The sequence below is a fragment of the Streptomyces sp. SID5464 genome (assembly GCF_009862985.1).
GTDB lineage: Bacteria > Actinomycetota > Actinomycetes > Streptomycetales > Streptomycetaceae > Streptomyces > Streptomyces chartreusis_D.
In genome coordinates, this window is sequence record NZ_WWIQ01000073.1 from 1 (window position 1) to 56712 (window position 56712).

Here is a 56712-nt window from a genome sequence, read left to right on the forward strand (position 1 = left end):
GCGAAAGCGCGTACCCCCACCGAAGCCGCGCAGGCCGCCGCAGGCACCGCGCTCAGCCCTCCGTCAACCCGGCAACCAGCTCATCAGCCGCCCGATACGGATCCAGCTCACCGGCCACGATCCGCTCCGCCAGCGCACCCAGCCGCCGGTCCCCGTGCAGATCCCCGATCCGCTCCCGCAGCGCCGTCACCGCGATCGTCTCGACCTCCCGCGCCGCCCGGGCCATCCGCCGCTCCGCGAGCACCCCCCGCTCCTCCATCCAGGCGCGATGCTTCTCCAGTGCCTCGACGACCTCGTCCAGACCCTCCCCCCGCGCGGCGACCGTCTTCACGATCGGCGGACGCCAGTCCCCGGGCCCCCGGGCCTCCCCCAGCCCCAGCATGTGGTTCAGCTCGCGAGCCGTCGCGTCCGCCCCGTCCCGGTCGGCCTTGTTCACGACGTACACGTCACCGATCTCCAGGATCCCGGCCTTGGCCGCCTGGATGCCGTCGCCCATCCCGGGCGCGAGCAGCACGACGGACGTGTCCGCCTGCGAGGCGATCTCCACCTCGGACTGCCCCACACCCACCGTCTCGACGAGGATCACATCGCACCCCGCCGCGTCCAGCACCCGGATGGCCTGAGGCGCGGCCCACGCGAGCCCGCCCAGATGCCCGCGCGTGGCCATCGAGCGGATATACACGCCCGGGTCCGACGCGTGCTCGGACATCCGCACCCGGTCCCCGAGCAGCGCACCGCCCGAGAACGGGGACGACGGGTCGACGGCGAGCACGCCGACCCGCTTGCCCTGCTTGCGGTACGCGGTCACCAGCGCCGACGTCGACGTGGACTTGCCGACCCCCGGCGACCCGGTCAGCCCGACGACGTACGCCTTGCCCGCCAACGGCGCCAGCGCCGCCATGACCTCCCGGAGCTGCGGGGACGCCCCCTCCACCAGCGAGATCAGCCGGGCGACGGCCCGCGGCCGCCCTTCCCTGGCCTGGGCCACCAGCGTGGAGACGTCCTGCATCACAGCTCCGTTCATGAAAGGGGGATCCGAAACCGCCGTCAGGCCTTCGGTACCCGCACGATCAGCGCGTCACCCTGACCACCACCACCGCACAGCGCCGCCGCGCCCACGCCACCACCACGCCGCTTCAGCTCCAGCGCGAGGTGCAGGACGAGCCGCGCACCGGACATCCCGATCGGGTGACCCAGGGCAATGGCGCCGCCGTTGACATTCACCTTTTCGGTGGACACCCCGAGGTCCTTCATCGACTGCACGGCAACCGCCGCGAACGCCTCGTTGATCTCGATGAGGTCGAGGTCCTCGACGCCCAGCCCCTCCTTCTTCAGGGCGTGCTGGATCGCGTTGGACGGCTGGGACTGGAGCGAGTTGTCCGGCCCGGCCACGTTCCCGTGGGCCCCGATCTCGGCGATCCACTCCAGGCCGAGCTCCTGCGCCTTGGCCTTGCTCATCACCACGACGGCCGCGGCGCCGTCGGAGATCTGCGACGCCGAACCGGCAGTGATCGTGCCGTCCTTGGCGAAGGCGGGGCGCAGCTTTCCGAGGGACTCCGCGGTCGTGTCGCCCCGGATCCCCTCGTCCTTGCTGAACAGCACCGGGTCGCCCTTGCGCTGCGGGATCTCGACGGGCGTGATCTCGGCCTCGAAGAGCCCGTTCTTCTGGGCGGCGGCGGCCCGCTGGTGGGACAGCGCGGCGATCTCGTCCTGTTCGGCCCGCCCGATGCCCAGGCGCGTGTTGTGCTTCTCCGTCGACTCGCCCATGGCGACGCCGTCGAAGGAGTCGGTCAGCCCGTCGTGGGCCATGGCGTCGAGCATCTGGACGGCGCCGTACTTGAAGCCCTCGCGGGACTTGGGCAGCAGGTGCGGGGCGTTGGTCATGGACTCCTGGCCGCCGGCGACGACCACGTCGAACTCACCCGCACGGATCAACTGGTCGGCGAGCGCGATCGCGTCCAGCCCGGACAGACACACCTTGTTGATGGTCAGCGCCGGAACGTTCATCGGGATGCCGGCCTTGACCGCTGCCTGGCGCGCCGGGATCTGCCCCGCCCCGGCCTGGAGCACCTGCCCCATGATCACATACTGCACCTGGTCGCCACCGATCCCCGCACGGTCGAGGGCGGCCTTGATCGCGAAGCCGCCGAGGTCGGCTCCGGAGAAGGACTTGAGCGAACCGAGCAACCGCCCCATGGGCGTACGCGCGCCCGCGACGATCACCGAGCTGTTCGCTCCGGAAGTTCCAGAAGTCATGAGCTGCGATCCCCTTACCGGCTGCACAGCCGAGGAGTGAACGAGGGTTTACTTCGAATGTACTGACCGGTACGCCACGCCGTCATCGGGCTGTCGGTGTGATCGCGCGCACGTTGCGTAACCACCTCCGGAGCGCTGCACTGAATCCATGCTGACGCGAATCGACCACATCGGGATCGCCTGTTTCGACCTCGACAAGACCGTCGAGTTCTACCGTGCCACCTACGGCTTCGAGGTGTTCCACTCCGAGGTCAACGAGGAGCAGGGCGTGCGCGAGGCCATGCTCAAGATCAACGATACGTCCGACGGCGGGGCCTCGTACCTGCAGCTCCTGGAGCCGACCCGCGAGGACTCCACCGTCGCGAAGTGGCTCGCCAAGAACGGGGAGGGGGTCCACCACATCGCCTTCGGTACGGCGGACGTCGACGCCGAGGCGGCCGACATCAGGGACAAGGGCGTACGCGTGCTGTACGAAGAGCCGCGACGCGGTTCCATGGGGTCACGGATCACCTTCCTGCACCCCAAGGACTGCCATGGCGTACTGACAGAACTGGTCACTTCGGCGCCCGTTGAGTCACCTGAGCACTGACCCTCGTACATAGGGGCCGGTAGGGTTGGGGGCGGTCGCCGCTCAGTCCAGGGTGACCGCGGTCCCGCCGTGCGACGGCAGGACCACCGGGGTCCGGGTTTCGGGGGACGAGCGTCGGGGCAGCAGCCCGTGCTCCGCCGATGATCTGACACCATTCCCCGGGGGCCCCGTTCGGCGTATGGACGGAGCTCGTTTGGAGAGAGTTGCGACCAGGGGACGGATGGGACCGCGCAGTGCGGGGCTACGAGAGCCAGGAGCGAGAGCCGGCGGCTGACGTCGACCACCTCTCTCGGTTCGAAGCCGAGATGAAGCGGCTGAAGACCGAGCGGGAAAAGGCGATCCAGCACGCCGAGGACCTCGGCTACCAGGTCGAGGTGCTGCGCGCCAAGCTGCACGAGGCGCGGCGCACCATCATGTCCCGGCCCTCCTTCGAGGGGGGCGACATCGGCTGGCAGGCCGAGCAGTTGCTGCGCAACGCGCAGATGCAGGCCGACCAGATCCGGGCGGACGCCGACCGCGAGCTGAGCGAGGCCCGGGCGCAGACCCAGCGGATCCTCCAGGAGCACGCCGAGCAGGCGGCCCGCCTCCAGGCGGAGCTGCACCAGGAGGCGGTGACCCGCCGCCAGCAGCTGGACCAGGAGCTGGCCGAGCGTCGCCAGACGGTCGAGTCGCACGTCAACGAGAACGTGGCGTGGGCGGAGCAGCTGCGGGCCCGTACCGAGCAGCAGGCCCGCCGGCTGCTGGACGAGTCCCGCGCAGAGGCCGAGCAGGCCCTGTCCACCGCCCGTGCGGAGGCCGAGCGGCTGACGACCGAGGCCCGGCAGCGGCTGACGAGCGCCGCCGAGGAGGCCCGGGCCGAGGCCGAGCAGATCCTGCGGCGTGCCCGCACGGACGCCGAGCGGCTGCTCAACGCCGCCTCCACCCAGGCCCAGGAGGCCACCGACCACGCCGAGCAGCTGCGGACCTCCACCGCCACGGAGTCGGAGTCCGCGCGCCGCCAGGCCCAGGAGCTGAGCAAGGCCGCCGAGCAGCGGATGGCGGAGGCCGAGGAGGCGCTGCGCAAGGCGCAGGCCGAGTCGGAGAAGCTGGTCGCCGAGGCCAAGGAGGCCGCCGCCAAGGCCCTGGCGAGCGCGGAGTCCGCGAACGAGACGCGCACGCGCACCGCCAAGGAGCAGGTCGCCCGGCTGGTCGAGGAGGCCACGAAGGAGGCCGAGAACACCAAGTCCGAGGCCGAGCAGATCGTCGCGGACGCCCGCGCCGAGGCCGAGAAGATCGTCGCGGAGGCCGCGGAGAAGGCCCGCACGCTCACCGCCGAGGAGACGGCGACCCAGCTGTCCAAGGCGGCCCGGACGGCCGAGGAGGTCCTCAACAAGGCGTCCGAGGACGCCAAGAAGACCACCAAGGCCGCGGCCGAGGAGGCCGAGCGGATCCGCAAGGAGGCCGAGGCCGAGGCGGACCGGCTGCGGGCCGAGGCGCATGACATCGCCGAGCAGCTCAAGGGCGCGGCGAAGGACGACACCAAGGAGTACCGCGCCAAGACGGTCGAGCTCCAGGAGGAGGCCCGCCGGCTGCGCGGCGAGGCCGAGCAGCTGCGGTCGGACGCGGTCGAAGAGGGCGAGAAGATCCGCGCCGAGGCCCGCAAGGAGGCCGTGGCGCAGATCGAGGAGGCGGCGAAGTCCGCCGAGGAGCTGCTCGCCAAGGCGAAGGCGGACGCGGACGAGCTGCGGACGACGGCCCAGACGGACAGCGAGAAGGTCCGTACGGAGGCCATCGAGCGCGCGACGACCCTGCGCCGTCAGGCCGAGGAGACCCTTCAGCGCACCCGGCAGGAGGCCGAGCGGCACCGCGAGGAGGTCGTCGAGCAGGCCGAGGCCCTCAAGGCGGACGCCGAGCGGGCGGCGCGGGAGCTGCACGAGGAGACCGAGCGGGCCCTGGAGGCCCGCCGCGCCGAGGCCGCCCAGGAGCTGACGCGGCTCCAGACGGAGGCGGAGGAGCGGCTGGCGGCGGCCGAGCAGGCGCTGTCCGACGCCCGTGAGGAGGCCGCGCGGATCCGCCGCGAGGCCGCCGAGGAGAACGAGCGGCTGCGTGCCGAGGCCGCCGAGCGGATCCGCACGCTCCAGCAGCAGGCCGAGGCGGAGGCCGAACGGCTGCGCGACGAGGCCGCGTCCGACGCGTCGGCCGCGCGTGCCGAGGGCGAGGCCGTCGCCGTGCGCCTGCGGTCGGAGGCCGCGAGCGAGGCCGAGCGGCTGAAGTCGGAGGCGCAGGAGAGCGCCGACCGGGTGCGCGCGGAGGCGCAGGCGGCCGCCGAACGGCTGGCCACGGAGGCGTCCGAGACGCTGGCCGCCGCCCAGGAGGAGGCCAACCGGCGCCGCCGGGAGGCCGAGGAACTCCTCGGCAGTGCCCGGCAGGAGGCCGACCAGGAGCGCGAGCGGGCCCGCGAGCAGAGCGAGGAGCTGCTGGCTTCCGCGCGCAAGCGCGTGGAGGAGGCGCAGACCGAGGCCGTACGGCTGATCGAGGAGGCCGACCGGCGGGCCACGGAGATGGTGTCGGCGGCCGAGCAGCACGCGCAGCAGGTCCGGGACTCCGTCGCGGGGCTGCACGAGCAGGCGCAGGAGGAGATCGCCGGGCTGCGCAGCGCCGCCGAGCACGCGGCGGACCGTACGCGGCGGGAGGCTCAGGAGGAGGCGGACCGGGTCCGCGCCGACGCCTACGCCGAGCGGGAGCGGGCGAGCGAGGACGCCGGCCGGCTGCGGCGCGAGGCGCACGAGGAGACCGAGGCCGCCAAGGCGCTCGCCGAGCGGACGATGTCCGAGGCGATCACGGAGGCGGAGCGGATCCGCGCGGACGTCGCCGAGCACGCCCAGCGGGTGCGCACGGAGGCGTCGGACGCCATCGCGGAGGCCGAGCAGAGCGCCGCGCGCACCCGGGCGGACGCCCGCGAGGACGCCAACCGCATCCGCTCGGACGCGGCGACGCAGGCGGACACCCTCATCACCGAGGCGCGGGGCGAGGCGGAGCGGCTCACGACCGAGACGATCCAGGAGACCGACCGGCTCCGGATGGAGACGGTCACCGAGGCCGAGCGGGTCCGCACGGAAGCCATCTCCGAGGCGGAGCGCCTCCGTTCCGAGGCGGCCGCGGAGGCCGAGCGCGTGCGCGCCGAGTCGGTCGCGAAGGCCGACCAGCTGGTCGGGGAGGCCACCGACGAGGCGGAGCGGCTGCGGGCCGAGGCCGCCGAGACGGTCGGCTCGGCGCAGCAGCACGCCGAGCGGGTCCGCGGCGAGGCCGAGCGCGTCAAGGCCGACGCCGAGGCGGAGGCGGAACGGCTCCTCAACTCCGCGCGCGAGGAGGCCGACCGGACGCTGGACGAGGCCCGCAAGGACGCCAACAAGCGGCGCTCCGAGGCGGCCGAGCAGGTCGACAAGCTCATCACGGAGACCACGGCGGAGGCCGACAAGCTGCTCACCGAGGCGCAGCAGCAGGCGCACAAGACCACCGCGGAGGCCGAGTCGCAGGCCGACACGATGGTGGGCGCGGCCCGCAAGGAGGCCGACCGGCTCGTGTCCGAGGCGACGGTCGAGGGCAACTCGCTGGTGGAGAAGGCCCGTACGGACGCGGACGAGCTGCTGGTCGGCGCGCGCCGGGACGCCACGCAGATCCGGGAGCGCGCCGAGGAGCTGCGCGACCGCATCACGGCGGAGATCGAGGAGCTGCACGAGCGGGCCCGCCGGGAGTCGGCCGAGGCGATGAAGTCGGCGGGCGACCGCTGCGACGCGCTCGTCAAGGCCGCGGAGGAGCAGCTCGCGAAGGCGCAGGCGAAGGCCAAGGAGATCGTGTCGGAGGCCAACTCCGAGGCGGGCAAGGTCCGGATCGCCGCGGTGAAGAAGGCCGAGGGGCTGCTCAAGGAGGCCGAGCAGAAGAAGGCCACGCTGGTTCGGGAGGCCGAGGAGCTCAAGGCCGAGGCGATCCGCGAGGCCAAGCGCACGGTCGAGGAGGGCAAGCGCGAGCTGGAGGTCCTGGTCCGCCGCCGCGAGGACATCAATGCCGAGATCTCCCGTGTCCAGGACGTCCTGGAGGCGTTGGAATCCTTCGAGGCCCCGTCCCCGGCCAAGGACAACGGAGTCAAGGCAGGCGCGACAGTCGGCGCACCCCGTTCGGGTGGCAAGTCCTCGGAAAGCTAGCGAACCGGGGCCAATCCGGTGTCTGCTGGGGTCTTTGACCAAGTCTTTGGCAAGCAGTCCGACGGACGGCCACTCAAAAGGGGTCTCATTTTGCAGATCAAACGCGCATCCGCTCGATGACACACCGTTTCGGCCCCTAGGATTCCATCTATCACCTCACCGGTCTCATTCGACAGGAACCCCATGAGCGACACTTCCCCCTACGGCTTCGAGCTTGTGCGGCGTGGATACGACCGCGCTCAGGTGGACGAACGTATCTCCAAGCTCGTCTCCGACCGTGACAGCGCTCTCGCCCGCATCACCGCTCTGGAAAAGCGCATCGAGGAGCTCCACCTCGAGACGCAGAACGCCCAGGCCCAGATCAGCGACGCCGAGCCGTCGTACGCGGGTCTCGGCGCGCGCGTGGAGAAGATCCTCCGCCTCGCCGAGGAAGAGGCGAAGGACCTGCGCGAGGAGGCCCGGCGCGCTGCCGAGCAGCACCGCGAGCTCGCCGAGTCGGCCGCCCAGCAGGTGCGCAACGACGCCGAGTCGTACTCCGCGGAGCGCAAGGCCAAGGCCGAGGACGAGGGCCTGCGGATCGTCGAGAAGGCCAAGAGTGACGCCGCCCAGCTGCGTGCCGAGGCGCAGAAGGACGCGCAGTCCAAGCGCGAGGAGGCGGACGCCCTCTTCGAGGAGACCCGCGCCAAGGCCGCGCAGGCCGCCGCCGACTTCGAGACGAACCTCGCCAAGCGCCGCGAGCAGTCCGAGCGCGACCTGGCGTCCCGTCAGGCCAAGGCCGAGAAGCGCCTCGCCGAGATCGAGCACCGCGCCGAGCAGCTCCGCCTGGAGGCGGAGAAGCTGCGCACGGACGCCGAGCGCCGCGCCCGCCAGACGGTGGAGACGGCCCAGCGCCAGGCCGAGGACATCGTGGCCGACGCCAACGCCAAGGCCGACCGCATCCGTTCGGAATCCGAGCGCGAGCTCGCGGCCCTGACCAACCGCCGCGACAGCATCAACGCCCAGCTGACGAACGTCCGCGAGATGCTCGCCACGCTCACGGGTGCCGCGGTGGCCGCCGCCGGTACGCCCGCCGAGGACGAGCCGATCTCCCGCGGGGTCCCGGCCCAGCAGTCCCGGTAACGACCGGGCGTACGGAGACTGAATCTCCGCAAAGCCCTCTGCCGCTCCGGTGGCAGAGGGCTTTGTCACGTTCTAGCGTGGCGGCATGATTGAGCTCGAGGGGCTGACCAAGCGTTACGGCGAGAAGGTGGCGGTCAACAACCTGTCCTTCACCGTCAGACCGGGCATCGTCACCGGCTTCCTCGGGCCCAACGGCGCGGGCAAGTCCACGACCATGCGGATGATCCTGGGTCTCGACCACCCGACCGCCGGCGACGTCCGTATCGACGGCAAGCACTACCAGCAGCTCAAGGACCCGCTGACGTACATCGGCGCCCTGCTGGAGGCCAAGGCCTGGCACGGCGGGCGCACCGCCTACAACCACCTGCTGTGCCTCGCGCAGAGCAACGGCATCCCGCGCAGCCGGGTGCGGGAGGTACTGGAGACGGTCGGGCTGACGGCGGTCGCGAAGAAGAAGACCAAGGGCTTCTCGATGGGCATGGGGCAGCGGCTCGGTATCGCGGCCGCGCTGCTCGGCGATCCGCGGATCCTGATGTTCGACGAGCCGGTCAACGGCCTCGACCCCGAGGGCATCCACTGGATCCGCACCCTGATGAAGTCCCTGGCGGCGCAGGGCCGGACCGTGTTCGTCTCCTCCCATCTGATGAGCGAGATGGCGCTGACCGCCGACCACCTCGTCGTCATCGGGCAGGGGCGGCTGCTCGCGGACACCTCCATGGCCGACTTCATCGCGCGCAACTCACGGTCGTACGTCCGGGTCCGCAGCCCGCAGCGGGAGCGGCTGCTCGACGTGCTGCACCAGGCCGGGCTCGTGGCCGTCGAGAGCGGTGACGGGGTGCTGGAGGTGGACGGCGGCAAGGCCGAGCACGTCGGCGAGCTGGCGGCGCAGCACGGGATCACACTGCACGAGCTGAGCCCGCAACAGGCGTCGCTGGAGGAGGCTTTCATGCGGCTGACCGCGGAGTCGGTGGAGTATCACGCACACAGCGAGACGAGCCCCGAGCCACCAGGACAGCGGTGGGGCGACGGCTGGAAGAGGGGCTGAACATGGCGACGACCCAGGTCGTACGGTCGGAGTGGACGAAGATCCGGTCGGTGGCGTCCACGGTGTGGACCCTCTCGCTGGTGGTGGTCGTGACGGTCGCCCTCGGCATGCTGATCTCGGCCCTGTCCAAGAACGAGTTCGATTCCATGGGCGCGCGGGAGCGGGCGGACTTCGACCCGACGTTCATCAGTTTCGCGGGGATGAGCCTCGGGCAGCTCGCGATGATCGTGTTCGGTGTGCTGGTGGTGTCGAACGAGTACAGCACCGGCATGATCCGCACGTCGCTGGCCGCCGTGCCGAAGCGCGGCTCCTTCCTGTTCAGCAAGATCGCGGTGGCCGGCGGTCTCGCTCTCCTGGTCGGTCTGGTCACCAGCTTCGCCGCCTTCTTCCTGGGGCAGGCGATGCTCGGCGAGCACCGGGCGGAGATCGGCGACCCGGGGGTGCTGCGTGCCGTGATCGGCGGCGGCCTCTACATGGCCCTCATCGCGATGTTCTCCATGGGCGTCGCCGCGATGCTGCGCTCGCCGATGCTCTCCCTGGGCATCCTGATGCCGTTCTTCTTCCTCATCTCCAACATCCTGGGCAATGTCGACGCGACCAAGAAGGTCGGCCGGTTCCTTCCCGACCAGGCCGGCAGCAAGATCATGCAGGTGGTCACGCCCCTCGACGACGACACCCCGTACGGCCCATGGGGCGGCCTCGGAATCATGGGCTTGTGGGTGCTCGCGGCGCTGGTCGGCGGGTACGTGCTGCTGAAGAAGCGCGACGCCTAGACGCTGCCGGGGCGCGTCGCGCTCCACCCTTTACTTTGATTTGGGCGGAACCGTCAGCGCCTCGATATCCTCCTAACCCTTACGGGGGCGTGTGCCCCGCTGTCCTGAACCTTGCGATGGGTGCGGAGCATGATCGAAGCAGTCGGCCTGACGAAGCGCTACGGCGACAAGACCGCTGTGTACAACCTTTCCTTCCAGGTGCGGCCGGGGGCCGTCACGGGCTTCCTCGGACCGAACGGCTCGGGCAAGTCGACGACGATGCGCATGATCCTCGGTCTGGACAACCCGACGGCCGGGCACGTGACGATCGGCGGCTACCCGTACCGCAAGCTGCCCAACGCCCCCCGCCAGGTCGGTGCCCTGCTGGACGCCAAGGCCGTGCACGGCGGCCGGGCCGCCCGCAACCACCTGCTGTGCCTGGCCCAGCTCTCGGGCATCCCGGCCAAGCGGGTGGACGAGGTGCTCGGGGTCGTCGGCCTCCAGGACGTGGCGAAGAAGCGGTCCAAGGGCTTCTCCCTCGGCATGGGACAGCGGCTGGGCATCGCCGCCGCGCTGCTCGGCGACCCGCAGGTGCTGCTGTTCGACGAGCCGGTCAACGGCCTCGACCCCGAGGGCATCCTCTGGGTGCGCAACCTGATGAAGGCGCTCGCGGCGGAGGGCCGTACGGTCTTCGTCTCCTCCCACCTGATGAGCGAGATGGCGCTGACCGCCGACCATCTCATCGTCATCGGGCGCGGGCAGCTGCTCGCCGACATGAGCGTCACGGACTTCATCTCCGCGAACTCCGCCGACTTCGCGCGGGTCCGGACGCCCGACACCGAGCCGCAGCAGCGCGAGAAGCTGTCCGCCGCGCTCACCGAGTCGGGCGGGCACGTGCTGCCCGAGCAGGACGGCGCGCTGCGCGTGACCGGGCTGCCGCTCCCCCGCATCAGCGACATCGCGCACGACCACGACGTACGGCTGTGGGAGCTGTCGCCGCACCAGGCCTCGCTGGAGGAGGCGTACATGCGGATGACGCAGGGCGCGGTCGACTACCGCTCGACCATCGACCAGAAGGAAGGCCTGCAGCAGCCGCTGCCGCCCGGGGCACAGCCCCCGATGCCGGTGCCCGGCCAGGGCCAGCCCGGCTGGTACGCCCCGCCGCCGCCCCAGCAGGGCGGACACCCGTTCGCGATGCCGCCGCAGGGCGCGCCGGGCCAGGCGCCGAGCGGCCCGTACGGGGCGCCTGGAGGCACTCCGGCTCCCCCTGCCGCCTCCGCCGCGGCACCCCCCAACCCGTACGCCCAACCGCCGGGTCACTCACCACAGCCGTCCGCGCAGCAGCCGGCACCCCAGGCACCGCAGCCGCCCGCACAGCCTGCCGCCCAGGCACCCCAAGCTCCGGCCGTGCCCGCCGGCGAGGCGCCCCAGGCGCCGGCCATGCCCGCCGCGCCGGCTCCGCAGGCGAGCGCCGCTCCCGCGCCGCCGGCCTCCGCCCCGACCTCCGATCTGACCAAGCCCGAGGACCCCCGATGAGCAGCCCCCAGCCTCCGATGCCGCCGGCCGCGCCCACCCGGGAGGCGGCGCCCGGTTCTGCGTACCCCGGTTACACGTCGCCGATCCCGGTCGTGCGGACGCACCTCGGGCACGCCATCGCCTCCGAGTGGACGAAGATCAGGTCGGTGCGCTCCACCATGTGGACGCTCGGCGTGTTCGTCCTGCTCGTCATCGGCATCGGCACGCTGACCGGCGTGGTGGTGGCCAACTCCGACCCGGCCCTGTCCGGCGAGAGCCCGCTCGGCCTGGGCTTCTTCGGGCTGCTGCTCGGCAGCATGTGCATCATCACCCTGGGCGTGCTCACCACGGCCTCGGAGTACGGCACGGGCATGGTCCGCACCACGATGGTCGCGTGCCCGAGCCGGGGCCGGGTGCTCGCGGCGAAGGGCATCGTGTTCTTCCTGGTCGCGTTCGTGGTGACGCTGGTGTCCGCCTCCCTCGTCGCCTTCCTGCACGTGGCCATGCTGCAGGGCCAGGGCGCCAAGGACCCGTCCGGCGGGGAGTGGCTGAGGGGCACGGTCGGCATCTCGGCGTACGTCGCGCTGCTGGGCCTGCTCTCGCTCGCCGTCGGCTCGATCATCCGGCACTCGGCGGGCGCCATCACGATCATGATCGGCGCCGTGCTCGCCCCGCTGGTGATCGCGCTGTTCATGTTCTCGCAGTCCCTGGAGGACGTGCGCCAGGCCCTGTTCGAGTACTCCATCCCGAACCAGCTCAGCGTCTTCTACTCCAACTCCCTGAGCCAGTCCGGCCCGTCCGGCTGGGACCCGCTGTGGATCATCCTCGGCGCGACGGCCGTCGCGTTCGCCGCCGCCTTCGCCCTGCTGGAGAAGCGGGACGTGTAGCCGCAGGCCGGCCTAGAACCGCGGCGCGTTACGGGACCGCCGCACCCCCGGGGTGCGGCGGTCCCGCGCGTTCCAGCAGGCCTTGTGCCAGTGCCGGCGGTCGTCGACGCCCGTGTGCTCGGACCAGGCCACCACGTGCGGCACCCCGTCCGGGATCATCTGGTCGCAGCCAGGGCAGCGGTACGACTTGCCCTGTGCGCTCGCGCCGGCCACGTGCCGCACGCTCCAGTTCTCACCCTGCCAGTTCTCCGAGGACTGCCAGCCGCCGTAGCGGCCGGGGCGGTCGTCCTCGGCGCTCCGGCCGGACGAAGCGGCGCCCTTGGGTCGGTTGCGACGCGGGGACACGGGACACCTCTCGGGGCTATACAGGACACGGGCCGTGTCCAGCCTACGCGGCGCGGACCGGGGTACGCGTACGGCACCAATCGCCACAAGTCCCTCGTCGGGCGAGGCGAACCCCCGGCCGGGGTCTCTCCCCGGGCTCCCGAGGGACGCCCCATTCTGCAGACAATCCGCAAATTACCCCGACCGGCCGTGTCCTCGTCACGTGTCAGACGGTTATGCCCTGTGGGGGAGCTCCGTGTCGGAGCCAAGGAAGCAGGAAAGCAATGCGCGTTGGAAGTTTCGTGTTGGCGGCCCAGTTCCCCGGTCAGGGCGAGGGAGAGGCGCTGCACCGCGCGGTCCGCTCGGCCGAGGTCGCCGAGGAGGCCGGGCTCGACACGGTCTGGCTGGCCGAGCACCACTTCGTGCCGTACGGCACGTGCCCGTCGGCCGTCACCCTGGCCGCCTTACTGCTCGGCCGCACCCGCCGCATCCGGGTCGGCACGGCGGTCAGCGTGCTGCCCACCACCCACCCCGTGACCCTCGGCGAACAGGCCGCGCTGCTGCACCACACGAGCGACGGCCGTTTCACGCTCGGCGTCGGGCGCGGCGGCCCCTGGGTCGACCTGGAGGTGTTCGGCGCGGGCCTGGAGGCGTACGAGAAGGGGTTCCCCGAATCCCTGGACGTCCTGGTGCGCTGGCTGCGCGACGCCTCGGTGGCGGCCGACGGGGAGCGCTTCCGCTTCCGTGAAGTCCCGGTCGTTCCCCGGCCGTCGGAGGCCCTGACCGAGGCCGCGGGACCCGAGCTCGTCGTCGCCTGCACGTCCCCGGCGAGCGTGCGGCTGGCGGCCGAGCGCGGTCTGCCGATGCTGCTCGGGATGCACGTGGGGGACGAGGAGAAGGCCGAGATGGTCGCCCTGTGGCGGCAGCACGCGCGGGCGTGCGGCCGGCCCGCCGAGGAGATCCTGGACGCGTCCCATGTGTCGGCGGGCGTCTGCCAGATCGCGGACCGGCGGGTCGACGCGGCGGAGACGCTGATGAAGGCGATGCCGGGCTGGCTGAAGCAGGGCCTGGAGGCGCATGTCACGGTGGACGGGCGCACGCGCCGGATGCGCGACCCGCTGGCGTACACCGAACTGCTGTGCGGACTGCACCCGGTGGGCACCCCGCGGCTGTGCGCCGACCGGCTGGCGGCGACCAGTGAGCGGACCGGCATCTCCCGCTTCGCCCTGCTGGTCGAGGGCTCCGGGGACCTGGCGGCGACGGAGGAGAACGTACGGCGGCTGGGGTCGGAGGTGCTCCCCCAACTCGTCTGAAGGCGCGGTGGGTTCCTGGGGCTTGCCGCTCCGGTACAGAACTGCACCTCCCGCGAACGGAGCGGCAAGCATGCTGCGCCGCGTCAGCAGTCCCGGAACTCGGGTGACTGGTTGAGCACCTGGCTGCGGACCGAAGTGAAGCGGCCCAGCGTCTCGTCGACCGAGGAGTCAAGCGGGAACACGGCCACCCGGTGGCAGTTCTGGAAGGCCAGTCGCACACCGAAGTGCCGCTGCAGCGCGCCGCGTATCGCGTCACTCGCAAGCGCACGCAGCAACTGACCGCGTGCCTGCTCGTCCGGCGGAGGCGTCTGGTTGTCGGCGAACGCACCGCCGTCCACCTTCAGCTGGGCCACCAGGGAGCTGATCATCTCCCACGCATAGGGCAGGGAGGTCCGGACGCAGTCGACGAATTCCGCTTCGTCGACCTCGCCTCGCTCGGCCTGTTCGAGTAGGGCCGGTGAGACGTCGAGCGACATGAGTTCTCCTCTCGCACCCCCGCCCGGCGGGCAGGGGTTGCCGGACAGATAAGGGAGTTCGCGATATCGGACACGCTGCGTACACACATCGCGACCTCCCGCTCATACCGTAAGCAACCGACGGTGACGGCACCAGGAGAATGCGCAGATGAGGCACTCACAATGACCACACCCTGCACACAATCAGCCAATACCGAACACGTGTTTTCCAGGGCGAATCGCGTCGGCAGGCGCCTGTCGAGTAGCGTTGCCGACCATGCGTCTCGTCATTGCCCGCTGCTCCGTGGACTACGCCGGGCGGCTCACCGCCCACCTTCCCTCGGCCCCGCGCCTGATCCTGGTGAAGGCGGACGGCAGCGTCTCGATCCACGCCGACGACCGGGCCTACAAGCCCCTGAACTGGATGTCGCCGCCCTGCACGCTGAAGGAGGGCACCGGCGAGGATGAGGGCGTCTGGACCGTCGTCAACAAGGCGGGCGAGAAGCTCATCATCACGATGGAGGAAGTCCTCCACGACTCCTCGCACGAACTGGGCGTCGATCCCGGCCTGATCAAGGACGGCGTGGAAGCGCACCTCCAGGAGCTGCTCGCCGACCGCATCGAGACACTCGGCGACGGCTACACCCTCATCCGCCGCGAGTACCCGACGGCCATCGGGCCGGTCGACATCCTGTGCCGGGACGCCGACGGCAAGACCGTCGCGGTGGAGATCAAGCGACGCGGTGAGATCGACGGCGTGGAGCAGCTGACGCGTTATCTGGAGCTGCTGAACCGCGACCCCCATCTCGCCCCGGTCCGCGGCATCTTCGCCGCTCAGGAGATCAAGCCCCAGGCCCGCGTCCTCGCGACCGACCGCGGCATCGGCTGCCAGGTCCTCGACTACGACGCGCTGCGGGGCATCGAGGACGACAAGCTGCGGCTGTTCTGACCCACCGCACGTACACGACGACAAGGGCCGGGTCCGAGGAACGGACCCGGCCCCGCTGCGTGTACGGCTGTCAGATCACCGGGTCCGGGCTGGTCTGCGGCGCGCTCGCGGTGGTGCTCGTGGGGGCGCTCGGCGCCGGACCGCTGGCCGTGTCGGAGGTGGACGGCGTCGACGGCGGCGGGGGGTCGGACGTCGGCGGCTGCGAGGTCGGCGGCTCGGACGTGGGCGGCTTCGACGTCGTGGGCGGCTTCGAGGTCGTCGGCGGCTTCGACGTCGTGGGGGGCTTGGACGTCGTCGGCGGCTTGGACGAGGTGGGCGGCTTCGAGGTCGTCGGCGGCTCCGACGTCGCCCCGGGGTCGCTGGGGCTCGGCGAACCGCTGGGATCACCCGTCGGCGTCGGATCGTCCGAGGTACCGAGCGTGCCGTCCGGGCCCGGGTCGGTCGGGCGGCTCGTCGCCGCGCCCGTGTCGCCGTTGCCGTCGTTCGCCGGCCGGTCGGCGCCCAGGCTGCCGTCGTCGACGCCCTGGCTGGCCGAGGGATTGACGCCGACCTGGTCGGACGGCGGGTTCTTCTCGTTGTCGGACGTGGCGCCGAGGGTCACGACCGTGCCGAGCACGGCGACGAGCAGGGCACCGGCGCCGGCGGCCACCATGTTGCGCCGGGCCAGGCCCTTCAGGCCGCCCCGGGCCTTGCGCGAGGGCGCGGGCGAGCCCTGGCGGGTGACCAGGGTCGGCGAGGGCGGCTGCTGGAGGGTCGGGAAGGCCGCCGGAACACCACCGGCCGGGGACGCCGACTCCTCGTACCGGGCGTCGGGCACCTCCTCCCCCGCGGTCGGCCCGAGCCCGATCGGTGTGCCCGAGCGGTCGGCGACCAGGGCGAGGGCACGACGGCCGGCGACGGTGCCGCGCTTGTCGGAGAGGGCACCGCGCAGGCCGATGGAGGCCTCCAGTTCGGCACGGGCCCGGTCGAGCTGCCCGCCGCACAGGGCGAGGATGCCGAGCTCGTGGTGGAAGTAGGCCTGCTCGGCGATGTCCCCGGCGAGCCGGGCGGCCTCGGCGCCGGTGCGCAGGGCGCGTTCCCAGGCGCTCCAGTGCAGTCCGGCGGCGAACGCGGGCGCGGCGGTGCGCGCCAGGTGCACGGCCGGGCTCTCCTCGTCCTCGGCGGGCGGGCCGGTGAGCGGCCCGAGCACGGCCAGGGCGGCGAGGAGGGCGTCGGCCTCGGCGCACACGCGCTCCGGGGTGACCGAGGGGTGCCCGGCCCACCAGGAGTAGTGCTGGGCGGCGCTGCGGGCGCCGGCTTCGGCCTCGTCGGCGTATCCGGCGGCCTCCAGCTGGGTCAGGACACCGGCGGCGAGCCGGTAGCGGGAGCCGACCGGGGAGACCAGGCCGCAGGAGGCCAGTTCGGCGAGCGCGGCGTCCGCGTGGGTGTCGCCGACCAGGGCGGGCAGATGTGCCTGGTGCGGCACCTCGCCGCCGAGGGCGACGGCGAACCGCAGGGTGGCGCGCGCGGACGCGCTCAGCCGGGAGGCGAGCAGCGGCGCTGGCGCGGCGGCCTCGCCGAGCGAGGGCAGCGGTACGTCGTCGCCGTCGGCGGCGTCGTACGCCTCGGCCGGGGGCGCGTCCTCGAAGACGCCGAACTCGTCGACGGCGCTCGTCCCGGCGCGCAGCCGGTCGCGCTGCCGCAGCAGGGCCCCGGCCTGCACGAAGCGCAGCGGCAGCCCCTCGGACTCGAACCAGAGGTCGCCCGCCCAGTTGGACTCCTCGTCCGTGAGGGGCCGGCCGACGGCGTGTTCCAGCAGGTCGAGCCCGGCCGCGCGCTCCAGGCCGCCGAGGAAGACCTCCTCGACGGCGGCGTCGGCGGAGGGCGCCGGCACGTCCGGTGTGGCGCCGAGCAGGAAGGCGCACTCGGGGGTGGCCTCCAGCAGCTCGTCGAGCGCGGCACCGCCGAACTCCAGGTCGTCGACGACGACGACCGCGCCGATCTCACCGACATAGGTGAGCAGTTCGTCCCGTTCCGGGCGGTGCAGGGGGGCGTTGTACACCGCGTAGAAGAGGTCGTACAGCAGTTCGTCCGAGGTGCGGCCGTAGCCGTTCAGGCGGACGACGCCATCGGGGGCGAGGTCGAAGCAGTCCTCGCACACGAGGTCGAGGAGACGGGTGCGGCCGCAGCCGGCGGGGCCGGTGAGGCGGACCGAGCGGCCGCGCGCGAGCAGGCGCACCAGCCGTTCGCGTTCGTCCTGGCGGGCCAGCAGCGGCAGGCTGGGCTGCGCGGGGCCGGGCGGGACGGGCGGCCGGGCCGCGCGCTCGGCCTCGGCGCGCTCCGCCGTCGTGAGCTTCACGGGCCGGGCGGGCCGTTCGGCGGGCGGGCAGACCTCTATCTCGCTGCCGTCGACGGGGTTGACGGTCAGCAGGAAGTCGCCGGAGACGAGCTGCACCGTGCGGGCGAGCGCGGGCGCGTGCTGACTGAAGTCGGGTGTGAGGGATTCCCTGGGCGGGCGCTGGCGCGGCGACTGACTGTCGCCCCCGTGGCCGTACTCGTCGGGTCCCCGGGTGTTCGGGTCCATAGGTCAAAGCCCCCCAAAAGCGTGTGTGTGCTCTGAAAAGCCCCTCCCGGCCTTGCTGCACACCGCGCTGTCGCTTCTGGTCCGGGCCCGCTCGAAGGGTGTCAAGGCAGCGGGCAGCCGAACCCTAAACCTTCGCACAGTATCTACGACAGTCCGGGGTACCGCGCCGTCCGAGACGTCACGGTCTCGTGAGGATTGTGCGCGTCGCACGAGTCGACGATGTCCGTCCGGGTCTCCCCGGTCGCCCGGTCCACACCCGCACAGGACGTCACACGCGAGGCAATGTCTCCACTCCGATGCCTCCCTCGATCGCCAGGATCCGGTGCAGGCGGGTGGCCACCAGCAGGCGCTGCATCTGCGGCGGCACGCCGCGCAGGACCAGGCGCCGGCCGCAGCGGCCGGCCCGCCGGTGAGCCCCCATGATCACACCGAGTCCGGTGGCGTCCCAGGAGTCCAGTTCGGACAGGTCCAGCACCAGGTCGCCGACTCCGTCGTCGACGGCCGAGTGCAGGACCGTACGGGCGTCCGCCGCGCTCCGGACGTCGAGGCGGCCCCCGACGACCAGCTCGGCGTGGTCGCCCCTGATGTGCATATGCGCTCCCCGTGCGTGCGTCTCGTGCTCCGCGTTGTGATGCCGGTGATGCAACCTCTGACTGCGTGAGGGGGGTAGAGGTTGCTTCTTGTAAGCGAACCGATACCGAATTCACCCCGGCGTGTGATGGCCCCGGGGCATGTGCGGTTTCAGTGCTTGTAGAAGCCCTGCCCGCTCTTGCGTCCGATGTCACCGGCGTCAACCATCCGGCGCATCGACTCGGGAGCCGCGAACTTCTCGTCCTGGGACTCGGTGTAGATGTTGTTCGTGGCGTGCAACAGGATGTCGACGCCCGTCAGGTCCGCCGTCGCCAGCGGGCCCATGGCGTGCCCGAAGCCCAGCTTGCAGGCCAGGTCGATGTCCTCGGCGCTCGCCACGCCCGACTCGTGCAGCTTGGCGGCCTCGACGACCAGGGCGCAGATGAGACGGGTCGTCACGAAACCGGCGACGTCGCGGTTGACGACGATGCAGGTCTTGCCGACCGACTCGGCGAAATCCCGGGCCGTGGCGAGGGTTTCGTCACTGGTCTTGTAGCCGCGGACCAGTTCGCACAGCTGCATCATCGGCACGGGCGAGAAGAAGTGCGTGCCGACCACCCGCTCGGGGCGCTCCGTCGCGGCCGCGATCTTGGTGATCGGGATGGCGGAGGTGTTGGAGGCGAGGATCGCCTCGTCCTTCACGAGCTTGTCGAGCGCGCGGAAGATCTCGTGCTTGATCTCGAGCTTCTCGAAGACGGCCTCGACGACGACGTCCGCGTCGGCCACGGCGTCCAGGTCGGTGGTCGCGGTGATCCGGGCGAGCGCGGCGTCGGCGTCGTGCGCCTCCAGCTTGCCCTTGGCGACGAACTTGTCGTACGAGGCCTTGATGCCGTCGGTGCCCCGCTTCAGCGCCTCGTCGGTGACGTCGCGCAGGACCACGTCCCAGCCCGCCTGTGCGGAGACCTGGGCGATGCCGGATCCCATGAGGCCGGCTCCGATGACGGCGAGCTTCCGTGCCACTGTGCGACTCCCCTGACGCGCTGCTTGTGTCTGCCTCTCGGGCGGACACTAGCGCTCGTGAGGGCCTGTGTGACCAGTAAGTAATGCGCGTCACGTCTCACATGACGGACATCACACCAGCAGGGGTCATCCCGCTCCCCGGACGGCGTAGTTGAGCACCTTCCGGCTCAACAGCTCCTCGATGTCATCGAGGAGGACGAGCATCTCCCGTGACACTTCGTCCGGGTTGCGCCCCTTGGCCATCTCGCGGCCGATCGCGACGAACACGGTGCCGTGGACCCAGCAGATCTGACCGGCGATCAGCCTGGGCAGGGGGTCGGCGTCCCCCGCATCCGTCTCCTCGCGGAGGGTCGCCTCCAGGTTGTCCTGGACCTCCTGCTGGATGCTCCACAGCCGGGAGCGCAGCGGCGGCGCCTCCTCGATGCAGCGCATGAAACGGTCGTAGCCCTCGACGAGGCCCATCCGGGGCGAGACGGCCTCGATCTCGGCGCGCAGCTCGCGCAGCACCGCCCGGGCGGCCGACTCCCCCGCGTCCCGGCCGCGCACCCAGCGGGAGAGCCGGTCGACGACCCCCTGGGAACGGTCGAAGAAGAGGTCCTCCTTGGCCGGGAAGTAGTTGTAGACGGTGTTCACGGAGACGTCGGCCGCCTCCGCCACGTCCGCGATCGTCACGGCCATGAACCCGCGCTCCAGGAACAGACCGGTGGCGATGTCCGAGATGCGCTGCCTGGTCTCGCGCTTCTTCCGCTCCCTGAGTCCCTCTGCCATGTCCGAATCCTAGCTTCCTTGGGTTCGCTGAAAACTTGGGGTCGTTGCAAATTTTCAGTGACTCTGTTTTTCTGGGCACATGGCAATCATCAGTACGTCCGCCCTGGCGCGTACCTTCCAGACCAAAGGCGGCCCGGTCCAGGCCGTGCGCGGCATCGACCTGACCGTCCGCGAGGGCGAGATCCTCGGCTTCCTCGGCCCGAACGGGGCCGGCAAGACGACCACCCTGCGGATGTTGACGACACTGCTGGAACCGACCGGCGGCGCCGCCACCGTCGCGGGCTGCGACCTGGCGACCGACCCGGCCGGGGTGCGCCGGGCCAGCGGCTACGTGGCACAGTCCGGCGGTGTCGACCCGCAGATCAGCGTGCGGGAGGAGCTGGTCACCCAGGGGCGTCTGTACCGGCTGACGCGGGCGCGGGCCGCCGAGCGCGCCGCGGAACTCGCCCGCGACCTGGGCCTCACCGAGTTCCTCGACCACAAGTGCGCGGCGCTCTCCGGCGGGCAGCGGCGCCGCCTGGACATCGCGATGGCGCTGACCCACCACCCGAAGGTGCTGTTCCTCGACGAGCCGACGACCGGACTCGACCCGGGCAGCCGGGCCGACCTGTGGGACCTGGTGCGCCGGCTGCGCGACGAGCACGGCACGACGGTCTTCCTGACCACGCACTACCTGGACGAGGCCGACGCCCTCTCCGACCGGCTGGTCGTCGTCGATCACGGGGTGGTCGTCGCCGAGGGCACCCCGAGCGCGCTGAAGCTCCGGTACGGCGGCTCACTCGACGCCTCGCTCCAGGACACCTTCCTCGCCATCACCGGCCGCAGCGCCGCGCCGGCCGACCAGACTCCCGTCGCCGTCTAGGACGCAGAGGACTCCCCATGCTGTTGCACGACATCGCGCTCGTCTACGGGCGCTATCTCCGCCAGTCCCTGCGCTCCCGCTTCGCGCTGCTCTTCGGCGTGCTGATGCCGCTGCTGTACCTGGTGTTCTTCGGCCCCCTGCTCACGGATCTGCCGCTCGGCGGGCAGGGCAGCTCCTGGCAGGTGCTCGTCCCCGGCCTGCTGCTGCAACTCGGGCTGTTCGGGGCGTCGTTCGCGGGCTTCTCGATCATCCTGGAGAAGGGCCAGGGAGTGGTCGAGCGCATGCGCGTCACCCCCGTCAGCCGACTGGCCCTGCTGCTCGGCCGGGTGCTCAGGGACGCCACGGTGTTCGCCTTCCAGGCCGTGCTGCTGGTGCTGGCCGCGGTGGCGATGGGGCTGCGGGCCCCGCTGCCCGGCGTCCTGATCGGGTTCGCCTTCGTCGCCCTGCTCTCGCTCTCGCTGGCCTCGCTGTCGTACGCGCTGGCCATGAGGCTGAGCACCCCGCAGACCTTCGGCCCGGCGATCAACGCGCTGACCATGCCGTCGATGCTGCTGTCCGGGCTGATGCTCCCGATGACCCTGGGCCCGGCCTGGCTGGACGTCCTGTCGCACCTCATGCCGTTCCGCTACCTGGTCGACGCCGTCCGGGACGCGTACGTCGGCTCCTACGCCACGGCACACATGCTGTACGGCGTGCTGGTCGCCGTCGGCTTCACGGCCCTGTCCGTGACAGTGGGCACACGCGTGTTCCGAACGGCCGGAGCGTAACTACGCTGGCCACATGGTCAATCTGACGCGCATCTACACCAGGACCGGCGACCAGGGCACCACCGCCCTCGGCGACATGAGCCGGGTCGCCAAGACCGACCTGCGGATCGCCGCGTACGCCGACGCCAACGAGGCGAACGCGGTGATCGGCACGGCCATCGCGCTGGGCGGCCTGGACGAGGAGGTCGTCAAGGTCCTCACCCGGGTGCAGAACGACCTGTTCGACGTGGGTGCGGACCTGTCGACACCGGTGGTGGAGAACCCGGAGTTCCCGCCGCTGCGGGTCGAGCAGTCCTACGTCGACAAGCTGGAGGCGGACTGCGACCGCTTCCTGGAGGGCCTGGAGAAGCTCCGCTCCTTCATCCTCCCCGGCGGCACCCCGGGCGCGGCCCTGCTCCACCAGGCCTGCACGGTCGTACGCCGGGCGGAGCGCTCGACCTGGGCGGCCCTGGAGGTCCACGGCGAGGTCATGAACCCCCTGACGGCCACCTACCTCAACCGGCTCTCCGACCTCCTGTTCATCCTCGCGAGGACGGCGAACAAGGAGGTCGGGGATGTGCTGTGGGTCCCGGGCGGGGAGCGCTAGCCCTTACTGCGGGCCCCCTGCCACAGCCCGGCGGCGACCAGCACGCCGCCGACGCACATCATCACGATGCCGACCTTCGTGAGGGTGACGACGGGGACCTCCACGTCCCCGGCGAACAGCCACAGCCCGAGGCCGATCACGAAGGTGACGATCCCTTCCAGCACGTTCCCGCGGGCCTTGCTCACCGGTGCGCCCTCTCCTTCTCCGGCGCGACCTCCGACTCACCCGCCGGAGCCTTCCGCGGCCAGATCCAGTAGCTCAGCGCGATCAGGCCGTGGATGCCGGCCGTGCGCCAGGCCACGTAGCGCCAGCTCTCCAGGGACGTGACACGGCTCGGGTCGTCCACGTACCAGATGGCCAGTTGGAGCAGCGCGGTCGCGACGGCGGCGCCGATCAGCGTGCCCATCCAGACCTTGCCCTCGTGACGCGCCCGGGCCATGCCGTAGCGCGGCGGCTTCGGCGGCGGCGGGGCGCCGCCGAACCGGCGGGCCGCGTGGCCGTCGAGCCACTTCACCGTGCGGTGGCCGTGCCCCACGGTGTAGCCGATGTACAGCGCGGCCAGCCCGTGCGTCCAGTTCGGCTCGGCGCCGTTCTTCAGGTCCAGTGCGGTGACGACCAGCAGGACGACCTCCAGCAGCGGCTCGCACAGCAGCAGCGCCAGCCCCGTGCGCGGCATGCGCAGCAGATAGCGGAAGGCCAGTCCGGCCGCCAGCAGCACCCAGAAGCCGATCTCACAGGCGGCGATCAAGGCGACGATCACGATTCGCTCCTCTCGGTCACCCTGCCAGGCTCCCGTTCGGCGCGGCCGGAATCGTCGTCGCGACTGACGAACCCGCGGTACATCGAAAGATGCAGTCCGGGACCCTTCGCGGGGATCACGCGCGGGGCACTGCGGCCGTGTTGGATGGTGCCATGGCCGTTCGACTCCCCCGCCCCCGCCGTTTCGACGTCTGCGTCGCGCTGGGCGGTCTGCTCGGCGGGCTGCTGCTGTGGGGCGTCGGCCTTGCCACCCGTCCACACACCGAGGTGTACGTACTCCTGCCGGGGCGCTGGCCGCTTCTGCTGCCGCTCGTCGTCATGGCGGGCTGTGAGCTGCTGCGCCGCATCGCCCCCCGCACCGCGCTGCTGATCGGCACGCCCGCGATCATCCTGGACACCGTCACCCAGGGCAACCTGGTCACGATCCTGATGTACACCGACCTCATGTACGCGGCCGTCCTGTACGGGCCGCCCGCCTCGGCCCACCGCATCCCGCGTATCACCGGGCTGCTCTCCGTGGCCGGAGCCGTGGTGCCGTTCGCGCTCTGGCGCGAGCCCGAGGCGCTGCTGATCGGCGTGGTCACCGGCCTGGTCGCCTTCGGGCCCGCGTCCACCGGCCTGATCGTCCGCAACCACCGCGAGGCCGCCGAAGCGGCCCGCTTGCGCGCCGAACAGACCGCGCTGCTCGCCGAGATGGACCGCACCCAGGCGGTGACCGCCGAACGCGCGCGGATGGCCCGCGAACTGCACGACATGGTCGCCAACCACCTGTCGGCGATCGCCATCCACTCCACCGCGGCCCTCTCCCTCGACGACCCGAAAACCTCTCAGGAGGCGCTGGGGGTCATCCGCGAGAACAGCGTGGAGGGGCTCGCGGAGATGCGGCGGCTCATCGGGATCCTCCGGGACTCCAGCGGCGACGTCGAACCCGTCACCGCACCCACCCTCGACGGACTCGGCGCCCTGGTCGACAACGCGCGCACCAACGGCCTCGACATCACGCTCGACGCCGCCCACGACGCGGTCCCCGCGCCCGTCGAACTCGCCGCCTACCGCATCGTCCAGGAGTCCCTCACCAACGCCCTCAAGCACGCCGGCCCCGGCCGGGTCACCGTGTCCCTCGCCCAGCTCGACGGCCTGCTGACCATCGCGGTGACCAGCCCCTACGGCGACCGGGACGGGCCGGGCGCCCCCGGCTCGGGCGCCGGGCTGGTCGGCATGCGGGAACGCGCCGCGCTACTGGACGGCACGTTCGAGGCCGGCCCGGAGGACTCGCCGGACGGCAAGATCTGGGCCGTACGCGCCGCCCTGCCCGTCCACGACACCGTCGAAGGAGAAGCCGAATGATCCGCGTCCTGGTCGCCGAGGACCAGTCGGCCGTCCGTGCCGGCCTGGTCCTCATCCTGCGCAGCGCACCCGACATGGAGGTGGTCGGCGAGGCGGCGGACGGCGAACAGGCGGTGGCGCTGGCCCGTGAGCTGCGGCCGGACCTGGTGCTGATGGACGTTCAGATGCCGCGACTGGACGGGGTGTCGGCGACCCGGCAGGTCGTGGCGGAACGGCTCGCCGACGTGCTGGTGCTGACCACCTTCGACCTGGACGAGTACGTGTTCGGGGCGCTGCGGGCGGGCGCGTCCGGCTTCCTGCTCAAGAACACCGAGGCGAAGGACCTGCTGGAGGCCGTACGGACGGTCGCACGCGGGGAGGGCCTGATCGCCCCGGCGGTCACCCGGCGGCTGATCGCGGAGTTCGCGGCGAAGCCGACCCGGGAGCCCGCGGCCGACCCCGCCGTCCTCGACCGGCTGACCCGGCGCGAGCGCGAGGTGCTGTCCTGCCTCGGCGAGGGCCTGTCCAACGCGGGCATCGCCGAGCGCCTCGACATGGCCGAGGCGACCGTGAAGACCCATGTCAGCCGCCTGCTGGCAAAGCTGGAGCTGCGCAGCCGGGTGCAAGCGGCAGTGCTCGCACAGGAGTTGAGGGTCTGACCCGCAGGGGTCAGGGACCTGACCCGGCCGCAGATCGCTACAGGTCACGGTGGTCCAGACCTATTGACCGGTGGTCCAGACCTTTCTATTCTCACCGCACCATGAGTGGGCGTGAGGCTCAGTCACGCCCCCCACAACTCCATCGAGGAGGCGCAGCATGCGCTTCAGACACAGAGCCGCGGCGGGGTTCGCGACCCTGTTGCTCCCGCTGGCCGGTCTCGTCGGCCTCGCGAGCCCGGCCCAGGCCGCGACATCCGCCACCGCGAGCTACACCAAGACCCAGGACTGGGGATCCGGCTTCGAAGGCAAGTGGACGGTGAAGAACACCGGAACCACGACCCTCAACTCCTGGACCGTCGAGTGGGACTTCCCCTCCGGCACGTCCGTCACCTCCGCCTGGGACGCCGACGTCACCTCCTCCGGCACCCACTGGACCGCGAAGAACAAGTCCTGGAACGGCACCCTGGCCCCCGGCGCCTCCGTCTCCTTCGGCTTCAACGGCACAGGCTCCGGCTCCCCCGCGGGCTGCAAGCTCAACGGCGGCAGCTGCGACGGCGGCAGCGTCCCCGGCGACGCGCCGCCCTCCGCGCCCGGCACCCCCGCCGCCTCCAACATCACCGACACCTCGGTGAAGCTGACCTGGTCCGCGGCCACCGACGACAAGGGCGTCAAGAACTACGACGTCCTGCGCGACGGCACGAAGGTCGCCACGGTGACGACCACGTCGTACACGGACACCGGCCTGACCAAGGGCACGGACTACTCCTACACCGTCCAGGCCCGTGACACCGCCGACCAGACCGGCCCGGTCAGCGGCGCCGTACGGGTCCGGACCACGGGTGGCACCACCGAGCCGCCCACCGGCGACAAGGTCAAGCTCGGCTACTTCACCGAGTGGGGCGTCTACGGCCGCAACTACCACGTCAAGAACCTGGTGACCTCGGGGTCAGCGTCGAAGATCACGCACATCAACTACGCCTTCGGCAACGTCAAGAACGGCCAGTGCACCGTCGACGACACCTACGCCGCCTACGACAAGGCCTACACCGCCGACCAGTCCGTCAGCGGCACCGCCGACACCTGGGACCAGCCGCTGCGCGGCAACTTCAACCAGCTGCGCCAGCTCAAGGCCAAGTACCCGCACATCAAGGTGCTGTACTCGTTCGGCGGCTGGACCTACTCGGGCGGCTTCGGCCAGGCCGCGCAGAACGCGGCCGCGTTCGCCAAGTCCTGCAAGGCCGTCGTGGAGGACCCGCGCTGGGCCGACGTCTTCGACGGCATCGACATCGACTGGGAGTACCCGAACGCCTGCGGCCTGACCTGCGACACCTCGGGCCCCGCGGCCTTCAGGAACCTGATGTCCGCGCTGCGCTCCGAGTTCGGCCCGAACTACCTGGTCACCGCGGCCATCACCGCCGACGGCTCCTCCGGCGGCAAGATCGACGCGGCCGACTACGGTGGCGCCGCGCAGTACCTCGACTGGTACAACGTGATGACGTACGACTACTTCGGCGCCTTCGACAAGGACGGCCCGACGGCCCCGCACTCCCCGCTCACCTCGTACCCCGGGATCCCGCAGGCGGGCTTCAACTCGGCCGACGCGATCGCCAAGCTGAAGGCGAAGGGAGTCCCGTCCGCCAAGCTCCTGCTCGGCATCGGCTTCTACGGCCGCGGCTGGACCGGCGTCACCCAGTCCGCCCCCGGCGGCACGGCCACCGGCCCGGCGCCCGGCACCTACGAGGCCGGCATCGAGGACTACAAGGTCCTCAGGAACTCCTGCCCGGCGACCGGCACGATCGCGGGCACCGCGTACGCGCACTGCGGCAGCAACTGGTGGTCGTACGACACCCCGTCGACGATCGCCGGGAAGATGACCTGGGCCAAGAACCAGGGCCTCGGCGGCGCGTTCTTCTGGGAGTTCAGCGGCGACACCGGTAACGGAGAGCTGGTGACCGCGATCAACAACGGTCTGTCGTAAAACAGTTCGGCGAGTTACGCCACGTTGACGCGCTGACCGGGCGGGGCTGCCTCAAGCCACGCGAGGAAACCGGTCAGCGCGTCTTCGCTCATCGCGAGTTCGAGACGCGTGCCCCGGTGCAGGCAGGCCAGGATCACATGGTCGGAGAGCAGCGCCAGCTCCTCCTCGCCCTCCGGGACCCGGCGGCCGACCACCTCGATCGCGGAACGCTCCAGGATCCGGCGCGGACGCGGCGAGTACGAGAAGACGCGGTACCACTCGACGCGGTCGCCGTTGTACCGGGCCACCCCGTAGGCCCAGCCCTTGCCGTTCGAGTCACCCTGCTCCGGGGCGTCCCAGCGCAGGCTGGCGTCGAAGGTGCCGCCCGAGCGCTGGATGAGCCGGCGGCGCAGGCCGAAGACGAACAGGCCCACCACCACGAGGGCCACCACGATTCCGCACACAGTCAGAGCGAGGACCATCGACACCGACCTCCTCGTCTCCTAGGTAACGGAACGTAAAAATCACCCACATCCGCCTCAGCCGCGGCTGGGTCCGGATCTCTCCGGTACCCAGCCGCGGCTGAGTGACGTCATCACACGACGGGCAGGGTCAGCGCGCCGCCGTGGCCGTACGCAGACGGACGTCCGCGCGGCGCTGGGCCTCCGCGTCGTCCTCCGCCTTCGCACGCTCCAGCTCCTGCTCCGCGCGCTGGACATCGATCTCGTCCGACAGCTCCGCGATTTCGGCCAGCAGCGAGAGCTTGTCGTCCGCGAACGAGATGAAACCGCCGTGGACCGCGGCGACGACCGTCCCGCCATCGCTCGTGCGGATGGTCACCGGGCCCGACTCCAGCACACCGAGCAGCGGCTGGTGACCGGGCATGACGCCGATGTCGCCGGACGTGGTGCGCGCGACGACCAGGGTGGCCTGGCCGGACCAGACCTCACGGTCGGCCGCGACCAGCGCGACGTGCAGCTCAGCAGCCAAGGGTGGCTCCTCGGGTCACCACCCGGCGGGAGTGCCGGGTGTTGGTTACAAGTCTAGTAGGCGTGACAGAGGGGGCGGGACGCGCCCGCCCCCTCCGGCGTGAGCACGAGGCTCACATCGAGCGCGAGGCTCAGGAGACGCCCAGCTCCTTCGCGTTCTTCTTCAGGTCCTCGAGACCACCGCACATGAAGAACGCCTGCTCCGGGAAGTGGTCGTACTCGCCGTCGCAGATCGCGTTGAACGCGGCGATCGACTCGTCCAGCGGCACGTCCGAACCGTCCACACCGGTGAACTGCTTGGCGGCGTGGGTGTTCTGGGACAGGAAGCGCTCCACGCGACGGGCACGGTGGACGACGAGCTTGTCCTCCTCGCCGAGCTCGTCGATACCGAGGATCGCGATGATGTCCTGCAGGTCCTTGTACTTCTGCAGGATGTTCTTCACGCGCATCGCGGCGTTGTAGTGGTCCGCCGAGATGTACCGCGGGTCGAGGATCCGGGACGTGGAGTCCAGCGGGTCCACGGCCGGGTAGATGCCCTTCTCGGAGATCGGACGGGAGAGCACCGTCGTCGCGTCGAGGTGGGCGAAGGTGGTGGCCGGGGCCGGGTCGGTCAGGTCGTCCGCGGGGACGTAGATCGCCTGCATCGAGGTGATCGAGTGACCACGGGTCGAGGTGATGCGCTCCTGGAGGATGCCCATCTCGTCGGCCAGGTTCGGCTGGTAGCCCACCGCGGAGGGCATACGGCCGAGCAGGGTCGACACCTCGGAACCGGCCTGGGTGAAGCGGAAGATGTTGTCGATGAAGAACAGCACGTCCTGCTTCTGGACGTCACGGAAGTACTCCGCCATCGTCAGGCCGGCCAGGGCCACGCGCAGACGGGTGCCCGGGGGCTCGTCCATCTGGCCGAAGACCAGGGCGGTCTTGTCCAGAACGCCGGACTCTTCCATCTCCGCGATGAGGTCGTTGCCCTCACGGGTGCGCTCACCGACGCCCGCGAAGACGGAGACGCCCTCGTGGAGGTTGGCGACACGCATGATCATTTCCTGGATCAGCACGGTCTTGCCGACACCGGCGCCACCGAACAGACCGATCTTGCCGCCCTTGACGTACGGGGTGAGCAGGTCGACGACCTTCAGGCCCGTCTCGAACATCTCGGTCTTGGACTCGAGCTGGTCGAACGCGGGGGCCTTGCGGTGGATGGACCAGCGCTCGCCCTCGTAGGTCTCGTCGGTGTTCAGCACCTCACCGAGAGTGTTGAACACCTTGCCCTTGGTGAAGTCGCCGACCGGAACGGTGATGCCCGCGCCGGTGTCGACGACCGGGGCCTGGCGGACCAGGCCGTCGGTGGGCTGCATGGAGATCGCGCGGACCAGGCCGTCACCCAGGTGCTGGGCGACCTCCAGGGTCAGCGTCTTCTTCTCGCCCGCCTGCGCCGGGTCGGCGACCTCGACGTGGAGGGCGTTGTAGATCTCGGGCATCGCGTCGACGGGGAACTCCACGTCGACGACCGGGCCGATGACCCGGGCGACGCGGCCCGTAGCCGTCGCGGTCTCAACAGTGGTGGTCATTTATCGGTCACTCCCCGCGGTCGCGTCGGCCAGGGCACTGGCGCCACCGACGATCTCGCTGATTTCCTGGGTGATTTCGGCCTGGCGGGCCTGGTTGGCAAGCCGGGTGAGCGTCTCGATGAGCTCTCCGGCGTTGTCGGTGGCCGACTTCATCGCGCGCCGCGTGGCGGCGTGCTTGGAGGCGGCCGACTGGAGCAGCGCGTTGTAGATCCGGCTCTCCACATAGCGCGGCAGCAGGGCGTCCAGGACGTCCTCCGCCGAGGGCTCGAAGTCGAACAGCGGGAGGATCTCGCCCTTGGGCTTCGCCTCCGCCGCCACCTCGTCGAGGCTGAGCGGCAGCAGCCGCGCCTCGATCGCCGTCTGCGTCATCATCGACACGAACTCGGTGTAGACGATGTGGAGCTCGTCCACGCCGCCCTCGGCCGTCTCGGTCTCGATCGCCTCGATCAGCGGGGCCGCGACCCTCTTGGCGTCCGCGTACGACGGGTCGTCGGTGAAGCCCGTGAACGACTCCGCGATCTTGCGCTCGCGGAAGTTGTAGTGGGCGACACCACGGCGGCCGACGATGTAGCTGACGACCTCCTTGCCCTCGGCCTCAAGCTTCTCCGTGAGCCTCTCCGCGGCCTTGATGGCGTTGGAGTTGAAGGCACCGGCCAGCCCGCGGTCGCTCGTGAGGAGCAGGACCGCGGCACGGGTCGGGTTCTCCGGCTCGGTCGTCAGCGGGTGCTTGGTGTTCGATCCGGTGGCGACCGCCGTGACCGCCCGGGTGAGCTCGGTCGCGTACGGCGTGGACGCCGCCACCTTGCGCTGCGCCTTGACGACGCGCGAGGCGGCGATCATCTCCATCGCCTTCGTGATCTTCTTGGTCGCGGAGACGGATCGGATGCGACGCTTGTAGACCCGGAGCTGGGCTCCCATGAGTCAGGTCCCTTCCGTCGTCACTTGCCGGCAGCCGGGGCGTCCTCGCCGAGCAGCTTGCCGTCGGAGGTCTCGAACTGCTTCTTGAACTCCGCGATGGCGTCGGCCATGGCCTGGAGGGTGTCGTCCGACATCTTCCCGCCCTCGCGGATGGAGGTCAGCAGGCCCTGCTCCTTGCGGTGCAGGTACTCCAGCAGCTCCTTCTCGAAGCGGCGGATGTCGGCGACCGGGACCTCGTCCATCTTGCCGGTGGTGCCGGCCCAGATGGAGACGACCTGGTCCTCGGTGGCCATCGGCTGGTACTGCGGCTGCTTCAGCAGCTCGACCATGCGCTGACCACGCTCCAGCTGCGCCTTGGACGCGGCGTCCAGGTCGGAACCGAAGGCGGCGAACGCCTCCAGCTCACGGAACTGGGCGAGGTCCACACGCAGTCGGCCGGAGACCTGGCGGATCGCCTTGTGCTGGGCGGAACCACCGACTCGGGAGACCGAGATACCGACGTTCAGCGCGGGACGCTGACCGGCGTTGAACAGGTCCGACTCCAGGAAGCACTGGCCGTCGGTGATGGAGATGACGTTGGTCGGGATGAACGCCGAGACGTCGTTGGCCTTGGTCTCGACGATCGGCAGACCGGTCATCGAGCCGGCACCCATGTCGTCGGAGAGCTTCGCGCAGCGCTCCAGCAGCCGGGAGTGCAGGTAGAAGACGTCACCCGGGTAGGCCTCACGGCCCGGCGGGCGGCGCAGCAGCAGCGACACGGCGCGGTAGGCGTCGGCCTGCTTCGACAGGTCGTCGAAGATGATCAGGACGTGCTTGCCCTGGTACATCCAGTGCTGGCCGATGGCCGAACCGGTGTACGGCGCCAGGTACTTGAAGCCGGCCGGGTCGGACGCCGGAGCGGCGACGATGGTCGTGTACTCCAGCGCGCCGGCCTCCTCCAGAGCGCCGCGCACGCCGGCGATGGTGGAGCCCTTCTGGCCGATGGCGACGTAGATGCAGCGGACCTGCTTGTTCGGGTCGCCCGAGCGCCAGTTGTCGCGCTGGTTGATGATCGTGTCGACGGCCAGGGCGGTCTTGCCGGTCTGGCGGTCACCGATGATCAGCTGACGCTGGCCACGGCCGATCGGGGTCATGGTGTCGACGGCCTTGTAGCCCGTCTCCATCGGCTCGTGCACCGACTTGCGGACCATGACGCCAGGAGCCTGAAGCTCCAGGGCGCGACGGCTGTCGGTCTCGATCTCGCCGAGGCCGTCGATCGGGTTGCCGAGGGGGTCCACCACGCGGCCGAGGTAGCCCTCGCCGACCGCGACGGACAGGACCTCGCCGGTACGGCTGACCGGCTGCCCCTCCTCGACGCCGCTGAACTCGCCGAGGACGATGGCACCGATCTCGCGCTCCTCGAGGTTGAGGGCGAGGCCGAGGGTGCCGTCCTCGAACTTCAGCAGCTCGTTGGCCATGGTCGAGGGCAGGCCCTCGACCTTCGCGATGCCGTCGCCGGCAAAGGTGACCGTACCGACCTCCTCGCGCGAGGCCGCGTCCGGCTTGTACGCCTGGACGAAGTTCTCCAGCGCGTCCCGGATCTCCTCCGGCCGGATCGTGAGCTCCGCCATCTGGGTTCCCTGCTCTCCTTGTTGGGCCCGAAGTTTCTTAGGGGGTCTGGGGGCGACCCCCAGGATTCTTCTGCACGGCCCAACCAGGGCCGTCGTAAGTACGTAATGCCTATTGAGTTGCTGCTCAGCTCGTGAGCCGGCGGCCGGCGTCCTCGATGCGGTCCGCGAGGGAGCCGTTGATGACCTCGTCGCCGACCTGCACCCGCATTCCGCCGAGGACCTCGGGGTCCACGTCCAGGTTGAGGTGCATCTTGCGGCCGTAGAGCTTCGCGAGGGCGGCGCCCAGGCGCTGCTTCTGCACGTCGCTCAGCGGTACCGCCGAGGTGACGACGGCGACCATGCGGTCCCGGCGCTCGGCGGCGAGCTTGGACAGGGACTCCAGTCCCGACTCCAGGCTACGTCCCCGCGGCGCCGCCACAAGGCGCGTCACCAGACGCTCGGTGGCCGCCTGTGCCCTGCCGCCGAGCAGGCTGCGCAGCAGCTCGCTCTTGGCCGGGGTGGTGGCCTTGCGGTCGGTCAGCGCGGCGCGCAGCTCGGTGCTGCCGGAGACGATCCGGCCGAACCGGAACAGCTCGTCCTCGACGTCGTCGAGCTTGCCCGCCTTCTGCGCGGCGGTGAGGTCGGCGGTGCTGGCCAGCTCCTCCAGGGCGTCCACCAGGTCGCGCGACTGCGACCAGCGGGAGCGCACCATTCCGGCGACCAGGTCGGCGGCCGGGCCGCTGACCTGGGTGCCGAGCAGGCGCTGGGCCAGTTCGGCCTTGGCCTCACCGGCCTGCGCCGGGTCGGTGAGGACCCGACGCAGCGACACCTCGCGGTCGAGCAGCGCGGTGACGGCGGCCAGTTCGTCGGCGAGCGCGCCGGCGTCCACGGACGTGGAGTCCGTCAGCGCGTCGAGACGCTCTCGTGCGGCTGCCAGGGCCTCGCGGCTCGCTCCGTTCATCGGCCGGCCTCGGCCTTCTCCTCGAGGTCGTCGAGGAACCGGTCGATCACGCGGCTCTGGCGGGCGTGGTCCTCGAGGGACTCGCCGACGAGCTTGCCGGCCAGGTCGGTGGCGAGCTTGCCGACGTCCTGGCGGAGCGCGGACGCGGCGGCCTTGCGGTCGGCCTCGATCTGGGCGTGACCGGCGGCGACGATCTCCTCGCGCTGCCGCTGGCCCTCGGCCCGCATCTCGGCGATGAGGGCGGCACCCTGCTCCTGCGCCTCCTGGCGCAGACGCGCGGCCTCGTGCCGGGCCTCGGCGAGCTGTGCCTTGTACTGCTCAAGGACGCTCTGGGCCTCGACCTTCATGGTCTCGGCCTCTTCGATACCGCCTTCGATCGCCGCGCGGCGCTCCTCCAGAACCTTGTTGATGTTCGGAAGCAGCTTCTTCCAGAAGAAGAAGAACACGATGGCGAAGGCGATGGTGCCGACGAGCAGCTCGGGGCCCGGAGGAACGAGCGGGTTCTGCTCTTCCTCGGCCGCCAGCTGCACCAGGTTGGCGATCACATCAGTGCCTTTCGTCGAAACGTGTCGGTGAGCAGGAAATTACTGACCGAACACGAACGGCATAACGATGCCGATGAGGGCGAGCGCCTCACAGAACGCGAAGCCCAGGATCTGGTTGGCACGGATCAGACCGGCCGCCTCGGGCTGACGGGCCAGGGCCTGGGTGCCGTTACCGAAGATGATGCCGACGCCGATGCCGGGGCCGATGGCGGAGAGGCCGTAGCCGATGGAGCCGAGCGAACCGGAGACAGCGGCGAGGGTCTCAGTGGCAGCCATGCTGAATCTTCCTTCTCTTTCACGGACCGGCGGGGGTTGGCCACCGGACGTTCTTGGGACTTGCGGGGCGGGAGGGGCTCAGTGGTGCTCGGCGAGAGCGCCCTGGATGTACGTGCAGGCGAGGAGTACGAAGACGTACGCCTGGACGGCCTGCACGAAAAGCTCGAAACCGATCATGGCGATGGTCATCACGAACGAGACACCGGCCGCCGGGATCATCCAGCTGTTCAGGAGGTACCAGGAGGCGACCGTGAACATGACCAGCATCAGGTGGCCGGCGAACATGTTGGCGAACAGTCGCACCGCGTGCGTGAACGGCCGGACGAGCAGGTTCGAGAAGAACTCGATGACCATCACGAGCGGCAGCACCGGGCCGAGCGTCTTGTCGTAGCCGGTGATGTTCTTGAAGAACCCGACGAAGCCGTGCCGCTTGAAGGTCAGCGAGACCCACGTGACGTAGACGACCGCGGCGAGTACCGCCGGGAACGCGATGATCGACGAGACCGGGAACTGCGCCAGCGGGATCACGGACCAGATGTTCATGATCCAGATGAAGAAGAACAGCGAGACCATCAGGGGGACGTACTTCTCGCCCTCCTTCTTTCCGAGGGTCTCGTAGACGATGCCGCGGCGGACGAAGTCGTAGCCGGCTTCACCGACCATCTGCAGCTTGCCCGGCACCACCTTGGCCTTGCCGAAGGCCGCGTAGAAGAAGCCGATGACGAGGATGGTGGTGATGATCGCGAGCAGCATCACCTTGTTGAACTCGAACCCTCCAACCGTGGCAATCGGCTTGAAGAGGAACGAGTGCAGGCCCGGTGCCGGAAAACCACACCCGTCGGACATGATCCGACAGCTCCAGTCAAAGGCGAGCTGGGTCTGGTCAGCACTCACCACGGGCTCCTTCGGCGTGACGCATGGGTACGGCAACCTCGTTGTGTCGGCGCGGCGCGCAGCCGCGGGTCGGCACCGGACTGGTGTTACGGATGTGAGGGCGGCTGGGGGGCATCGAGCCTCGCGTTCGAGCAGGCGTCAGCTCAGATGCCCGCGCCCGCGATGCCGCAGTTGGCACCGGACGATAGCAGGAGTTCCCAATGCTCTTTATCGCGCCCCTACTCGTCACGACGACGACCCGGTCTTCTCGGGCTTCTCGCTCTTCTCGGAGTCCGGGTCGATGTAGAAGATCTTGGCCTTCATGTGCGCACGAGCCTGCGCGGCCATCCACACGACGGTCGCGACGACGAGCCCGACGGCGAACGTCTTCGCGTTGAAGAACGAGGTGTCCTTGAAGAGGGCGACGAAAATCAGGAGCAGCAGCAACTGGGCCGTGTAGAGCATCAGCCCCATGGCCTGGAACAACTGCGGGAGCGTTTTTGCCGTCCGCTGGAGGACGTACAGACCGATCCCCATGAAGAGGATCGCCAGGGCTGTGCCGACGGCGGCTCCGAGGGCCCCCTTGCCTCCGGCCACCACGCCGCTGACGGCGACGGCGACCACACCGGCAGCCGCTGCGGGCACAGCGCACTGCAGAAGGTTCCGGGCGTCATTGGACGGCATGGCGGCAACTCCGCTTTCGCAGGGGGCAGGGGTGTCGTCATGGACGAGCGTAGTCCCGGGCTGAGTGGAGACCTCACACCAATGGACCGTCGCACTGCGGTCCTTCGGCTCTATCCGGGGGTTCTCGTGAACCGTATCACAAACTATTTGATGCAGTCTTTACCTGAAGGTGTGCGGGCTGTCACACATGAGAGTGAAGCCGCGCGTCTGTGCAGGAACAGCGCCGACTTGTCTGGTATTGGGCGCTTCGCACCCCCATCGCAACCCCACGACTTGGCAATGCTCTAGTCAGATTCTTACCTTGTCCCGGTTCTTACCTGGTCCCGGCCTTGCGCCGGTCCGCCAGACGCGAACGGGAGCCGAGGGCGGTGGCCCCGTTGACTCCCGAGACTCCGGACACCACCGGGGCGCGGTCCTCACGCGCGACCGCGGCCGTCTGCTCGGCGGCGGACGCCGGCGTCGAGGCCTCGGGCGCCAGGGCCGGGACCCCGCGGCGCCGGTAGCGCGGCGGCACGAACCGCTCCATCCAGCGCGGGGCGCGCGGCGTGAAGCGCGGCAGCAGGAGCAGGGCCAGGCCGATCGCGCTGAGGAACACGACCCCGAGCACGATCCACATGGACGCCGAGTTGACCGAGTAGGCGAGCGCCCCGAAGGCGATCAGCGCCGACCAGAAGTACATGATCAGCACGGCCCGGCTGTGCGAGTGGCCGATCTCCAGCAGCCGGTGGTGCAGGTGGCCGCGGTCGGCGGCGAACGGCGACTGGCCGCGCCAGGTGCGGCGCACGATGGCCAGGATGAGGTCGGCGGCGGGGACCGCGATGATCGTCAGCGGCAGCAGCAGCGGGATGTAGACGGGGACCGTCTGGTGCACGGCCTCCTTCTCCGACCCGACGTACAGGTTGAGCGCGTCCGGGTCGACCTGCCCCGTGATGGAGATGGCACCGGCGGCCAGGACCAGGCCGATCAGCATCGAGCCCGAGTCGCCCATGAAGATCCGCGCCGGGTGCATGTTGTGCGGCAGGAAGCCCAGGCACATGCCCATCAGGATCGCCGAGAAGAGAGTGGCCGGGGCGGCGGCCTCGACGCCGTACGAGTACCAGATCCGGTAGGCGTACAGGAAGAACGCGGTGGCCGCGATGCAGACCATGCCGGCCGCGAGACCGTCCAGGCCGTCGACGAAGTTGACCGCGTTGATGGTGATGACGACCAGCGCCACCGTCAGCAGGGTGCCCTGCCACTGGGTGAGCGCCACCGAGCCGACGCCCGGGATGGGCAGCCACAGGATCGTCAGACCCTGCACGACCATGACGCCCGCGGCGATCATCTGGCCGCCCAGCTTGATCAGGGCGTCGATCTCGAACTTGTCGTCCAGCACGCCGATCAGCCAGATCAGGGCCGCCCCGGACAGCAGCGCGCGGGGTTCGTTCGAGGCCTGGAAGACCTGGTTGAGGTTGGTCAGGTGATCGGCGACCAGCAGCCCCGCGCACAGGCCGAAGAACATCGCGATCCCGCCGAGCCGCGGAGTGGGTTCCCGGTGCACGTCACGTGCCCGGATCTCCGGCATCGCTCCGGCCACGATCGCGAACTTCCGTACCGGCCCTGTCAGCAGATACGTCACCGCGGCCGTGATGCAGAGCGTCAGCAGGTATTCACGCACAGGCTTCCCCACAGGTCTCGCTGGCCATCTCAGCCCCACACCCTAGCGATGCGCGCATATGTGTGGGGACTTCCGGGTAGCGACGATGGTTGCACGAGTAGCTGTGCACCCTGGTGCGCTTACCCCGTCTCAGCGGGGATACGGCGGAAATCCACCGGCCAGCTCCCGCACTTCTTCACGGGCCCTCGCGGTCTCGGTCACGCCCTTGAGCACCCCTGCGAGCAGCTTGGCGATCCGCGCCATCTCCGCCTCGCCCATGCCCTGCGTGGTCACGGCGGCCGTGCCGAGTCTGAGTCCCCGGGCGTCGCCGTGCGGCAGCGCGCAGCAGTCCAGGACCAGGCCGGCCGCGGCGAGACGGCGCCGGGCGGTGCGGCCGTCGACGCCGAGCGGCGCCGGGTCGGCGGTGATCAGGTGGGTGTCCGTGCCGCCCGTGGTGACGACCAGGCCCTCGGCGGCCAGCCGGGCCGCGAGAACCCTCGCATTGGCGACCACCTGATGGGCGTACACGGCGAACGCCGGAGTTGCCGCCTCCCCGAACGCGACGGCCTTGGCCGCGATGGTGTGCATCTGCGCGCCGCCCTGTGTGAAAGGAAACACGGCCCGGTCGACCCGCTCGGCCAGCTCCGCACGGCACAGGATCATGCCGCCGCGCGGGCCCCGCAGCACCTTGTGCGTCGTCGCACAGACGATGTCCGCGTACGGCACCGGGTTCGGCGCCGCTCCCCCGGCGACCAGCCCGATGGGATGCGCGGCGTCCGCGACGAGGTACGCGCCCACCTCGTCGGCGACGTCGCGGAAGAACGCGTAGTCGATGTGCCGGGGGTAGGCGATGGAGCCGCACACGATCGCCTTGGGCCGGCGCGTGCGCGCCAGGGTGCGCACCTGCTCGTGGTCCATCAGCCCGGACTCGGCCTCCACGCCGTATCCGACGAAGTCGAACCAGCGGCCGGAGAAGTTGGCCGGCGAACCGTGCGTGAGATGACCGCCGTAGGGCAGACCGAGGGCGAGGACGGTGTCACCGGGGCGCAGCAGAGCGGCGTAGGCGGCCAGGACGGCCGAAGAACCGGAGTGGGACTGGACGTTGGCGTGCTCGGCGCCGAACAGCGCCCTGGCCCGGTCCACGGCCACGCGCTCGGCCACGTCGGCGATCTCGCAGCCGCCGTGGTGCCGCGCTCCCGGGTAGCCCTCGGCGTACTTGTTGGCGAGCGGCGAGCCGAGGGCGGCCAGGACGGCCGGCGAGCTGAAGTTCTCGGCGGCGATCAGCTGGAGCGTCGTCGCCTGCCGCTCCCGCTCGCCGAGCAGGATGTCGGCGAGTTCGGGGTCCTGGCGGCGCAGGAGGTCGGCCTCGATGGCAGGGGTGACCGTCATGGTGGGCTCCGGGCGGCGTCGACGGTGACGTACGTCCAATGTAGGCCCGGGGCCTCCGGGGCGCTCGGCCGTTACGTCTTTGCGGGGACGCCCGTGAGGGCCGTGACGACCGGATCGAGTGCCTGGTGTATCTCGTCCCCGATGGACCGGAAGAACGTCAGGGGCGCCCCGTACGGGTCGTACACCTCGTCCGCCTCGGCGTTCGGTGCCAGCAGCCACCCGCGTAGAGCCGCCGCGGCACGCACCAGCGCCCGCGCGCGGGTGACCACGCCCTCCTCCAGGGACGGCAGGGTCGCCGGGTCGATGGCCTTCACCAGTCGGGTGAACTCCTTGAGCGTGAAGGTCCGCAGGCCGGCCGAGTGCCCCATGGAGATGACCTGCGCCCGGTGGTCCCGGGTGGCGGTCAGCACCAGGTCGGCGCGGATCACGTGCTCGTCGAGGAGTTCGCGCCCGGTGAAGCCGGAGGCGTCCGCGCCGAAGTCGGCGAGGACGGTCTCCGCGTGGCTCTCCATGGGCGCGCCCTCGTGACCCCAGGTGCCCGCGCTCTCCACGATCAGCCCGCCGCCCAGGATCCCGAGCCGCTCCCGCACGAAATGGCGGGTCAGCCGCTCGGTGATGGGCGAGCGGCACACGTTGCCGGTGCTGACGTGGAGGATGCGGAAGCTGTCGCGCGGAAGCCCCACGAACGTCGTCGTGATCTCCGCCGCGCTTTCCCCGTTGCCTATGCCACGCCCCGCTCCAGGGGCCGTCAATTCGCCACCTCGAGGTCGGGTACGACCTTTCGCAGCTCTTCCGCGGAGAGCGCGCCGGCGCGCAGCAGCAGCGGCACCTCACGGGTCACGTCGACGATCGAGGACGGGACGTTGCCGGGAGTCGGGCCGCCGTCGAGGTAGACGGAGACGGAGTCGCCGAGCATCTCCTGCGCGGCGTCGCAGTCCTCCGGCGCGGGGTGGCCGGTCAGGTTGGCGGAGGAGACGGCCATCGGGCCCACCTCCGTCAGCAGCTCGATGGCGACGGGGTGCAGCGGCATGCGCACGGCGACCGTGCCACGGGTGTCGCCCAGGTCCCACTGGAGGGACGGCTGGTGCTTGGCGACGAGCGTCAGCGCGCCCGGCCAGAAGGCGTCGACCAGCTCCCAGGCCAGCTCCGAGAAGTCCGTGACGAGCCCGTGCAGCGTGTTCGGGGAGCCGATGAGGACGGGCGTGGGCATGTTGCGGCCCCGGCCCTTGGCCGCCAGCAGGTCGGCGACCGCCTCCGAGGAGAACGCGTCGGCGCCGATGCCGTACACCGTGTCCGTCGGCAGCACCACGAGCTCGCCACGGCGGACGGCGGACGCTGCCTCACGCAGACCGGTCACTCGGTCGGTCGCGTCGTTGGTGTCGTATCGCCGTGCCATCTTTAGCTGGCCTCCTCGTACACGTGCTGCTGGGATGAAGACTGCGAAGACCGCGAAGACCGCGGGGTGCCCGGTGCGCTCACGGCAGCGCCTTGCGGGCCGTGGCGAAACGCGGGCGGTTGTTCAGGTCCGGGTGGTCGGCGGCGTCGGTCCAGCCGCGGTCCTCGGCGAAGATCCACGGCACCTGGCCGCCCTGGGTGTCGGCGTGCTCCACGACCACGACACCGCCGGGGCGCAGCAGCCGGTGCGCGGTGCGCTCCAGGCCGCGGATGAGGTCGAGGCCGTCCTCGCCGGAGAACAGGGCCAGGTCGGGGTCGTAGTCCCGCGCCTCGGGGGCGACGTACTCCCACTCGGTGAGGGGGATGTACGGCGGGTTGGAGATGACCAGGTCGACCTGGCCGTCCAGGTCCGGGAAGGCCGTCAGGGCGTCTCCCTGGCGCAGCTCGACCCTGGACCCCTCCACGTTCTTGCGGGTCCACCTGAGGGCGTCCTCGGACAGCTCCACGGCGTGCACGCGCGAGCGCGGCACCTCCTGGGCGAGGGCGAGCGCGATGGCGCCGGAGCCGGTGCACAGGTCGACGATGCACGGCTCGACGACGTCCATGGCCCGTACGGCGTCTATGGCCCAGCCGACCACGGACTCCGTCTCGGGCCGGGGCACGAACACCCCGGGGCCGACCTGGAGTTCCAGGTACCGGAAGTAGGCGCGCCCGGTGATGTGCTGGAGCGGCTCGCGGGCCTCGCGGCGGGCGATGACCTCCCAGTAGCGGGCGTCGAAGTCGGAGTCCTTGACGGAGTGCAGCTCGCCGCGCTTGACGCCGTGCACGAACGCGGCGAGCTCCTCCGCGTCGGTGCGCGGCGAGGGCACGCCGGCGTCGGCGAGCCGCTGGGTGGCCTGGGCCACCTCCGCGAGCAGCAGATTCACGCAAGTCCTCCGGTACTCAGTACTCCTACGTGCCCTTACGCGGCTGCCAGCTTGGCGGCCGAGTCCGCGTCGACACAGGCCTGGATCACCGCGTCGAGGTCGCCGTCCAGGACCTGGTCCAGGTTGTACGCCTTGAAGCCGACACGGTGGTCCGAGATGCGGTTCTCCGGGAAGTTGTACGTACGGATCTTCTCGGAGCGGTCGACGGTGCGGACCTGGCTGCGACGGGCGTCGGCGGCCTCCCTCTCCGCCTCCTCCTGTGCCATGGCGAGCAGCCTGGAGCGCAGGATACGCAGTGCCTGCTCCTTGTTCTGCAACTGGCTCTTCTCGTTCTGGCAGGAGGCGACGACTCCGGTCGGGATGTGCGTGATGCGCACGGCGGAGTCGGTGGTGTTGACGGACTGTCCGCCCGGCCCCGAGGAGCGGTAGACGTCGATGCGCAGGTCGTTCGGATTGATCTCGACGTCGACCTCCTCGGCCTCGGGGGTGACGAGGACACCGGCGGCCGAGGTGTGGATACGGCCCTGGGACTCGGTGGCGGGGACGCGCTGCACGCGGTGCACGCCGCCCTCGTACTTCAGGCGGGCCCACACGCCCTGTCCGGGCTCCGTCGCGCCCTGGCCGCCCTTGGTCTTCACGGCCACCTGGACGTCCTTGTAGCCGCCGAGCTCCGACTCGGTGGCGTCGATGATCTCGGTCTTCCAGCCGACACGCTCGGCGTACCGCAGGTACATGCGCAGCAGGTCGCCGGCGAACAGGGCCGACTCGTCGCCGCCCGCGCCCGCCTTGATCTCGAGGATGACGTCCTTGTCGTCGCTGGGATCGCGCGGGACGAGGAGCAGGCGCAGCTTCTCGGTCAGCTCCTCGCGCCGCTGTTCCAGCTCCTTGACCTCGGCCACGAAGTCGGGGTCGTCGGCGGCGAATTCGCGCGCGGTCTCGATGTCGTCGCCCGTCTGCGTCCAGGAGCGGTACGTGGCGACGATGGGGGTGAGCTCGGCGTAACGCTTGTTCATCCTGCGCGCGTTGGCCTGGTCTGCGTGGACCGACGGGTCGGCGAGCTTCTTCTCCAGGTCGGCGTGCTCGGCGACGAGTTCCTCGACGGCCTCGAACATCTTGGCTCCTGTGTACGGACGTGGGTGAAGGGGCGGGCGACCAAAAACGCCGGTCCCGGAGCGCCCGGTGAGGGGGCGCGTCCGCGGACCGGCGAAATGGGGCTCGCTACTTCTTGGAGCCGGCGGCCTTGCCGAAGCGGGCCTCGAAGCGGGCCACGCGGCCACCGGTGTCGAGGATCTTCTGCTTGCCCGTGTAGAACGGGTGGCACTCGGAGCAGACATCGGCACGGATCGCGCCGGACTCGATGGTGCTGCGGGTGGTGAACGACGCGCCGCAGGTGCAGCTGACCTGCGTCTCGACGTACGCGGGGTGGATGTCGCGCTTCAAGGTGTCTCCTAGGTTTCGGGAGGGCGCCGGGTCGCTGCCGCGGGGTGCGGGAGCGTGAACCGGGGCCGACGTACCAGTCTGCCAGGACTGGGGCCATCCCCCAAAACCGGGGGTTGCCGTTGTTTGTTCCCCGCGGGCCGGTGGGGGCTTGCCGCGCCCATGCGGCGGAGCCGCGAACCGATACGGCCCCGCGCCCTAGGAGCTGCTCACCACGCCCTTGGCTTCACCTGTCGCCGTGCCCTTCGTCGCGCTCTTCGGGATCGGCTTGTCGTTCTCCAGGGCCTTCCAGATCTCGTCGGCCTTCTTCTTCTGGAGGAGGACCCGGTTGGGGTCGGCCGGGTCGTAGGCCACCGGCATCGTGACCATGTGCATGTTGGACGGGGTGATGCCCTGGAGGCCGCCTGCGAAGGACGCGAGCTTGTTGACCGAGCCCAGGTCGGAGTCGGTCGTCACCGTCTTGGTCGCGGTCTCCGCGAGGTCGAGCAGCTTCTTGGGGTTGGTGAAGACGCCGACGTCCTTGACCTGGTTGACCAGTGCCTTGATGAAGGCCTGCTGCAGCTGGATGCGGCCCAGGTCGGAGCCGTCGCCGACGCCGTGCCGGGTGCGGACCAGGCCGAGGGCCTGTTCACCGTCGAGTCTGTGGGTGCCGGCCTTCAGCTTCAGGTGGCTGTCGGGGTCGTCGATGCTCTTGGTCGTGGTGACCTCGACGCCGCCGAGGTCGTCGATGAGCTTCTGGAAGCCGGCGAAGTCGACCTCCAGGTAGTGGTCCATGCGCAGGTCGGTGATCGACTCGACGGTCTTCACGGCGCAGGCGGCCCCGCCGGTGGAGTACGCGGAGTTGAACATCACGCCGTTCGCGGCGGGGTACTCCTTGCCCTTGGTGTCCGTGCACGCGGGCCGGTCGATGAGGGTGTCCCGCGGGATCGAGACCACGCTGGCCTTCTTGTGGCCCTTGTAGACGTGCACGATCATCGCCGTGTCCGAGCGTGCGCTGCCGTCGTCGGTGCCGCCGCCGAGCTTCTTGTTGCCGCCGGCGCGGGTGTCGGAGCCGAGGACGAGGATGTTCTCCGAGCCGTTGTCGGCCTTCTTGGGCCGGTCCGTGCCGAGGGCCTGGTCGATGTCGACGCTCTTCAGGTTGCCGTTGAGCTTGAAGTACACGTACCCCGCCCCGGCGCCGCCCAGGACGACGATCCCCGCGGCGGTCCAGGCCGTCACCATCAGGCCCTTGTGGCGCTTACGGGGTTTGCGGCGTCGGCCCTTGGCGCGGTGACGCGGCCCGTTGGTGCCGGTATCTCCCGGTATGCCCGGACCCGGCGTGCTCTCGGCAGACATGTGCTCCTCAGCTCGTCTACGGTCGGTTACCCCCTGCGGTCAGTGCCAGGCGTGCTCGGTCGGGGACTTCCTCCTGGCACCATCGTCGCTCCGCCTGGTCAGACGGAGAAACTCGGGAAAGGGTTGCACAACGGACTGTGCCCACCGCGTGCGGCGGTGGGCACAGTGTGTGTTCGTCTCCGCGAGGGGTACCTCGCTCACCTGCGATTTCAGCCGAAGATGTCGTACTGCTTGAAATCGGTACCGACGGACTTCCTTGTGGCGAAGATCTCGCTGGACGCCTTGCCGGTGCCCGGGTACAGGTACAGCGTGCCGCCGGGGGTGCGGGCCAGGAAGTCGGCCTTGCCGTCACCGGTGATGTCGCCGGTGGCGTCGAAGGCGTTGTAGCCGCCCCAGGTGCGCACCTTGATCCGGGCCGAGAAGGCGCCCGAGCCGGCCTTGCCGGTGCCCTTGTAGAGGTACACGTAGCTGCCCGAGGTGCTGCGGGCGATCAGGTCGGTCTTGCCGTCCCCGGTGAAGTCGCCGTGGCCGCGCACGGAGTTGTACTGGTTCCAGCCGGAGCTGACCTTGACGCGGGGCGAGAAGGTGCCGTTGCCCTTGCCCGGGTAGATCCACAGCACGCCCGCCGAGTCGACCGAGAGCAGGTCGGGCAGGTAGTCGCCGGTGACGTCACCGGGGGTGATGATGCGGGTGCGGGTCTTCCAGTTGTCGGCGATCTGCTTGGTGGACCAGGTGCCGGTGGAAATCACGTAGTGGGTCCAGAAGACGTCGCCGTCGCTGCTGCGCCGGTAGACCAGGTCCTGGTAGCCGTCCCGGTCGAGGTCCGTCTGGAGGACGGTGTTGAAGCCGTTCCAGTTGCCCCAGGACTCGCGGGCGGCGAAGGACGTGCCCTTGGAGTCCTTGGAGTAGCCCGTCTTGGTGGAAGCGTTGCGCACCCACAGGTCGGCCTTGTGGTCGCCGCTGATGTTGGTGTCGTCGAGGCGCGGGTAGGCGGCGCCGACGTAGGTGCTGACCTTGCTGAAGACGCTGTAGGCGCCCTTGGCGACGCAGTCCGTCACGCCCCAGGAGACGACACCGACGATCCGGTTGTTCACGACCAGCGGGCCGCCGGAGTCGCCGTTGCAGGCAGTGGTGGTGCCGGCGTCGCTGCCGGTGGCGGGCTGGCCCGCGCAGACCATGTGGCCCTTGATGAAGTCGCTGCCGTACGCGCCGGCGCAGGTGGTGTCGGACTGGACGGGCAGCGTGGCCGTCTTCAGCGTCTCGGAGATGTCGTCGCTGGTGGAGCTGGTGCGGCCCCAGCCGTAGACCTTGGCGCTGGTGCCGGCCTTGTACGACGTGGTGTCGCCGGACGTCGTCATGCGGATCGGGGTGGCCTTGACCGGGACGGGCAGGGTGAGCACCGCGATGTCGTTGTCGATGGTCGTCGCGTTGTACGACGGGTGGTTCCACTGCCGCCAGACGCCGGTGACGGTACCGCCGTGCAGGTCGGTGCCGTCGGCCGAGGGCAGCTGGGAGGTACCGGTGACAATGGCGCCGTTGGCGTGCCAGTCGTAGCCCTTGACGCAGTGCGCGGCGGTGAGGATCTTCGTCGGCGCGACGACGGCGCCGCCGCAGAAGAAGCCGATGTCGTCGCTGGTGGTCGAGGTGCCCCGGTCGTCGTAGTAGTGCAGCTGCGCCATCCACGGGGCCGACGTGATGGTCGTCTCGCTACCACCGATGATCTTCGGGTCGATGGCGGAGCCGCTGGTGTTCGTGCTCGCGCTGAGCGACGACTTGGTCGTCTGCCCCGCGACGTCGTCACCGGCCATGGCTCCCGCGACGCGCTTCTCCAGCTCGGCGAGCGACGGTGAGCTGGTGGCGGGCTTGACGGTCGGCTGCGGCGGCGGGGTGGCCGCGTCGGCGGTCGTCGTCAGCAGCGCGGCGGCCACGGCGGCGGCCACACCGGCCGCGGCGACGGGAAGGGCTATCCGTATCCGGCGTCTGTGCCGGCCGCCCCCAGGCATGGTTCTACCCACGTATGTCCCCCCTCGGGATCACATGTTCGAAGAGAGCGTGATCCTACCCGCACACGAACAGCACGAAGGGCCGCCCCCGTTCCCGGGGGCGGCCCTCTTACGCAGTGCTTACCTCAGTCGCCGTTGCCCGGCGTCGGGGTGGTCTTCTGGATCTGCATCAGGAACTCGGCGTTCGACTTCGTCTGCTTCATCTTGTCGAGGAGCAGCTCGACGGCCTGCTGCTGGTCGAGGGCGTGCAGCACCCGGCGCAGCTTCCAGACGATGGAGAGTTCGTCGCTGGCGAGCAGGATCTCTTCCTTGCGGGTGCCGGACGCGTCGACGTCCACCGCCGGGAAGATGCGCTTGTCGGCGAGCTTCCGGTCGAGCTTGAGCTCCGCGTTGCCGGTGCCCTTGAACTCCTCGAAGATCACCTCGTCCATGCGGGACCCGGTGTCGACGAGAGCCGTGGCCAGGATGGTGAGCGAGCCACCGTCCTCGATGTTCCGCGCGGCACCGAAGAAGCGCTTCGGCGGGTACAGCGCCGTCGAGTCGACACCACCGGACAGGATGCGGCCGGAAGCCGGGGCGGCGAGGTTGTACGCACGGCCCAGACGCGTGATCGAGTCGAGCAGCACGACGACGTCGTGGCCCAGCTCCACCAGGCGCTTGGCGCGCTCGATGGCGAGCTCGGCGACCGTGGTGTGGTCCTCGGCCGGGCGGTCGAAGGTCGAGGAGATGACCTCGCCCTTGACCGACCGCTGCATGTCGGTGACCTCTTCCGGACGCTCGTCGACCAGGACGACCATCAGGTGGCACTCGGGGTTGTTGTGCGTGATCGCGTTGGCGATCGCCTGCATGATCATGGTCTTACCGGTCTTCGGCGGGGCCACGATCAGACCGCGCTGGCCCTTACCGATGGGCGAGACCAGGTCGATGATGCGGGTGGTGAGGACGCCCGGGTCCGTCTCCAGACGGAGGCGGTCCTGCGGGTACAGCGGCGTGAGCTTGTTGAACTCCGGGCGGCCACGGCCGTGTTCGGGCGCCATGCCGTTGACGGAGTCCAGGCGCACCAGCGCGTTGAACTTCTCGCGGCGCTCGCCTTCCTTCGGCTGGCGGACCGCACCGGTGATGTGGTCACCCTTGCGCAGGCCGTTCTTGCGGACCTGGGCGAGGGAGACGTACACGTCGTTCGGGCCGGGCAGGTAGCCGGACGTACGGATGAAGGCGTAGTTGTCGAGGATGTCCAGGATGCCCGCGACGGGGATCAGGACGTCGTCCTCGGCGATCTGCGGCTCCTGCACGTCGTCGCGGCCGCGACGGCCCCGGCGGTCGCGGTAACGCCCGCGACGGCCACGCCGGCCGCCCTCGAAGTCGTCGTCGTCCTGCTGCTGACGGTCACGGTCCTGACGGCCGCCGCCCTGCTGCTGGTTCTGCTGGCCGCGCTGACCGCCCTGCTGGTCGTCGCCCTTGTTGCCACGGCGGTCGCGGTCGCGGTCACGGCCGCGGTCACGGCGGTCGCGACGCCGGCCTTCGCCGCCGTCACCGGCGTCGGACTTCGGGTCGTTCTGGGACTGCTGCTGCCCCTGCGGGTCGCCCTTGGACTCGTTCTTCGCCTCGGTGGCGACCGTCTCGGGAGCGCCGGCCGGGGCGCCGGCGTCGGCGGTGGCCCGGCGACGGCGGCGCTCGGAGGGCGCGTCGTCGCTGGGGGCGCCTCCCTGGTCGAGCGAAGCCGAGACCTTGGGAGAAGGCTGGCCGGGGATCTCGATCTGCTGCTGGGCCACGGCCTTCTCGGCCTGGTCGGCCTTCTCGGCGGGGGCCTCGGAAGCCTGCTTCGCGTCCGCCTTCTTCTCCGCCTTCTCGGCGTTGTCCCCCGTACGGGTCCGGGAGGTGGCGCGGCGCTTCGGCTTGGTCTCGGCGGGGGCCTCGGCCTTCGCGGCCGGAGCGGCGCCGCCGGACGCCTGCGCCTCCTTGATGACCTCGATCAACTGGCTCTTGCGCATGCGCGCGGTGCCCCTGATACCGAGGCCGGATGCGACCTGTTGCAGCTCGGCCAGCACCATGCCCTCGAGGCCGGTACCGCGGCGCCGCCGGGAGCCGGCACCGGTGGCAGGCGCGGAGGCGTCCGTGGCGGGCGCGGCAGCGGTCTCCTCGACACGTGCGCCCATCAGATCGGTGGTGTCGCTCACGAAGGGTCCTTCCCTGGAGCGGACGTCGGCCTGTCTGGCTCGGCGACCGGTTGTGCTGTCCGGCTTCGGTCCGTGTGGTGTGAACCGTGCCGGGGCGGTGGTCCGCCTCAGCGGCGGAGGAATCTGGTGATGGCGCTTCCATATGCCGTGGCACCCAGTGTCAGTGTCACGCGGCGTGGTCGCACCGGTTCCGGAGCGTGCCCTGCGCCCCGCTCAGTGTCCGTGTACGGCGTACGGTCCGACGTACGGAACACAGTGCGGCTTGGGGGGCTCCCGGAAGAATGTCTGTCCCGGACGGGGACACGAGGCACCTCGCCATGGTGGGGTCGGGTGCAGACTTGAGGTTAACACTACCGGATCCAACAAACATTCCCCCTCTCGAAATCCGGCAACCGTGCGCTTTTAAATGTCACTGGAGGTCGCGAGCGGCAGCACAACCGCGCCCTGCGGATCGAGACTCAGCCGGTTGGCGGCCCAGTCCGCGCCCGCCAAGGCCTCGACCTTGTCGGCGGTGCCGGCGTCGGCCAGCGCCATGACCGTCGGGCCGGCACCGGAGATGACCGCGGGGACGCCCTCGGCCCGCAGCCGCTCCACCAGCGCCGCGCTCTCGGGCATGGCCGGGGCGCGGTACTCCTGGTGCAGGCGGTCCTCGGTGGCGGGCAGCAGCAGCTCGGGGCGCCGCGTCATGGCCTCGACGAGCAGGGCGGCACGGCCCGCGTTGGTGGCCGCGTCGACGTGCGGCACGGTGCGCGGGAGCAGGCCGCGCGCGGTTTCGGTGAGTACCGGCTTCCCGGGCACGAAAACCACCGGAACGATGGAATCGGCGGGCTCCATCCTGATCGCCCGAGCCGCGCCGCCCTCCATCCAGGACAGCGTGAAGCCGCCCAGCAGGCACGCGGCGACGTTGTCGGGATGGCCCTCGATCTCGGTGGCGAGCTCCAGCAGCGCGGTGTCGTCGAGCTTGGCCTCGGCGCCTATGGTCACGGCACGCGCGGCGACGATGCCGGCACAGATGGCGGCCGAGGAGGAGCCCAGGCCCCGGCCGTGCGGAATGCGGTTGGCACAGACGATCTCCAGGCCGCGCGGCTGCCCGCCCAGCAGATCAAAGGCGGTGCGCAGGGAACGTACGAGAAGGTGCCGCTCGTCGCGCGGGAGTGTCTCGCTGCCCTCACCCGCGATGTCGATGTGCAGCCCGGAGTCGGCCACCCGGACGACCACGTCGTCGTACAACCCCAGCGCGAGGCCGAGGGCGTCGAAGCCCGGGCCGAGGTTGGCGCTGGTGGCGGGGACGCGCACCCGGACGGCGGCGGCGCGGAACGCTGGACCGGCCATCGCTCGATGACTCTCCTTGAGCTGCGTGATTGTCGAATGACGTGGGACGGACATTCGATGGCGTACGAGAACCCTGGGGGCCGCGGAGACGGCGCGGCTCCGCGGCATATGCGGCGGGCGGGTTCAGTACAGCCTATCGAAGGAAGGTTCTGTGGCGACATAGGGCGCACAGGAGGCGCACGATGCGTGTCGTAAGCCCCCTGTGCACCCCCCGTAGGGAACCTCCCCGGGCAAGCGCCGTCTTACGCCGGACCGTGTCGAGCGTTACACCGGCGCTCGATGCGTCGGCGCACGTCAGACCGGGCCGAGGCGCCTCAGGCGAGGCCCAGGCGCTCCGCCGCGGCCGCCGCGTCGACGGGTACGGTGACCGGCTGCGGGGCACCGGCGACGGCCCAGTCGGGGTCCTTCAGACCGTTGCCCGTGACGGTGCACACGATCCGCTGCCCCGGGTCGACCTTGCCCTGCTCGGCGGCCTTGAGCAGACCGGCGACGGACGCGGCGGACGCGGGCTCGACGAAGACGCCCTCCTGCGAGGCCAACAGCCGGTAGGCGCGCAGGATCTCACGGTCCGTCACCTCGTCGATGACGCCGCCCGACTCGTCCCGCGCGGCGAGCGCGTACTGCCAGGAGGCCGGATTGCCGATGCGGATGGCGGTGGCGATGGTCGACGGGTCCTTGACGACCTCGCCGCGCACGATGGGGGCGCTGCCGGAGGCCTGGAAACCCCACATCCGGGGGGTCCGGGTGGCGACGCCGTCGGCGGCGTACTCCGTGTAGCCCTTCCAATAGGCCGTGATGTTGCCCGCGTTGCCCACCGGCAGGACGTGGATGTCGGGCGCGTCGCCGAGCATGTCCACGATCTCGAACGAGGCGGTCTTCTGGCCTTCGATACGTACCGGGTTGACCGAATTGACCAGCGCCACGGGGTAGTTGTCGCTCAGGCCGCGCGCGAGCGTGAGGCAGTCGTCGAAGTTGCCGTCGACCTGGAGGATCTTCGCGCCGTGCACGAGGGCCTGGCCCATCTTGCCGAGCGCGATCTTGCCCTGCGGCACGAGCACGGCGCAGACCATCCCGGCCCGCACGGCGTACGCGGCGGCGGAGGCCGACGTGTTGCCGGTGGAGGCGCAGATGACGGCCTGCGCGCCCTCTTCCTTGGCCCGGGTGATGGCCATGGTCATACCGCGGTCCTTGAAGGACCCGGTCGGATTCGCGCCCTCCACCTTGAGGTGGACCTCGCAGCCCGTGCGCTCGGAGAGCACCTGCGCGGGCACGAGCGGCGTGCCGCCCTCGCGGAGCGTCACGACCGGCGTGGTGTCGGATACCGGCAGCCGGTCCCGGTACTCCTCGATGATTCCGCGCCACTGGTGGGTCATTGCTGGTTACTCTCCTTCAACCCGCATGATGCTGGCGACACCACGCACGGTGTCGAGCTTGCGCAACGCCTCGACGGTCCCGGTGAGGGCCGCGTCGGACGCACGGTGCGTGACGACGACGAGGGACGCCTCGCCGTCCTTCCCCTGCTGGCGAACCGTATCGATCGAGACACCGTGCTCGGCGAAGACGGTCGCCACCTGGGCGAGAACACCCGGTTTGTCGGCCACGTCGAGGCTGATGTGGTAGCGCGTGACGACGTCGCCCATCGGGGACACGGGGAGCGCGGCGTAGGCGGACTCCCCCGGTCCGGTCGCGTCGCTGAGGCGGTTGCGGCAGACGGCGACGAGGTCGCCGAGCACGGCCGAGGCCGTCGGGGAACCGCCCGCTCCGGGGCCGTAGAACATGAGCTGCCCGGCGGCGTCGGACTCGACGAACACGGCGTTGTAGGCGCCGCGCACGGAGGCCAGCGGGTGGCTCAGGGGGATCATCGCGGGATGCACGCGCGCGGTGACGGACGCGCCGTCCGCGGCCCGCTCGCAGATGGCGAGCAGCTTGATGGTGCAGCCCATCTCCTTGGCGGAGGCGAAGTCGGCGGCGGTGACCTCGGTCATGCCCTCGCGGTAGACGTCGTCGAGGCGCACGCGCGTGTGGAAGGCGATGCCGGCGAGGATGGCGGCCTTGGCGGCGGCGTCGAAGCCCTCGACGTCGGCGGTCGGGTCGGCCTCGGCGTAGCCCAGGGCGGTGGCCTCGTCGAGGGCCTCCTGGTAGCCGGCGCCGGTCGAGTCCATCTTGTCGAGGATGAAGTTGGTCGTGCCGTTGACGATGCCCATCACCCGGTTGATCTTGTCGCCGGCGAGGGACTCGCGCAGCGGCCGGATCAGCGGGATGGCACCGGCGACGGCGGCCTCGTAGTAGAGGTCCTTGCCGTGCTCCTCGGCGGCGGCGTGCAGGGCCGCCCCGTCCTGGGCGAGCAGCGCCTTGTTGGCGGAGACGACGGAGGCACCGTGCTCGAAGGCGGTGGTGATGAGGGTCCGCGCCGGCTCGATCCCGCCGATCACCTCCACGACGACATCAATGTCGCCGCGTTTGACGAGGGCGGTGGCGTCGGTGGTGACGAGGGCCGGGTCGATGCCTTCCCTGACCCTGTCGGGCCGGCGCACGGCCACGCCCGCCAGCTCCACCGGGGCCCCGATCCGGGCCGTGAGGTCGTCGGCGTGCGTCGTCATGATGCGCGCCACCTCTGAGCCGACCACTCCACAGCCCAGCAGCGCCACCTTCAGCGGACGCGTACGCATCATCCGACCTCGTTTCCTCATTACCATCTACGGTGGAACCAGTCTCACTCACCGGACGGGACTTTCTGCCCCCGGTCCGGATCGTGAGACGTCTATTTCATTTGTACGGGGGCGGAAGACAGGAGATCTTCCGCCCCGCAGCCGGTCCGCTGCCGGCCCGGCTCAGCCGACGTCATCCGGCTCAGCCGACGTCGAGACGCAGCAGGTCCTCCTCCGTCTCACGGCGGACGATCACCCGGGCCTCGCCGTCCCGCACGCTGACGACGGGCGGCCGCAGCACGTGGTTGTAGTTGCTGGCCATCGACCGGCAGTAGGCGCCCGTGGCCGGTACGGCGATGAGGTCACCCGGTGCCAGGTCGGCCGGCAGGAACGCGTCCTTGACCACGATGTCCCCGCTCTCGCAGTGCTTGCCGACGACCCGGGCGAGCATCGGCTCGGCGTCGGAGGTGCGCGAGACCAGCGTCACGCTGTACTCGGCGTCGTACAGCGCGGTGCGGATGTTGTCCGACATGCCGCCGTCGACGGAGACGTACGTCCGCAGCCCGTCGAGGGGCTTGATGGTGCCGACCTCGTAGAGCGTGAAGGCGGTCGGGCCGACGATGGCGCGGCCCGGCTCGACGGAGACGCGCGGCGTGCGCAGCTTGGCGGCATCGCACTCACGGCTGACGATCTCCTGGAGCGCCTTGGCGATCTCGTGCGGCTCGCGCGGATCGTCGTCACTCGTGTACGCGATCCCGAGCCCGCCGCCGAGGTCGATCTCGGGCAGCTCGACGCCGTGCTCGTCGCGGACGTCCTTGAGCAGTGAGACGACCCGGTGGGCGGCGACCTCGAACCCGGACATGTCGAAGATCTGCGAACCGATGTGGCTGTGCAGGCCGACGAGTTCGAGCCCGTCGAGCTGGAGGGCACGGCGTACGGCCTCGGCGGCCTGCCCGCCGGCCAGCGGGATGCCGAACTTCTGGTCCTCGTGGGCCGTGGCGATGAACTCGTGGGTGTGGGCCTCCACGCCGACGGTGATCCGGATCAGGACCTTCTGCCGCTTCCCGAGGCTCTGCGCGATGTGGGCGACGCGGGCGATCTCCTGGAACGAGTCGAGCACGATGTGCCCCACGCCGGCCTCGACGGCCCTGGTGATCTCGTCGACGGACTTGTTGTTGCCGTGGAAGGCGATGCGGTCGGCGGGCATGCCGGCGGAGAGGGCGGTGGCCAGCTCGCCACCGGAGCAGACGTCGACGTTCAGCCCCTCCTCGTGCAGCCAGCGCACGACGGCACGGGAGAGGAACGCCTTGCCGGCGTAGTAGACGTCGGCACCGGCCCCGAACGCGGTGCGCCACGCACGCGCGCGGGCCCGGAAGTCGGCCTCGTCGAGGATGTAGGCCGGAGTGCCGAACTCCTCGGCGAGCTGCGTGACGGAGATCCCCCCGACGGTGGCGACACCGTGCTCGTCACGCGTCACGGTCTGCGCCCAGATCTTGGGGTCCAGGACGTTGAGGTCGGCGGGCGGGGCCGAGTAGTGGCCCTCGGGGAGGACGTCGGCGTGACGGGGCCCGGCGGGGTGTGCGGAACGGCTCATGATCGGTATGCGTCTCTCAGAGGTGGTCGGGTGCGTCGATGCCGAGCAGGGACAGGCCACCGGCCAGCACCGCCCCGGCGGCTTCGGCGAGGGCGAGCCGGGCGCGGTGGGCGGCCGAGGGTTTCTCGTCGCCGAGGGGCAGCACGGCGGGGAGCAGGGGCAGCGTGGCGTCGGCGACGGTGACGAGGTGCCGGGCCAGGCGGTCGGGGCCGCGGTGGGCGGCGGTGGCGGTGAGGACGCGGGGGTGGTCGCCGAGGGCGGCGAGCAGTGCCTCCGCGTCGCTCACGGGGCCGGGCTCGGGGTGGAAGCCCAGGTCGGCGGCGTTGCGCAGGAGTGCCCGGGTGCGGGCGTGGGCGTACCGGACGCGGAAGAGAGGGTTGGCCTCCCGCTGCACCAGGTGATCGCCGGGGATCCGGGGCCGGTCGTGGGCGGCCGGGTGGAGCAGGGCCCAGCGGGCGGCGTCGCGACCGAGGGGAAGGGGGTCGGCCGGGGCCGGGACGGGGCGGATGGTGATGTCGAGGTCGGCGAGGGTGCGGCTACCGCGACGGCCGGGACGGCTCCCGGAATGGCCACCTGAGTGGCCGCCCGAATGGCCACCAGAGTGGCCGCCGTCCACACCTAGGACGGTCTCCCACTCCGGCGCGGGCCGGCCGTCGCACGTGACGCGTACGGCGTCGCCCTGGCTGCGCAGCACTCGGGCCAGGGCATCCGTGACGACGACGGCACGGACCTCTGCCGGGCACCGGAGCTGCACGACGGTCCCGCTGAATCCCTCGGCGTGGCCGTACCGCCGCCCATGCCGGAGGATCTCGTCGACGAGGAGTGCGGAGGCGTTGCGTTCCAGGCTGAAGTTGAGAAATCCGGGCCCGGTGACGACGACATCGGCGAAGGAGGTCTCATCCGCGAGACGCGACCTCAGGATCTCGGCCACGCGCCGCGGCGGCTGCCCTGCAGCGCCGGCCAGCTGGAGGGCGATGCTGGTGGCGTAGTCGCCACAGCCCCCGGGCCCCGGCGGAGCGACCACGGCCCGCTCCGGCACGGTCACGCTGAGCTCACCCTCGTCGACAGCGCGACGCACGGCGTGCAGCACGGTGCGGGAGAGCTCGACGGGGGTCACGGGGACAAGCGTATGGGAGGAGGGGGGTGGGTATGCGAGCCGGTTTCAGGGAGGGTCCGGGATGTGGACGCGGGGCGGCAGAGCCGTGCGCGGCCCTGGTCCGGCCATCCACGCCCGGCCGATGCATCACCCGCCGGCACTCCCGGCCCGCTCGGCCTCCCCCGCACCGAGGACGGACCCGTAAGCGGGCGCACCACCGCCACCGGCACCACCGCCGCCCCCCGGCCTGCCCTCACTCCGCTCCCGCTCGATCAACTGACGCACCATGCCGACGAGTTCAGCGGGCTCGAAGGGCTTGGCGAGGAAGGCGTCGACGCCCACTTCGAGCCCGGCCTCGACCTCGTACTGCGTACAAGCGCTGATGATGGCGAGGGGCACGTCACGGGTACGCGGATCGGCTCGCAGGCGAGCGGCGGTCCTGATCCCGTCCAGCCGGGGCATGACGACGTCGAGGGTCACGGCATCGGGCCGCACCTGATGAACGACATCAAGACACTCGGCACCATCGGCCGCGGTCACGACCTCCAGCCCCTCCAGCTCGAGGTTGACCCTGATCAACTGCCGGATGACCTTGTTGTCGTCCACAACAAGCACCCGGCCCGACGCGCCTGGCACAACTCGAGAGTAGGTCGGCCCCGGCCACCGCGTCCGGGTTTTCCCCACTTCCACCCCGACCGGGGCCCCCACAACCCCGCCCCCGACAGCGGAAACCCGTTCATGACCACCCCGAGCGAGCTGGTAGTGTTCTACCCGTCGCCGCGAGCAACGCGAACGACACGCCCCCGTAGCTCAGGGGATAGAGCAACGGCCTCCGGAGCCGTGTGCGCAGGTTCGAATCCTGCCGGGGGCACCCTGTATGAGGTGCCCAAAGACCCCGTCACCAGCGGAAACGCTGAGGCCGGGGTCTTCGTGTTTGTGCAGGCGTATGCCGCCCGGAGCGGGCGTATGTCGGGGTCTGTGGACGAGGCGTGGGCGGGATCTTGAAGCATCGCCGCAGGTAATGAGGCTCGCTAGGGTCAAGCGAGCGATTGGCGACGGGCTGTCCCTGAGCCCCCGCCTCGCATGGACGGCGGATGGACGGTTGGGGGACCTCGTGGACATGACGACGCTTGCTATCACGCTCATCAGCGCCGCAGGCACGCTTGGCGGACACTGGGCGGCGCAGTGCTCAGCCAGCGCGCCAGTCGGGCCGATGCCGCGGAACAGAACCGGCGCGCCGACCGCGAGCAGGAGCTGGCGGACCCCGCGCCGCGCAACCTAGCTAGCACAAGGGCCAGTTGATTTCAACGAGAGTTGACAGTTCGTATTTCTGAGCTGATGCTCCTCAACCATGGGACATGCATTTTCGAACCGAGTGACGGAACTGCACAAGCGGGGGAAGACCTACCAGCGGATGGCTGCGGACTGTGGCTTCAAGCGGTCGGTCACCTGGTGGAACAAGATGTACTGGCTGGAGATCAAAGACCCACCTGAGCCCGGGCTTTTCCCGCACCTCGCCATGGCCCTGGAAGTGTCAGAACGTCGCGTAGCCGAGATGGTCGCCGAGCAGTGGTGCGGCGTCCGTCCCGACGACGAGGTCCCCGAGCACCTGCGGAATATCGTCCAGCTACTACGGGGCATCGATCCGGAGGACGTACCCGCGGTCGAAGCAGTTGTGGATCTACTCGTCTCTAAGCACGTGGCCGAGACCACTCGTGGCCGGAGGGTCGTCAAGGTCAAGGCCAAGGACTCGTGAGTGGGCTCTGCTTGGTAGTCCACTGCCCGCGCTGCCACACCGGCGCGAGTGAGTGGACCGTACGCTCGCGATCGAGTTGAGCGAGGAGGAGCAGGAGATCCTGGCGTGCTAGGCGCGGCGGCAATCCTCCTCTCAAGCGTTGATGTGGGGGTCAAGGAACCTGATAGTTATCGCCGACCGGGACACGGGCACGGATGTCGCTACTGACCTGGGCTGCTCCACTCGGCAGTGATGAAGTTGCAGTCACCGGCTCGCCGCCGCCGGGCAAAGGGCATGGGTGGTGCTCCGCGCCCGGGTGGGACTGATCAGGAGGATCCACGCTGCGCGGCAGGGAACAACACAGATTCGAGGAGGGTGCAAGAT

Annotated in this window: 53 protein-coding genes and 1 tRNA gene (1 of these 54 only partly in view); 18 read left to right on the plus strand and 36 right to left on the minus strand. The window is 70.4% G+C overall.

What is annotated here, in order from left to right; genetic code table 11:
* Window positions 1-52: 52 nt before the first annotated feature.
* Window positions 53-1009: a methylmalonyl Co-A mutase-associated GTPase MeaB gene (gene meaB / locus GTY47_RS34895; protein ID WP_010040093.1), complete on the minus strand. Its 957-nt coding sequence runs from the start codon at window positions 1007-1009 to the stop codon at window positions 53-55.
* A 38-nt stretch (window positions 1010-1047) separates the two neighbouring features.
* Window positions 1048-2256, minus strand: coding sequence for an acetyl-CoA C-acetyltransferase (locus tag GTY47_RS34900; RefSeq protein ID WP_173937243.1), 1209 nt, complete (start codon window positions 2254-2256; stop codon window positions 1048-1050).
* A gap of 148 nt (window positions 2257-2404) precedes the next feature.
* On the opposite strand from GTY47_RS34900, the gene mce reads away from it, so the two are divergent.
* The 7 genes from mce to GTY47_RS34935 all read left to right on the plus strand — a co-directional run bounded on the left by mce (window position 2405) and on the right by GTY47_RS34935 (window position 12344).
* The gene (mce, locus tag GTY47_RS34905) at window positions 2405-2845 is read left to right on the plus strand and encodes a methylmalonyl-CoA epimerase (RefSeq protein WP_010040096.1); all 441 of its coding nucleotides are present in this window, start codon (window positions 2405-2407) and stop codon (window positions 2843-2845) included.
* 233 nt (window positions 2846-3078) lie between these two features.
* Window positions 3079-7026 (plus strand): polarized growth protein Scy, encoded by a 3948-nt coding sequence (gene scy / locus GTY47_RS34910; RefSeq protein WP_010040098.1) that lies wholly within the window; start codon window positions 3079-3081, stop codon window positions 7024-7026.
* Window positions 7027-7209: 183 nt separating this feature from the next.
* Complete coding sequence (locus tag GTY47_RS34915; RefSeq protein WP_010040099.1) at window positions 7210-8145, plus strand: cellulose-binding protein; 936 nt, start codon at window positions 7210-7212, stop codon at window positions 8143-8145.
* An 85-nt stretch (window positions 8146-8230) separates the two neighbouring features.
* On the plus strand, window positions 8231-9190 hold the full coding sequence (locus GTY47_RS34920; protein ID WP_010040105.1) for an ABC transporter ATP-binding protein: 960 nt from the start codon (window positions 8231-8233) through the stop codon (window positions 9188-9190).
* 2 nt (window positions 9191-9192) lie between these two features.
* Window positions 9193-9963, plus strand: coding sequence for an ABC transporter permease (locus tag GTY47_RS34925; RefSeq protein ID WP_029181184.1), 771 nt, complete (start codon window positions 9193-9195; stop codon window positions 9961-9963).
* Between the two features lie 129 nt (window positions 9964-10092).
* Window positions 10093-11478, plus strand: coding sequence for an ABC transporter ATP-binding protein (locus GTY47_RS34930; protein ID WP_010040108.1), 1386 nt, complete (start codon window positions 10093-10095; stop codon window positions 11476-11478).
* Entirely contained in the window at window positions 11475-12344 is an 870-nt protein-coding gene (locus GTY47_RS34935; protein WP_029181185.1) for an ABC transporter permease subunit, read from the plus strand. Before GTY47_RS34930 ends, GTY47_RS34935 begins: the two co-directional genes overlap by 4 nt.
* A gap of 12 nt (window positions 12345-12356) precedes the next feature.
* Here GTY47_RS34935 and GTY47_RS34940 read toward each other — a convergent pair whose 3' ends face one another.
* The gene (locus tag GTY47_RS34940; protein ID WP_010040110.1) at window positions 12357-12689 is read right to left on the minus strand and encodes a hypothetical protein; all 333 of its coding nucleotides are present in this window, start codon (window positions 12687-12689) and stop codon (window positions 12357-12359) included.
* A gap of 263 nt (window positions 12690-12952) precedes the next feature.
* Between GTY47_RS34940 and GTY47_RS34945 the strand changes: the two genes are divergently transcribed.
* Window positions 12953-13981: an LLM class flavin-dependent oxidoreductase gene (locus GTY47_RS34945; protein ID WP_010040111.1), complete on the plus strand. Its 1029-nt coding sequence runs from the start codon at window positions 12953-12955 to the stop codon at window positions 13979-13981.
* A gap of 83 nt (window positions 13982-14064) precedes the next feature.
* Here the strand turns inward: GTY47_RS34945 and GTY47_RS34950 are convergent, their stop codons facing one another.
* Entirely contained in the window at window positions 14065-14457 is a 393-nt protein-coding gene (locus GTY47_RS34950; protein WP_010040113.1) for an SCO5389 family protein, read from the minus strand.
* 256 nt (window positions 14458-14713) lie between these two features.
* On the opposite strand from GTY47_RS34950, the gene nucS reads away from it, so the two are divergent.
* The gene (gene nucS, locus GTY47_RS34955; protein ID WP_010040116.1) at window positions 14714-15385 is read left to right on the plus strand and encodes an endonuclease NucS; all 672 of its coding nucleotides are present in this window, start codon (window positions 14714-14716) and stop codon (window positions 15383-15385) included.
* A 70-nt stretch (window positions 15386-15455) separates the two neighbouring features.
* Here the strand turns inward: nucS and GTY47_RS34960 are convergent, their stop codons facing one another.
* The 4 genes from GTY47_RS34960 to GTY47_RS34975 all read right to left on the minus strand — a co-directional run bounded on the left by GTY47_RS34960 (window position 15456) and on the right by GTY47_RS34975 (window position 20306).
* Window positions 15456-17948 carry an ATP-binding protein gene (locus GTY47_RS34960; protein ID WP_010040119.1) on the minus strand — a complete coding sequence of 831 codons (2493 nt, stop codon included), beginning with the start codon at window positions 17946-17948 and terminating at the stop codon, window positions 15456-15458.
* 268 nt (window positions 17949-18216) lie between these two features.
* The gene (locus GTY47_RS34965) at window positions 18217-18540 is read right to left on the minus strand and encodes an STAS domain-containing protein (RefSeq protein WP_003993003.1); all 324 of its coding nucleotides are present in this window, start codon (window positions 18538-18540) and stop codon (window positions 18217-18219) included.
* A 149-nt stretch (window positions 18541-18689) separates the two neighbouring features.
* Window positions 18690-19538 (minus strand): 3-hydroxyacyl-CoA dehydrogenase family protein, encoded by an 849-nt coding sequence (locus GTY47_RS34970; RefSeq protein ID WP_010040122.1) that lies wholly within the window; start codon window positions 19536-19538, stop codon window positions 18690-18692.
* Window positions 19539-19664: 126 nt separating this feature from the next.
* Window positions 19665-20306, minus strand: coding sequence for a TetR/AcrR family transcriptional regulator (locus GTY47_RS34975; RefSeq protein WP_010040124.1), 642 nt, complete (start codon window positions 20304-20306; stop codon window positions 19665-19667).
* Window positions 20307-20385: 79 nt separating this feature from the next.
* Here GTY47_RS34975 and GTY47_RS34980 point away from each other — a divergent pair, with 79 nt between their 5' ends.
* From GTY47_RS34980 to GTY47_RS34990, 3 genes are read left to right on the plus strand one after another with little or no spacing between them, the layout of a single operon-like run.
* Entirely contained in the window at window positions 20386-21168 is a 783-nt protein-coding gene (locus GTY47_RS34980; RefSeq protein ID WP_010040125.1) for an ATP-binding cassette domain-containing protein, read from the plus strand.
* A 17-nt stretch (window positions 21169-21185) separates the two neighbouring features.
* A complete protein-coding gene (locus GTY47_RS34985; protein ID WP_010040128.1) occupies window positions 21186-21935 on the plus strand; it encodes an ABC transporter permease in 750 nt (249 codons plus the stop codon).
* 13 nt (window positions 21936-21948) lie between these two features.
* Entirely contained in the window at window positions 21949-22521 is a 573-nt protein-coding gene (locus tag GTY47_RS34990; RefSeq protein ID WP_010040132.1) for a cob(I)yrinic acid a,c-diamide adenosyltransferase, read from the plus strand.
* Here the strand turns inward: GTY47_RS34990 and GTY47_RS34995 are convergent.
* The gene (locus tag GTY47_RS34995) at window positions 22518-22706 is read right to left on the minus strand and encodes a DUF5708 family protein (RefSeq protein WP_010040133.1); all 189 of its coding nucleotides are present in this window, start codon (window positions 22704-22706) and stop codon (window positions 22518-22520) included. The two genes, GTY47_RS34990 and GTY47_RS34995, sit on opposite strands and share 4 nt — an antisense overlap.
* Window positions 22703-23281, minus strand: coding sequence for a hypothetical protein (locus GTY47_RS35000; protein ID WP_010040136.1), 579 nt, complete (start codon window positions 23279-23281; stop codon window positions 22703-22705). The genes GTY47_RS34995 and GTY47_RS35000 overlap by 4 nt, the downstream gene beginning before the upstream one ends.
* Window positions 23282-23433: 152 nt before the next feature.
* Here GTY47_RS35000 and GTY47_RS35005 point away from each other — a divergent pair, with 152 nt between their 5' ends.
* The 3 genes from GTY47_RS35005 to GTY47_RS35015 all read left to right on the plus strand — a co-directional run bounded on the left by GTY47_RS35005 (window position 23434) and on the right by GTY47_RS35015 (window position 27243).
* On the plus strand, window positions 23434-24627 hold the full coding sequence (locus GTY47_RS35005) for a histidine kinase (RefSeq protein ID WP_010040138.1): 1194 nt from the start codon (window positions 23434-23436) through the stop codon (window positions 24625-24627).
* Entirely contained in the window at window positions 24624-25265 is a 642-nt protein-coding gene (locus GTY47_RS35010; RefSeq protein WP_010040139.1) for a response regulator transcription factor, read from the plus strand. Before GTY47_RS35005 ends, GTY47_RS35010 begins: the two co-directional genes overlap by 4 nt.
* 157 nt (window positions 25266-25422) lie before the next feature.
* Window positions 25423-27243, plus strand: coding sequence for a glycoside hydrolase family 18 chitinase (locus tag GTY47_RS35015; protein WP_010040141.1), 1821 nt, complete (start codon window positions 25423-25425; stop codon window positions 27241-27243).
* Window positions 27244-27257: 14 nt separating this feature from the next.
* Here GTY47_RS35015 and GTY47_RS35020 read toward each other — a convergent pair whose 3' ends face one another.
* From GTY47_RS35020 to GTY47_RS35145, 26 genes are all read right to left on the minus strand, one after another.
* On the minus strand, window positions 27258-27704 hold the full coding sequence (locus GTY47_RS35020) for a DUF2550 domain-containing protein (RefSeq protein WP_029181186.1): 447 nt from the start codon (window positions 27702-27704) through the stop codon (window positions 27258-27260).
* A 130-nt stretch (window positions 27705-27834) separates the two neighbouring features.
* A complete protein-coding gene (locus tag GTY47_RS35025; protein WP_010040145.1) occupies window positions 27835-28212 on the minus strand; it encodes a F0F1 ATP synthase subunit epsilon in 378 nt (125 codons plus the stop codon).
* A gap of 130 nt (window positions 28213-28342) precedes the next feature.
* Window positions 28343-29779, minus strand: coding sequence for a F0F1 ATP synthase subunit beta (gene atpD, locus GTY47_RS35030; RefSeq protein WP_010040147.1), 1437 nt, complete (start codon window positions 29777-29779; stop codon window positions 28343-28345).
* Window positions 29780-30697, minus strand: a complete 918-nt coding sequence (locus tag GTY47_RS35035; protein WP_010040149.1) for a F0F1 ATP synthase subunit gamma — start codon at window positions 30695-30697, stop codon at window positions 29780-29782.
* 20 nt (window positions 30698-30717) lie between these two features.
* Entirely contained in the window at window positions 30718-32307 is a 1590-nt protein-coding gene (gene atpA / locus GTY47_RS35040) for a F0F1 ATP synthase subunit alpha (RefSeq protein WP_010040152.1), read from the minus strand.
* Between the two features lie 124 nt (window positions 32308-32431).
* Entirely contained in the window at window positions 32432-33247 is an 816-nt protein-coding gene (locus GTY47_RS35045; RefSeq protein ID WP_010040157.1) for a F0F1 ATP synthase subunit delta, read from the minus strand.
* On the minus strand, window positions 33244-33792 hold the full coding sequence (locus tag GTY47_RS35050) for a F0F1 ATP synthase subunit B (RefSeq protein WP_010040159.1): 549 nt from the start codon (window positions 33790-33792) through the stop codon (window positions 33244-33246). The genes GTY47_RS35045 and GTY47_RS35050 overlap by 4 nt, the downstream gene beginning before the upstream one ends.
* Before the next feature lie 39 nt (window positions 33793-33831).
* On the minus strand, window positions 33832-34068 hold the full coding sequence (locus tag GTY47_RS35055; RefSeq protein ID WP_010040161.1) for an ATP synthase subunit C: 237 nt from the start codon (window positions 34066-34068) through the stop codon (window positions 33832-33834).
* A gap of 78 nt (window positions 34069-34146) precedes the next feature.
* A complete protein-coding gene (atpB, locus tag GTY47_RS35060) occupies window positions 34147-34914 on the minus strand; it encodes a F0F1 ATP synthase subunit A (protein ID WP_010040165.1) in 768 nt (255 codons plus the stop codon).
* Between the two features lie 273 nt (window positions 34915-35187).
* Window positions 35188-35625, minus strand: coding sequence for a hypothetical protein (locus GTY47_RS35065; protein WP_029181187.1), 438 nt, complete (start codon window positions 35623-35625; stop codon window positions 35188-35190).
* Between the two features lie 313 nt (window positions 35626-35938).
* On the minus strand, window positions 35939-37282 hold the full coding sequence (locus tag GTY47_RS35070) for an MraY family glycosyltransferase (RefSeq protein WP_010040169.1): 1344 nt from the start codon (window positions 37280-37282) through the stop codon (window positions 35939-35941).
* Between the two features lie 129 nt (window positions 37283-37411).
* The gene (glyA, locus tag GTY47_RS35075; protein WP_010040170.1) at window positions 37412-38650 is read right to left on the minus strand and encodes a serine hydroxymethyltransferase; all 1239 of its coding nucleotides are present in this window, start codon (window positions 38648-38650) and stop codon (window positions 37412-37414) included.
* Between the two features lie 71 nt (window positions 38651-38721).
* The gene (locus tag GTY47_RS35080) at window positions 38722-39402 is read right to left on the minus strand and encodes a low molecular weight phosphatase family protein (protein WP_029181188.1); all 681 of its coding nucleotides are present in this window, start codon (window positions 39400-39402) and stop codon (window positions 38722-38724) included.
* Window positions 39399-40046, minus strand: a complete 648-nt coding sequence (locus tag GTY47_RS35085; protein ID WP_010040176.1) for an L-threonylcarbamoyladenylate synthase — start codon at window positions 40044-40046, stop codon at window positions 39399-39401. Before GTY47_RS35085 ends, GTY47_RS35080 begins: the two co-directional genes overlap by 4 nt.
* A gap of 79 nt (window positions 40047-40125) precedes the next feature.
* Entirely contained in the window at window positions 40126-40971 is an 846-nt protein-coding gene (gene prmC / locus GTY47_RS35090) for a peptide chain release factor N(5)-glutamine methyltransferase (protein ID WP_010040177.1), read from the minus strand.
* A 35-nt stretch (window positions 40972-41006) separates the two neighbouring features.
* Entirely contained in the window at window positions 41007-42083 is a 1077-nt protein-coding gene (gene prfA, locus GTY47_RS35095) for a peptide chain release factor 1 (RefSeq protein WP_010040179.1), read from the minus strand.
* Between the two features lie 106 nt (window positions 42084-42189).
* Window positions 42190-42411 carry a 50S ribosomal protein L31 gene (gene rpmE, locus GTY47_RS35100; RefSeq protein ID WP_010040182.1) on the minus strand — a complete coding sequence of 74 codons (222 nt, stop codon included), beginning with the start codon at window positions 42409-42411 and terminating at the stop codon, window positions 42190-42192.
* Window positions 42412-42606: 195 nt separating this feature from the next.
* A complete protein-coding gene (locus GTY47_RS35105; RefSeq protein ID WP_029181189.1) occupies window positions 42607-43743 on the minus strand; it encodes an LCP family protein in 1137 nt (378 codons plus the stop codon).
* A 209-nt stretch (window positions 43744-43952) separates the two neighbouring features.
* A complete protein-coding gene (locus GTY47_RS35110; protein WP_029181190.1) occupies window positions 43953-45746 on the minus strand; it encodes a trypsin-like serine protease in 1794 nt (597 codons plus the stop codon).
* A gap of 125 nt (window positions 45747-45871) precedes the next feature.
* Complete coding sequence (rho, locus tag GTY47_RS35115; RefSeq protein ID WP_010040189.1) at window positions 45872-47923, minus strand: transcription termination factor Rho; 2052 nt, start codon at window positions 47921-47923, stop codon at window positions 45872-45874.
* Window positions 47924-48325: 402 nt separating this feature from the next.
* The gene (gene thrB / locus GTY47_RS35120) at window positions 48326-49255 is read right to left on the minus strand and encodes a homoserine kinase (protein WP_010040193.1); all 930 of its coding nucleotides are present in this window, start codon (window positions 49253-49255) and stop codon (window positions 48326-48328) included.
* Window positions 49256-49569: 314 nt separating this feature from the next.
* Window positions 49570-50628, minus strand: coding sequence for a threonine synthase (gene thrC / locus GTY47_RS35125; protein WP_010040197.1), 1059 nt, complete (start codon window positions 50626-50628; stop codon window positions 49570-49572).
* A gap of 6 nt (window positions 50629-50634) precedes the next feature.
* Complete coding sequence (locus tag GTY47_RS35130) at window positions 50635-51927, minus strand: homoserine dehydrogenase (protein WP_029181191.1); 1293 nt, start codon at window positions 51925-51927, stop codon at window positions 50635-50637.
* A gap of 178 nt (window positions 51928-52105) precedes the next feature.
* The gene (gene lysA, locus GTY47_RS35135) at window positions 52106-53497 is read right to left on the minus strand and encodes a diaminopimelate decarboxylase (protein WP_010040201.1); all 1392 of its coding nucleotides are present in this window, start codon (window positions 53495-53497) and stop codon (window positions 52106-52108) included.
* Between the two features lie 16 nt (window positions 53498-53513).
* A complete protein-coding gene (gene nrtL, locus GTY47_RS35140) occupies window positions 53514-54614 on the minus strand; it encodes an ArgS-related anticodon-binding protein NrtL (RefSeq protein WP_010040203.1) in 1101 nt (366 codons plus the stop codon).
* 126 nt (window positions 54615-54740) lie between these two features.
* Entirely contained in the window at window positions 54741-55277 is a 537-nt protein-coding gene (locus GTY47_RS35145) for a response regulator (protein WP_231911236.1), read from the minus strand.
* 115 nt (window positions 55278-55392) lie between these two features.
* On the opposite strand from GTY47_RS35145, the gene GTY47_RS35150 reads away from it, so the two are divergent.
* The 3 genes from GTY47_RS35150 to GTY47_RS35160 all read left to right on the plus strand — a co-directional run.
* Window positions 55393-55464: transfer RNA gene (locus GTY47_RS35150), tRNA-Arg, on the plus strand.
* 504 nt (window positions 55465-55968) lie between these two features.
* Window positions 55969-56349 (plus strand): hypothetical protein, encoded by a 381-nt coding sequence (locus GTY47_RS35155; RefSeq protein WP_040903237.1) that lies wholly within the window; start codon window positions 55969-55971, stop codon window positions 56347-56349.
* 361 nt (window positions 56350-56710) lie between these two features.
* On the plus strand, window positions 56711-56712 hold a 2-nt sliver of the coding sequence (locus GTY47_RS35160) for a hypothetical protein (protein ID WP_158688413.1). 340 nt of this gene lie beyond the right edge of the window; only 2 of the gene's 342 nt are visible here; only part of the start codon is in view: it crosses the right edge, with 2 bases visible at window positions 56711-56712; the stop codon falls past the right edge of the window.

What these genes read in the sequence shown, in the direction of transcription:
- glyA (WP_010040170.1), bottom strand. Translation starts at nt 38,650, where the DNA reads ATGACGGTCACCCCTGCCATCGAGGCCGACCTCCTGCGCCGCCAGGAC.
- GTY47_RS34930 (WP_010040108.1), top strand. Translation starts at nt 10,093, where the DNA reads ATGATCGAAGCAGTCGGCCTGACGAAGCGCTACGGCGACAAGACCGCT.
- GTY47_RS34900 (WP_173937243.1), bottom strand. Translation starts at nt 2,256, where the DNA reads ATGACTTCTGGAACTTCCGGAGCGAACAGCTCGGTGATCGTCGCGGGC.
- GTY47_RS35110 (WP_029181190.1), bottom strand. Translation starts at nt 45,746, where the DNA reads ATGCCTGGGGGCGGCCGGCACAGACGCCGGATACGGATAGCCCTTCCC.
- GTY47_RS34965 (WP_003993003.1), bottom strand. Translation starts at nt 18,540, where the DNA reads ATGCACATCAGGGGCGACCACGCCGAGCTGGTCGTCGGGGGCCGCCTC.
- GTY47_RS35105 (WP_029181189.1), bottom strand. Translation starts at nt 43,743, where the DNA reads ATGTCTGCCGAGAGCACGCCGGGTCCGGGCATACCGGGAGATACCGGC.
- atpA (WP_010040152.1), bottom strand. Translation starts at nt 32,307, where the DNA reads ATGGCGGAGCTCACGATCCGGCCGGAGGAGATCCGGGACGCGCTGGAG.
- GTY47_RS35130 (WP_029181191.1), bottom strand. Translation starts at nt 51,927, where the DNA reads ATGATGCGTACGCGTCCGCTGAAGGTGGCGCTGCTGGGCTGTGGAGTG.
- GTY47_RS35035 (WP_010040149.1), bottom strand. Translation starts at nt 30,697, where the DNA reads ATGGGAGCCCAGCTCCGGGTCTACAAGCGTCGCATCCGATCCGTCTCC.
- GTY47_RS35065 (WP_029181187.1), bottom strand. Translation starts at nt 35,625, where the DNA reads ATGCCGTCCAATGACGCCCGGAACCTTCTGCAGTGCGCTGTGCCCGCA.
- GTY47_RS34945 (WP_010040111.1), top strand. Translation starts at nt 12,953, where the DNA reads ATGCGCGTTGGAAGTTTCGTGTTGGCGGCCCAGTTCCCCGGTCAGGGC.
- GTY47_RS34975 (WP_010040124.1), bottom strand. Translation starts at nt 20,306, where the DNA reads ATGGCAGAGGGACTCAGGGAGCGGAAGAAGCGCGAGACCAGGCAGCGC.
- GTY47_RS35010 (WP_010040139.1), top strand. Translation starts at nt 24,624, where the DNA reads ATGATCCGCGTCCTGGTCGCCGAGGACCAGTCGGCCGTCCGTGCCGGC.
- GTY47_RS34980 (WP_010040125.1), top strand. Translation starts at nt 20,386, where the DNA reads ATGGCAATCATCAGTACGTCCGCCCTGGCGCGTACCTTCCAGACCAAA.
- GTY47_RS34960 (WP_010040119.1), bottom strand. Translation starts at nt 17,948, where the DNA reads ATGGACCCGAACACCCGGGGACCCGACGAGTACGGCCACGGGGGCGAC.
- GTY47_RS35045 (WP_010040157.1), bottom strand. Translation starts at nt 33,247, where the DNA reads ATGAACGGAGCGAGCCGCGAGGCCCTGGCAGCCGCACGAGAGCGTCTC.
- GTY47_RS35055 (WP_010040161.1), bottom strand. Translation starts at nt 34,068, where the DNA reads ATGGCTGCCACTGAGACCCTCGCCGCTGTCTCCGGTTCGCTCGGCTCC.
- GTY47_RS34950 (WP_010040113.1), bottom strand. Translation starts at nt 14,457, where the DNA reads ATGTCGCTCGACGTCTCACCGGCCCTACTCGAACAGGCCGAGCGAGGC.
- prfA (WP_010040179.1), bottom strand. Translation starts at nt 42,083, where the DNA reads ATGTTCGAGGCCGTCGAGGAACTCGTCGCCGAGCACGCCGACCTGGAG.
- meaB (WP_010040093.1), bottom strand. Translation starts at nt 1,009, where the DNA reads ATGCAGGACGTCTCCACGCTGGTGGCCCAGGCCAGGGAAGGGCGGCCG.
- GTY47_RS35020 (WP_029181186.1), bottom strand. Translation starts at nt 27,704, where the DNA reads ATGGTCCTCGCTCTGACTGTGTGCGGAATCGTGGTGGCCCTCGTGGTG.
- nucS (WP_010040116.1), top strand. Translation starts at nt 14,714, where the DNA reads ATGCGTCTCGTCATTGCCCGCTGCTCCGTGGACTACGCCGGGCGGCTC.
- lysA (WP_010040201.1), bottom strand. Translation starts at nt 53,497, where the DNA reads ATGAGCCGTTCCGCACACCCCGCCGGGCCCCGTCACGCCGACGTCCTC.
- thrB (WP_010040193.1), bottom strand. Translation starts at nt 49,255, where the DNA reads ATGGCCGGTCCAGCGTTCCGCGCCGCCGCCGTCCGGGTGCGCGTCCCC.
- GTY47_RS34925 (WP_029181184.1), top strand. Translation starts at nt 9,193, where the DNA reads ATGGCGACGACCCAGGTCGTACGGTCGGAGTGGACGAAGATCCGGTCG.
- GTY47_RS34920 (WP_010040105.1), top strand. Translation starts at nt 8,231, where the DNA reads ATGATTGAGCTCGAGGGGCTGACCAAGCGTTACGGCGAGAAGGTGGCG.
- atpB (WP_010040165.1), bottom strand. Translation starts at nt 34,914, where the DNA reads ATGTCCGACGGGTGTGGTTTTCCGGCACCGGGCCTGCACTCGTTCCTC.
- GTY47_RS35005 (WP_010040138.1), top strand. Translation starts at nt 23,434, where the DNA reads ATGGCCGTTCGACTCCCCCGCCCCCGCCGTTTCGACGTCTGCGTCGCG.
- GTY47_RS35015 (WP_010040141.1), top strand. Translation starts at nt 25,423, where the DNA reads ATGCGCTTCAGACACAGAGCCGCGGCGGGGTTCGCGACCCTGTTGCTC.
- atpD (WP_010040147.1), bottom strand. Translation starts at nt 29,779, where the DNA reads ATGACCACCACTGTTGAGACCGCGACGGCTACGGGCCGCGTCGCCCGG.
- GTY47_RS34935 (WP_029181185.1), top strand. Translation starts at nt 11,475, where the DNA reads ATGAGCAGCCCCCAGCCTCCGATGCCGCCGGCCGCGCCCACCCGGGAG.
- GTY47_RS34985 (WP_010040128.1), top strand. Translation starts at nt 21,186, where the DNA reads ATGCTGTTGCACGACATCGCGCTCGTCTACGGGCGCTATCTCCGCCAG.
- GTY47_RS35085 (WP_010040176.1), bottom strand. Translation starts at nt 40,046, where the DNA reads ATGGCACGGCGATACGACACCAACGACGCGACCGACCGAGTGACCGGT.
- GTY47_RS34990 (WP_010040132.1), top strand. Translation starts at nt 21,949, where the DNA reads ATGGTCAATCTGACGCGCATCTACACCAGGACCGGCGACCAGGGCACC.
- mce (WP_010040096.1), top strand. Translation starts at nt 2,405, where the DNA reads ATGCTGACGCGAATCGACCACATCGGGATCGCCTGTTTCGACCTCGAC.
- GTY47_RS34915 (WP_010040099.1), top strand. Translation starts at nt 7,210, where the DNA reads ATGAGCGACACTTCCCCCTACGGCTTCGAGCTTGTGCGGCGTGGATAC.
- thrC (WP_010040197.1), bottom strand. Translation starts at nt 50,628, where the DNA reads ATGACCCACCAGTGGCGCGGAATCATCGAGGAGTACCGGGACCGGCTG.